The organism is Nitrospirota bacterium (assembly GCA_020851375.1).
Classification (GTDB): domain Bacteria; phylum Nitrospirota; class 9FT-COMBO-42-15; order HDB-SIOI813; family HDB-SIOI813; genus RBG-16-43-11.
In genome coordinates this window covers 1-57671 of sequence record JADZCV010000048.1, presented here as the reverse complement: position 1 = coordinate 57671, position 57671 = coordinate 1, and the positions used below count along the sequence as shown (strand labels likewise).

Sequence of the window (57671 nt, the reverse complement as noted above, 5' to 3'; positions counted from 1 at the left end):
TTCCCACTGCAGGTTTTATTCATGGTCTCACCGGGATCCGGGAGGCTTACAGGACTGGCCGGGGAATCGTTCAGATGAGGGCGCGGGCGCTCATAGAGACCAATCAAAGGACAGACAGGGAGAGCATTATTATTACCGAGATCCCCTATCAGGTAAACAAGGCAAAGCTTATAGAAGCGATCGCAGGACTTGTGAGAGATAAGAAAATTGAGGGGATTTCTGAGGTCAGGGATGAATCAGACCGCGATGGGATGCGTATCGTCGTTGAAGTAAAACGAGGGGAGCAGGCTGCGATAATCCTTAATCACTTGTATAAACATACCCAGATGCAGAGCAGTTTCGGCATCATAATGCTGGCCCTTGTTAATAATCAGCCAAGAATCCTGAATCTGAAGGACATGCTCGGTTATTTTATAGAACACCGGCGTGAGGTGGTAGTCCGGAGGAGCCAGTATGAGCTGAAGAAGGCAGAAGAGAGGGCCCACATTTTGGAGGGCCTCAAAATAGCGCTGGCTAACCTTGATGAGATAATAAACCTGATAAAGAGGTCAAGGACTCCTGAGGAGGCAAAGGGTGCACTGATTGCCAGGTTTACCCTTTCAGCCATTCAGGCCCAGGCCATACTCGATATGAGGTTGCAGAGGCTTACAGGCCTTGAACGTGAAAAGCTTGAGGAAGAATACAGACAGCTCATTGAGCTGATTGCATATCTGAATTCCGTACTTTCCAGCGATGCCCTTGTGATGAAGATAATAATGGATGAGTTGACACAAATTAAGGAGGCATACTCAGACTCCCGGAGGACAGAGATAGTCCCTGAGACAAAAGAGATTGATATAGAAGACCTTATCGTTGAAGAAGATATGGTAATAACGATTTCCCACACCGGATACATAAAGAGGAATCCGGTAACGACATACAGGAGCCAGAAACGGGGAGGAAAGGGTAAGATAGGGATGGAGACAAAGGAGGAGGACTTTGTTGAGCACCTCTTTGTTGCGTCCACGCACGACTACCTGCTCTTCTTTACAGACAGCGGTAAGGTTTACAGCATGAAGGTGCACCAGATACCGGAGGCAGGCAGGCTTGCAAAAGGCAAGGCCATAGTAAACCTGCTTCAGCTAAACAAGGATGAACGCGTTACTGCTGTGTTGCCGGTAAAGGTCTTCAGTGAAACAGAATATGTTGTTATGGCAACCATAAAGGGCGTGATTAAAAAGACCCCGCTCAATGTTTACAGCAGCATAAGGGTGGGCGGTATAATCGGCATACTGCTTGATGAAGGTGATAAGTTAGGGTCAGTCCGAATTACGTCAGGCAATCAGGAGATTCTGCTGAGTACGCATAATGGCATGTCAATCCGCTTCAACGAGGAAGATATCAGGACTATAGGGAGGGTCGGAAGGGGTGTCAAGGGGATTGATCTTGATGAAGACGATTTTGTTGTAGGTATGGAGATAGTGCAGGACAATTCTTCCATTCTGACGGTTACTGAACGGGGTTACGGGAAAAGGACAGATCTGTCTGAGTACAGGATGCAGGGGCGCGGCGGCAAGGGGATCCTCACTATAAAAGTCACCCAGAAAAACGGCAAGGCCATTTCAGCCATACAGGTGACTGAAGATGACGAGATAATGATACTTACGTCTGCAGGTATGATAATAAGGATGAAGACGAGGGACATATCCATCATTGGCCGCAATACCCAGGGGGTAAGGCTTATTAATATTGAAGATAATGATAAGGTTGCCGGAGTTGTAAAATTAGCAGAGAGGGAAGATGGAGAGGTCGTTTAAGATACCGCACCTGTTTATTTTTATTGTTGCACTTGTCGTTTCCTCCTGTACCCTGCCTGCCCACAGGTCTCCCTATGCAGCGGGCTATGTGGAGAGGGGTATAGCGTCGTGGTATGGTGAGGATTTTCACGGCAAGCCTACGTCAAGCGGCGAGATATACAATATGTATGACCTCACTGCGGCTCATAAACTCATGCCCCTTGGCACGGTTGCAAAAATCACAAACCTGGAGAATGACCAGTCCGTAGTAGTAAAGATAAATGACAGGGGTCCTTTTGTAGACGGCCGCATCATAGATCTGTCGTACTCGGCTGCCCGGGAAATTGGAATGGCAGAAAAGGGATTATCCCGGGTTGAGATAAAGGTATTGAAATGGGGAGAGAGCCTGACGGATTTTACAGTACAGGTGGGCTCTTTTGAGTTGGAGGAGAATGCCATAAGACTAAAGGAAAAATTGAACCGCAGATATCAGGACGTGTATATAAAAACTTTCGGGACAAAGGATAAACAGTTTTACAGGGTACGTGTCGGTTCTACTAAGGATATCAAGCGGGCGGAATATCTGGCAGAGAAACTGTCAGAGGAAGGTTTTTCATACTTTATCACGAGGAAAGACTGAGGGGGATTGGGACATCATGATCAAGTTTACAGTAAAAGAAGGTTCGCTTTTAAGAGAACGTGTGGATGCGATACTTATTGGTATTTATGAAGATACTGGAGAAATGAGCCCGTTTGCTGAAGAGGTAAACAGGCTTCTCGGAGGGACCGTTGACAGGGTATTAAGCCGCAAATCGTTTACAGGCAAGATTGAGCAGACAGAGGTTCTTGAAACGAGGGAGATGGCGCCGGCCGGATATTTTATTTTGTGCGGGTTGGGGAAGGTTGAAAAGGCAGGGATTGAACAGATACGGCAGGCTGCAGGCCGGGGGGTTCTGCGTGCCAGGGAAATGGGATTAAAGAAAGTTGGAGTTTCAGCAGTTTCGTTTATTAAAACAACGCAGGGCGTGACAGCAGAGGACGTTGCGACGGCTGTGTCTGAGGCAGCTAACCTGGCGCTTTACAGGTTTACCAAATACAAGGTCAGGGAAAACGGCAATACAAAAAATATAGAAGAGATGCGTTTTGTTGAGAAAGACAGAAAGACCGTTACTGCTGTTAAAAAGGGTGTTGAAAAGGGGCGGATAATCTCGGATTCAGTTAATCTGGCCCGCGACCTCATCAACTATCCTGCCAATGATATGACCCCCGGCATACTTGCTGAATCTGCAAAGAAAATGGCGAGGTCTGCAAAAATTAAGTGTACGGTTTTGTCCAGGCCACAGATAGAGAAGCTTGGTATGGGTGCATATCTTGGGGTATCACAGGGTAGTGCAGAGCCGCCTAAGTTTATAATTCTGGAGTATAACGGGGGTAAAAAGGGAGAAAAGCCTGTTGTAATTGTCGGCAAGTCCATCACATTTGACAGTGGAGGGATCTCTATTAAGCCGAGCGAAGGGATGGGCAAAATGAAATATGATATGTCCGGCGGGGCTGCGACAATAGGAGTTCTAAGGGCGGCATCCATGCTAAGACTCCCTCTCAATATAGTGGGATTGCTTCCTGCAACTGAAAATATGCCGAGCGGAACCGCAATCCGGCCGGGTGATATCCTCAGATCCATGAGCGGGAGGACCATAGAGATTATCAGTACGGATGCAGAGGGAAGGCTTGCATTGAGCGATGCCCTCTTCTATGCAACGAGATATAAGCCAAGATGGATAATTGATATAGCGACGCTTACCGGAGCCTGTGCAGTTGCATTGGGGAGTCATGCAATAGGAATGCTGGGTAATGACAAGGCGTTAAAGGATCGTGTAACTGCAGCCGGGGAGAAGGTTTGGGAAAGGGTCTGGGAGATGCCTTTGTGGGATGAGTATGCAGAGCAGATAAAGACACCTGTAGCAGACATGAAAAACTCAGGAGGAAGGGAAGGAGGAGTTATAACGGCCGCTATCTTCCTCAGTAAATTTGTTGAAAACTATCCATGGGTGCACCTTGATATTGCAAGCACGGAATGGGGTGACAAAGATAAGGCATATGTGCCTGCTGGCCCTACGGCAGTTGGCACGAGACTGATTCTGCAGTTATTGATGGATGCTTAAAGAATAGTGCCCCGCCGAAGCGGGGCACTTGATTCTACGGATTTACACTTTAGTGACGTTCTTGGCCTGGGCACCCTTAGGACCGGACGTAACTTCAAACTCTACTTCCTGACCTTCGCTCAAGCTCTTGAAGCCTTCTTCAGTTATGGCTGAGAAATGTACAAAGACATCTTCGCCATTTTCTTGTTCAATGAAACCGTAGCCTTTTTTGTCATTGAACCATTTTACACGACCTCTTGGCATTGCTTCTGACCTCCTTTTCTACAGAAATAAAAAAAACCGCAGAGGCCACTACAAACCCCTGCGGTTACCGATGGCCGATCTACTATTTCATCAAGACTGCAAAATCTGATGCATAAAAACGTTAACAATCTAACATAATAAATTATTATCGTCAAGAGAAAAAAATCCTTAAGCCCCGGACTCTCCCAAATATGCCTCGCGCACCTTTTTGTCTGATATCAGAGACTTTGCGTCATCGGAAAGGATAACTGCTCCTGTTTCCATCACGTATCCCCTGTTGGCGAGCATGAGGGCTGCTCTTGCATTTTGCTCTACAAGCAGGATGGTTACTCCCTCCCTGTTGATTTTACGGATTATATCAAAGATCCTGGATACAACCATTGGCGCTAATCCCAGCGAAGGCTCGTCAAGAAGCAGGAGAACAGGTTTTGACATAAGCGCCCGGCCGATTGCAAGCATCTGCTGCTCACCGCCGCTCAGCGTCCCGCCATACTGACTTCTCCGTTCCGATAGAATCGGGAAGTGACTGTAAATCATGTCAATCCTCTCTTTCAACTCCTTTTTTTCCCGGCACAAAAAACCCCCCATCTCCAGATTCTCGCGTACTGTAAAGCGAGGCAGTATCCTCCTCCCTTCTGGGACCTGGGAGATACCGAGCCCTACGATCTTATGCGGCGGGAGGTTTGAAATATCCTGGTTATTGAAGGTGATATTTCCTTTAAGAACCCTGTTTATTCCTGAAATGGACATTAGTGTGGTGGTCTTGCCTGCGCCGTTGGCGCCTATAATAGTAACTATCTCCCCTTTCTTTACTTCCAGAGAGATGCCCTTTAGTACCTCTATGGCTTCATATGAGGCGTGCACGTTTTCAAGGCGGAGCATTAGTTTATGTTTTCCTCTTTTCCAAGATAAGCCTCAATTACAGCCGGATTCCTTTGTATCTCTGCAGGCAGGCCTTCAGCAATCTTTACTCCGTAATCGAGCACAGCAACACGGTCGGAGATACCCATAACTACCGTCATATCGTGCTCGATAAGGAGTATGGTAATTCCCCTGTCGCGTATCTGTCTGATGATATCCATGAGTTTTCCTGACTCACTCGGGTTCAGTCCTGCCGCAGGCTCGTCAAGAAGCAGGAGTGATGGTTCACTGCCGAGCGCCCTCGCAATCTCAAGCCTCCTCCTGTCGCCGTAAGAGAGATCCCTTGCCCAGCTCTCCATCAGGCCTCCAATGCCTACGAATTCGAGCAGTTTCATTGCCTTTGATGACAGCCGGCGCTCTTCCTCAATCGTGTTTCTGGTACGGAATATGGCCCCTGCCAAACTACCCTTTGTCCTGCAGAATCCTCCTACCATGACATTCTCAAGGGCTGTCATCTCGGCAAACAGGCGCAGGTTTTGAAAAGTCCTTGCAATACCGTGCCTGGTAATTTCGTGGGGCTTCAGGTTATTGATCTTTTTACCTTTAAATATAATTTCGCCCTTGTCCGGTGATACCAGGCCGGTGATACAATTGAAAAACGTTGTTTTGCCTGCACCATTAGGTCCGATAAGGCTTATGATCTCGCCGGGGAATATATCAAGCACTGCCCCGTCCAATGCCTTAAGACCACCAAAGTATTTTGATACGTCTTTTGCCTCCAGGAGTGGTTCCATATAAACGTATTGTAGTAAAATTCAGGAAAAGGGGACAGATTTATTTTTTGTTGCGCGAAACCGTCCGCTTGACAGCATAGCCTCATCCTGCTACGGTAACTTCTGATTATGAGAATATTAATTATTGAGGATGAAAAAAAGGTTTCCAATTTTCTGTGCCAGGCCATTGAAGAAGAACAGCATGCAGCGGACCAGGCATTTAATGGCGAGGACGGACTGTTGTTCGCTGAGACCCATGACTATGACCTGATTATACTGGACCTGATGCTCCCCAAAATGGACGGGCTGAATATCATCAGGAAGCTCAGGAAAACGGGGTGTAAAACACCGATCCTTGTGCTTACGGCAAGGGATGCCGTCAAAGATAAGGTCATGGCCCTTGATTTGGGGGGTGATGACTATCTGACCAAACCCTTCTCCGTTGAAGAATTTTTAGCCAGGATTAGGGCGCTCCTTCGCCGGCGGTCACCGGAACAGGCTGGAGCCATGAGGATCGATGACCTGAAGTTAAATCCAGTGATGCGGGAGGTTTACCGCGGAAGCAGAAGGATAGATCTGACCAACAAGGAGTATGCACTGCTCGAGTACTTCATGCGAAATCCAAACAGGGTACTCACCCGCAGCATGATATCCGAACATGTCTGGAACATTGATTTTGATACAGAGACGAATGTCATTGATGTGTACATTACCTACCTGCGTAATAAGATTGACAAGGGAGAGCCGCATAAGCTGATTCAGACCATCCGTGGTGTCGGTTATATGTTGCGGGAGGGAAATAATGGCCATACGGACCAGGCTGGCCATATGGTTTAGTATCTTAGTCATTGTAGTCCTGAGCTTCCTGGCCGGAATTCGTTACACCGGATATAAAAGTATACTGGAGAGTCAGAAAGACTACTCACTGAAGGTAGTTGCCGATATCCTTGATTCCTCAATACCGGGGAAGGTTCCTACAAAAGATGATGTCAAGACAGCTGTTGCAAGGATGGTACGGGAGTATCCGGATATTGAATTAAAGGGGATTATTGTGGAGGTATATGATCCCTCCAGAGAGATCATCTTCAGCTCATCTGTATCTGAGGAGGAGAGATTTCCGGTAACAGAAGAGATGTGGGGGAAGATATTCCACAATGAAAAAAGTCTGACTACGCTCTCTGTAATGGATGGCCTCACCTCTATGCGCATATTGACCAAGCCTGTGTTCCATGGGAACAGGCTGGTCTATATTATTCAGGTCGGGAGCTCCATCCATGATATTCAAACCACCCTGGAAAATTTATTGTTCCTGAATCTCTTATTTATTCCGGCTACTACAGTGCTCATTGGCGGAGGGGGGTGGTTCCTTACAAAGCGGGCCCTGAAACCACTGGATGCTGTGATCAGGGCATCTCATCGTATAAGTTCAGGCGACCTGCAGCACAGAATAGAGGTGTCAGAGGGGACCAGCCAGGAGATAAGAGACCTGACGGCTGCGTTTAACGATATGATTACAAGGCTTGAGAAATCTTTCCGGCAGATCGCGGAGTTCAGCGATAATGTCTCTCATGAGCTCAGGATTCCGCTTTCCATTCTACGGGGACAGACGGAGCTGGGCCTGAAGAGATTGCGAAGCAGTGAGGAGTACCAAAAGACCCTCGAAAGCAATCTCGAAGAGATCCTCCGTATGGAAAAGATCGTGGAAAGGCTTTTATTCCTTTCCAGGGCCGACCGGGGGGAGATTACGCTCAATACGGTTGAGCTTGATTTGGCGGAACTGCTGGGATACGTTTATAAACAATTCCGGACTCCTGCCCTGGAGAAAAAAATTCATATGACATTGGATACACAGGGCGCTCTCCTGATCAGGGGAGACGAACTCCTCCTTGGAGAACTATTGCTCAACCTCGTCCAGAATGCCGTTATATATACTCCGGAAGGAGGAGATGTCGTACTCTCGCTCTGCAGAAAAGATGGCGGGGTATTGGTCTCTGTGGCGGATACCGGTTGTGGCATTCCGGAAGAGGATATTCCGCATATATTCGAACGGTTTTACCAGGCGGATAAATCCCGCTCAAACCAGGGACATGGACTTGGATTAAGCCTCTGCAAATGGATCGTTGAAGCTCACCACGGTGCCATATCCGTAGAAAGTACTGTTGGCAAGGGGAGTACGTTTACCGTATCCCTTCCGGTTTGGGATTAGAAAAAATTAATTTATTATTAATATCCATTTAATCTTTTTAGTATAAAGTTGTCAGATTGTAAAGGCCGGGGCTCAGGCATCCGGCTTCAACGAGTACAAAAAAACAGAAAGGGGGTGATTCATATATGAAACGCATATTACAAGGTATGGTTATGGCAGTTGCAGTCCTCTCCTTTGTCAGCCTTGGTTTTGCAGCAGAGGTTAAGGGTAAGCTGGAAAAGATTGATGATAAGGGCTCATTCTACTTCATAAAAGACGCCAAAGGCAAGGAGCACAAGGTCCATTTTGATGCTACCACAAAAAAGGCCGGCGATGTAAAGGTTGGAGCTATGGTCGAGGTGGATGCTGACAAGGGACATGCCAAATCCATCAAGGCAGAAGAGAAGAAAGAAGAAAAGAAGGAAGAAAAGAAGTAGTTTCTCATGCCATGAAATGTTCTCTCACTCATTCCTCTGCCCTCACGGAAAAGGGATGGGTGAGAGTCTCCTTTACGAGCCGAAGCCTCTTCCCTTCATCAACCAGACCCTCGAATGAAATGATATTGCCCCGCTTAAGAGTTGAAAATTGTTCATTCAAATTGCTTTTATCCCTGTCCAGTCTTACTGCAAGCCGTCTGCCGCCTGCATTGCACAGGTAAAACTCGATCTTTCCTTTTGAAACGAGCGGTTCGCTGACTACCCTGAAGGTGTTGTCTCTGACGATGTCTCTGATGGAGAGGGCGTCCCTTCTGATAACCAGATAGGAAAACTTCAGGGAGTCTTTTCTCAAGCCGGTCAATTTGTCTATTTCCCGGATAGCCGCCGGTGGATCCCACGGTATATCTTCATGACACCAGTCTTTGGGATTGGTGAGGGCCGGGCACGGATTATTCATGAGACACGGTGAGTAGATATGAAGCCCGCCTTTCAACAAGCCGTCTCTGACCTCAAGCAGTTCCCGTGATGTCTCACGGAGGGCCGGTTCTATAATGATAAGGCTTCCGTCAGTGGCAAGGCGCCCGCTTATCACGGACTTCACCAGGTTCAACCGGTAATCCGGATTCAAATCCCCCCTTCCCCCCTTTTCTAAAGGGGAGGGTCTTATTTCCCCCTTTGAAAAAGGGGGAGTAAGGGGGATTTTTTCAAGTCCGGCTGCCGGATGACCCGCCTCGCTCAGGACATTAGACATAATAATAATATCAAACGGTCCTTGCGGAAGAGATTTAGTTCTCTCGATTACTGATTTGGCAGTTATTAGCGAGGCATCTGCGCTGGCATCTTCTTTGAAAGACCGGAAGAGCCGCAACGCTTCCATCAGGTTTTCTTCAACAGGGTCAACTGCGGTAAACTCAAGGAAAGGTTTATCGGAAGATCCGGAAAAGAAGTCCATGATGCCAAGGATTGCTGTTCCAGGACCGGAGCCAAGATCAAGGATACGAAGCCTGTCTTTCCTGAGAACCCCTGCCGGATGACGGGATAGTTCCCTTAGGGGGAGGTGCACCTTATACATATTCGCAGGTAGATAATAAGCGATATATGCCTCCCGCAGCTCATTGTCCTTTAGATATGAGTGAGGGAGGTCTGCCCGGTCCCGTGTCAGCAGATTCGATAGCCGCGCAACATTTGCGGCAATTTTCCTTGTTTCTTTACAATCCTGCACGATTCTTTACTAAGGGATAGTTAAGGGTAAACAACCTGGTGATGCCGGAGTGGTGTTTTTTTTCCGCCATCGTCAGGGCTGTCTGGCCATCTATTGTTCTTATAGTTGTATCAGCGCCATTTGCCAAAAGGATTAGCACGACGTCTGAGTAACCCTGCTCCGAGGCTACTATCAGGGCTGTTAAACCTTCCGAGGTTTTTGCATTTACATGAGCGTTCCTGGCCAGCAGCGTGCTCACCATGTCTTTGCTGCCGAAGCCTGCAGCAAATATCAAAGGGGTAATTCCTTCTTTAGTAGCTGCATTTACATCCGCTCCCTTATCCAGCAGGGATTTTGCAATTTTGACCTCGCCCTTCATTGCCGCAGCAATAAGCGGGGTCATGCCGGCCTTTGTTGAGGCATTCACATTTGCACCTCTGGACAGGAGGATTTGTACAATTTCATTTCTGCCGTACCTTGCAGCAATCATGAGCGGAGTATCGCCTTCGCTTGTACCAGCATCAATTTTGTCGCCCTCATCCAGTAAAATCTGGACAATTTCCGGGTATCCGTATCTGATCGCTGCAATTAGCGGAGTATCGCCTTCATGTGCAGAAACATTTATTCTTGCACCCTTCTCGAGCAGGTATTGCACCACATTAGTATGCCCCTGCCTTACAGCGATCATCAGGGCTGTTTCGCCCTGAGCAGTGACATCATCAATCCTGGCACCCTTGTTCAACAATATCCTGACGACATCCGGATGTCCCTGCTCTGATGCAATCATCAGCGCCGTTGTTCCGGATTCAGTCATGGTATTGGCATTTGCGTCTCTTGACAAAAGGGACTGAACAACTTCGCTGTGACCGAGGCCCGCTGCAAGCATAAGTACATCATTGCTGACATCACTATCTACCCCTCTGTCCAGAAGGGTTTCCACAATGTTACTTTGATTATTGATTGCGGCAGTTTCCAGCAATGACATGCCAAACTTACCCCTAACCGGGCTGGCGCCATTATCAAGCAAAACCCTTACGATGTCATTATATCCTCTCTCTGTTGCATATACCAGGGCTGTTTTTCCTTCGGAGTCTTTGATATTCGGATCCGCGCCCTTATCAATAAGGATTTTTACAATATCGTAGTGACCCTCTTTGACTGCAAGTAAAAGGGCGGTCTGTCCAGAGCTGTCACTGTTGTTTGCCAAAGCTCCGTTAGCCAGTAAAATCTTTGCAATCCTTGTGTGCCCCATCCTTGCTGCATACATGAGGGGGGTCCAGCCATACCTGTCACTGGCATTGACATCAGCCCCGCCGGACAGAAGGGCCTGAACGATGCCGGTATGCCCCTTCATAGTTGCAACCATCAGTGCTGCAATCTTTTCGTCCTCGTTTGAAGTTCGTTCCAGCAAGGACTTTACAATAGCCGTATGCCCATGTATGGAGGCTGTTACCAGGGGGGTCAGGCCATCCTTATTCACCGCCCCTGCGTCGGCACCCCGGTCGAGAAGGGCTTTAACAATAACTTCGTTTCCATTTCCTGCAGCGAGTATTAATGCAGTTGTATTATCCTGGTATCTGGCATCGGGATTTATGCCGGCGTCCAGAAATAGCTTAACTGAAGATGCATCATTATTCCTGATGGTGGACAGAAAGGCAGATTCACTCAGATAACTTTGTATTCCCCGTTCTCGTAACTGGATGCTCGATTCTACCGGATTATACCCGTAGACCCTGAGGGGGGCCAATATAGTGACCAAAAACAAGAAACGGATTAATTTGTGGTAAATATTCTTCTTCATTACTGTTGCCTCCTTCTGTAAACAAGTTAGTTAGTTTCTCATAAGGCACCTCCGTTTTGGGGATAGTTATCAATAATGGTTCAGATTTGGGATAATATTCCCAAATTAATGGTTTGTCAAGTACTTTTCTTGACACGCATTCTTCAATAAAGTTAAACTATCCAAACATGGTGAACATCTTTTTTTTTAAGGCTGCCCTTGGGGCCTATTTCCTTGGAATGGCTTCGTTTCTCTACTTTCTTGTCAGCAGGAAGGAAAGACCGCCGAGGTTGTCCTTTGGACTGACGGGCCTTGGTTTTCTGATTCATACGGCCGCACTTATAGTGCGTACTGCTGAGGCATCGTATATACCCATAACAAGCCTCCATGAGGCCATGTCCTTTTTCTCATGGGCGCTTGTCCTTGCCTTTCTCCTCATAGAGTATAAGTACAGGATCTATATTTTGGGTTCATTCGTGTTGCCTGTCACCTTTATTTCCCTTATATCTTCTGCCACGCTTCCCATGGAGATAAAGATGCTTGATCCCCAGTTGCAGAGTGCATGGCTTGGTGTTCATACCATCCTCGCCATAATGGGGTCAGCGGCCTTTTCTATGGCATTTCTTGCAGGTATAATGTATCTGCTGCAGGAGTGGTTTCTGAAATCCAAGAGGTTTAACAAGCTCTATTTTAAACTACCGGCCCTTGACATGCTGGACAATCTCAATTATCGCGCCATATCCTTTGGTTTTCCTCTCCTGACCCTTGGCATAATTACAGGCTCAATCTGGGCCGAGTTTGCCTGGGGTACCTACTGGAACTGGGACCCTAAACAGACGTGGTCTTTGATAGTATGGCTTTTCTATGCTGCGATGCTTCATGGAAGGATAACAGTGGGATGGCGTGGCAGGAAGGCAGCCTGGCTGGCAATTATAGGGTTTGCCGGCGTGATCTTTACCTTTGTGGGAGTCAATATGCTCCTGCATGGAAAGCACGCCTTCATGTAAAGGTGTGCACTAAAGGTTATGGACATCATATTAACAGGACTCAGTTATAATACAGCGCCGGTTGAAGTGAGGGAGAAGCTGTCATTTTCAGGCCAGATGCTGTCAGATGGAATTGTACGGCTCAAAGGTTATGAGAATGTCAGTGAATGCCTTATCCTGTCCACATGCAACCGTGTGGAGATATATGCCATTGTTGACAAATCTGAGGTCGGTATCGCAAGGGTCAAAGATTTTTTGCACTCATACCAGACTCACCTGCCGATTGAGTCCCTGACACAACACCTCTATATTCATAAAAATGAGGCGGCCGTAAAACATCTTTTCAGGGTTGCCTCAAGCCTTGATTCGATGGTGGTGGGCGAACCTCAGATACTTGGACAGGTAAAGGATGCCTTTGACACGGCCCTGTTAAACAAGACGACCGGTGCGATCTTAAATAAGCTCTTTAAAAAAGCCATATCAGTTGCCAAACGTGTGAGGACAGAGACCAGGATTGCTGAAAATGCCGTATCTATAAGTTTTGCTGCAGTAGAGCTTGCAAAAAAGATCTTCAGCAGTTTGAGGGATAAAAGGGGGCTGCTTGTTGGCGCAGGTGAGATGGGTGAGCTTGCAGCTAATTACCTTGTCAGCAGCGGCATCAAAGAGATAGTTGTTTCCACGAGAAATTATGACAGGGCGTTAAACCTTGCGCAGGCCTATAATGGCCGTGCAGTAAGATTTGAAAATTTTTTAGAGGAAATGGGGAGGTCTGATGTTGTAATATGTTCCACAGGTGCCCCTGATTATATTATAAGGGCTGAACATATGCAGGATATTATTCATAAGAGAAGAAACACGCCAATTTTTCTCATAGATATTTCAGTTCCGAGAAATATTGACCCTGCAATTAATAAGATTGATAATGTATTTTTGTATGATATAGATGACCTGCAGGCGGTTGTTGAGGCAAACCGCAGGACGAGACAGGAGGAGGCGGATAAGGGGGAGCAGATCATTGTGGAAGAGGTAGGGACATTTTCGAAATGGTTTAAATCGCTCGAGGTTGTGCCCACAATTGTTGCCCTCAGGGATAAGGTTGAGGATATACGGAAAAAGGAGCTGGATCGGATGACGGAAAAACTGAGGACGCTGTCTCCTGAAGAGATAGCAGTGGTAGAAGGGCTGACGAATACGATAGTGAGCAAGATACTGCACGGCCCTCTTGTAGCCCTTAAATCAGAGTCGAACTCGAGCAATGGCTTACTATATGTGGAGACGATAAGGAAGATATTTAACCTTGAGGTCAAGGCAGCTGAGGAGAATGAAAAGGGAGAATGATGATGGGCGTCCGCAGGTGAACCGTCATGAGCCCTTCGACTGTTCGACAAGCTCACAGCTCTGGGCTCGCAAGGGGTCATGAAAAACGTCATTCCCGCGTAAGCGGGAATCCAGACTGTGGCCTGGTTCTGGATTCCCACTTGCGTGGGAATGACGGGTGAAAAATCCTGCGGGGACAGGTTCTGTGGGAATAACGGATACTTAGGAGTATTTTCGAGTGAAAGAAATCAGGATCGGCAGCAGGGGAAGCAAACTTGCCATATGGCAGGCAGAGCATATAAAGTCAGAGCTTGAGGCCCGTTATGCAGGCATCACTGTTACTATACAGAAGATAAAGACCACAGGTGATAAGATACTCGATGTCCCGCTTGCAAAGGTAGGAGGCAAGGGGCTTTTTGTGAAAGAGATCGAAGACGCCCTTTTACGGAATGACATTGATATAGCCGTTCATAGTATGAAGGATGTCCCTGCCATCCTCCCTGAAGGACTTTGCATAGGCGCCATCCCGGAGCGTGAAGATCCGAGGGATGCCCTGCTGTCCAGGGACGGGAGTGGATTTTTACACCTCAGGCACGGCGCACGTATAGGTACGAGCAGCCTCAGGAGGATTTCCCAGCTGCTTAACCAGAGACCTGATATTGTTATCCATCCGCTCAGGGGGAATCTTGACACGAGGATAAAAAAACTCGAGGCTGGTGAGTTTGATGCCATTATTCTTGCCGCAGCAGGCATCCGAAGGCTTGGATGGGCAGACAGGATTACAGAATACCTGCCGGAAACAACCAGCGTACCTGCTATTGGACAGGGAGCGCTTTGTATAGAGTGCAGAGAATCTGACGGCGATACACTTGATATAATCAGACCGCTTGATCACATGGAGACAAACATCTGTGTTCGGGCAGAGAGGGCCTTTTTGAAAAGGCTCGAAGGCGGATGCCAGGTTCCCATAGGCGCTTACGCAACAATGAAGGGTGATGGTATTGCAATCGAAGGGTTTGTTGCGTCTGTTGATGGACGCAGGATGGTAAGGGAAAAGAGGTCAGGGACGGCTGATAATCCTGAGGATGCAGGGATAGCCCTTGCAGAAAGCCTGTTGGCGCAGGGGGGGCAGGAAATTCTGCAGGAAGTATACGGAATTCGGAATTAAATCCCCCTTAGTCCCCCTTTTTCAAAGGGGGAGAATAATTCCTTTCTATATAAAAGGGGGATATTAGTTCCCCCCTTTACTAAAGGGGGGATGGGGGATTTGATTGGAGATTTTTGTGTGAATATGCAACTAACCGGGAAGAAAATAGTCATAACAAGGCCGTCTGATCAGCAGGAGGAGTTTGCCTCAATGCTCTCTGCACTCGGGGCTGAGCCTGTCAGGTTTCCGGTTATTGCCATAGCCCCGCCTGACAGCTGGGAAGCTGCAGACAGGGCTATAGAGAATATAAGCAAATATGACTGGGTCATTTTCACAAGCGTAAATGGGGTTACCTCTTTTGCAGGCAGATTGATTTTACTTCAAAAGGATGTAACGCAAACATTAAGCGGCATCAAAATTTGTGCTATTGGCCTTAAGACTGCAGAGGTTGTCGAACAGTACGGCCTTGAGGTTGATTTCATGCCTGATGAATTCCGTGCAGAGTCAGTGGCCGGTGGTTTTCTGGAAATGGGAAGCCCCGCAAATAATGTATTGTTGCCACGGGCGCAGGTCGGAAGGGACATACTCCCCGTCGAACTTGCCAGAGTGGGTATAAAGGTTGATGTTATTCCTGTTTACAAGGCAATACGGCCTGATGCTGACGCGCTGAAGCTGAGGAAGATGCTTCAGGACAGGGAAATTGATGTAGTAACATTCACGAGCAGTTCATGCGTTAAAAACTTTGTTGAAATTATAGGGCTGGATCAGTATAAGATGCTTCTTACAGGAGTGAAGATAGCATGCATAAGCCCGGTAACGTCTGATACGGTAAAAAAATATGGTCTTGGTGTGGATATTATCCCGGACAGATATACAGTGGCTGATCTGGCAAAGGCTATAGCCGGATATTACTGTAATGTCCTGCAAAAAGGGAGTAAGACGTAGCCAGGGCCCTGATAGCCGGACTGCAGCGGGGGATGAACCCCTGCCGGAATCAATGGCATTAGATATGGAGGGAAACGATCATATGGCATTTCCAAAGAATCGCATGAGGAGGATGCGGGCGACTGAGACCCACAGACGGATGGTGCGGGAGACAAGCCTCTCTGTTGATGATTTCATCTACCCTCTCTTTGTTGTTCACGGCCGCAATGTCCAGCGTGAGATCAGCTCCATGCCGGGTGTTTTTCAATTATCCGTGGACAATATTGTTCGTGAGGCAAAAGAGGTGAGTTCACTTGGGATACCTGCCGTAATCCTCTTTGGGATACCGGAGCACAAGGATGAGAAGGGGTCAGAGGCGTATGACGACAACGGGATTGTGCAGCAGGCGGTCAGGGCGATCAGGGACAGCGTGCCTGATCTCATTGTTATTACTGATGTCTGTCTCTGTGAGTATACGAGCCACGGACATTGCGGCGTTGTGAAAGACGGAAAGGTGCTGAATGACCCTACGCTGGAGCTGCTTGCCAGAGAGTCGGTATCGCATGTCAAGGCAGGCGCTGACATTGTAGCCCCGTCGGATATGATGGACGGCCGAGTGTCGGTTATCAGGCAGGCCCTCGACAAAGAGGGATTTGAGGATATCCCGATTATTTCCTATGGCGCAAAGTATGCCTCGGCCTTTTACGGGCCGTTCAGAGAAGCGGCTGAGTCAACCCCGCAGTTTGGCGACAGGAGGTCGTATCAGATGGACCCGGCCAATTCAAGGGAGGCCATGCAGGAGATCGCCCTTGACATTGAAGAGGGTGCGGACATTGTAATGGTTAAGCCTGCCCTCCCCTATCTTGATATTATATGCAGGATAAAGGAGCGGTGGGATATTCCGGTTGCGGCCTATAATGTAAGCGGTGAGTATTCACTTGTCAGGGCCGCCGGACGGCTTGGATGGATAGATGAGTCCCGCGTGATGATGGAGACGCTTACTTCTATAAAACGAGCAGGTGCGGATATTATTCTTACATATTTTGCGAAGGATGCAGCGCTGGTCTTGCGGGAGGATAGATAGTTAATTGAATATCATCAGGGGCATTGCCGCCATTCCAAAAGGTCTCACCAATACGGTTGTGACTATTGGAAACTTTGATGGAGTTCATCTTGGCCATCAGGAGCTCCTGCAAAGGGTGGTCAGGCGTGCGTCTGAAACAGGAGCTGTCAGCGTTGTCATTACGTTTGAGCCTCATCCGGCCAAGGTATTAAGGCCGGATAAGGCGCCCCGTCAATTGATATCTCTCCAGGAAAAGATTGAACTTTTTCAGTCATTTGGAATAAACATCGTTATTTGCATTGAATTTACGCCTGAGTTTGCCGGCAAATCCCCGGATGAATTTGCAGAGGACCTTCTCTGCAACAAGATAGGTGCCCGGGTCATTATTGTAGGGGCCAATTATAAATTTGGAAAAGGTCAGTCAGGGGATGTCCCGTATCTTCGTCAAAAGGGAAAGATGCTCGGTTTTGAGGTCGAAGAGGCAGAGCCGGTAGTAATCGAAGGGAAGAGGGTCAGCAGTTCATGGATCCGTGAGCTCCTCTTGAAAGGTGAGGTTGACACTGCGGCCGGGCTTTTAGGAAGATATTATTCCGTTGATGGGGTCGTTATGCCTGGGCATCACCGCGGGATGCTGCTGGGCTACCCTACTGCAAACATCTATACGGTTGATGAGGCTATTCCCCAAAACGGGATTTATGCTGTCAGGGTACTACGGGGTCAGATGATCCTGGAGGGCGCATGCTACATAGGTAATCAGCCGACATTTGCCGGGGAGAGGATCGGCATAGAGGTATACCTGTTTGACTTCAGCGGACAGCTCTACCATGAGCACCTGACAGTCCAGTTTATCAGGATGATCAGAGAGGAAAAAAAGTTCGGGGATAAGGAAGAGTTGATATTGCAGATTACGAAGGATGTAGAGGATGCAAGGGCAGTCCTGACGAAGCTGCAGTGATTTTCAGGTGAACCGTCATGGGCCCTTCGACTGTTCAACAAGCTCACAGCTCTGGGCTCGCAAGGGGTCATGAAAAACGTCATTCCCGCGTAAGCGGGAATCCAGACCGGGGCCTGGTTCTGGATTCCCACTTACGTGGGACTGACGGGTGAAAAATCCTGCGGGGACAGGTTCTGTGGGAATGACGGGTACACAGGAGCATTTTCAGGTGAACCGTCATGAGCCCTTCGACTGTTCGACAAGCTCACAGCTCTGGGCTCGCAAGGGGTCATGAAAAACGTCATTCCCGCGTAAGCGGGAATCCAGACCGATGGCCTGGTTCTGGATTCCCACTTACGTGGGAATGACGGGTGAAAAATCTTGCGGGGACAGGTTCCGTGGGAATGACGGGTACTTTGGAGCATTTTCAGGTGAACCGTCATGGGCCCTTCGACTGTTCAACAAGCTCACAGCTCTGGGCTCACAAGGGGTCATGAAAAACGTCATTCCCGCGTAAGCGGGAATCCAGACCGGGGCCTGGTTCTGGATTCCCACTTGCGTGGGAATGACGGGTGAAAAATCCTGCGGGGACAGGTTCCGTGGGAATGACTGGTACATAGGAACATTTTCGGATGACCATGTTAATAAAAAAAGTCCGGGATACTATCAGGCACCATGATATGCTTGCAAAAGGAGATACCGTGCTCATCGGTGTTTCCTCCGGCCCTGACTCTGTCTGTCTCCTTCATCTGTTAAAAGAATTGCAGGATGAATATGACCTCACCCTTCATATTGCTCATCTCAATCACGGATTTCGCGGGGAAGAGGCAGAGGAAGATTCAAGGTTTGTCCAGGATATGGGTAAGACGCTCGGGGTTCCGGTAATTGCAGAGTATTCAGATACTCCGGCATATGCCAGGGAGTATCGTATATCAAAACAGGAGGCTGCACGCGAGGTGCGCTACAGATTCTTTGGTTTAGCCGCTGACAAAACCGGCGCAGACAGGATTGCCCTTGGCCATACAGCGGATGATCAGGCAGAGACATTCCTGATGCGTCTCCTCAGGGGGGCCGGGTCTCACGGCCTTTCCGGTATCCCGCCTGTGAGGGACAAGATAATACGGCCCCTTATCGGGGTCTTTCGTGAAGAGATCAAAGAGTATTTATCAGAAAATGATATCCACTGCAGGATTGACTCATCAAACCTGACCCCTGTTTATCTGAGAAATAAGATCCGTCTGGAACTTATACCTCATCTTGCGAAGGAATATAATCCGAATATAATGGATACACTTGTCAGGAGTCTGAATATTTTAAGAGATGAGGATGTATTTCTTGATAATTATGTTAGAAAAATATTCCGGGATATGGTAATAAATGAGTCAGAAGGCATGATAAAGTTTGATGTGAAAAGGTTTGACTCCTGTGAGGAGCCGGTGAAGAGGAGACTCGTACGGTTTGCTGTAGAGGCTGTTAAAGGGGCAGAGGGTATTGCCCTCTCCTGCAGGCATGTAGAGGAGGCGCTCGCACTGCTGCAAAATGACAGGGCCGGGGAGATTGATTTTCCTGCGGGTGTCGCGGCTGAGAGAAGAGGAGATGTATTCAGCATATATTTAAGGTCAGCAGTGACATCAACCCCTCAGTATGCATATACAGTAAGGGTGCCGGGGGATACTATTGTACCGGAAGCTGGAATGAAAATTAACACAACTATCCGGACCTCCCCTGTTCTGAAGGAAGGATTGACTGATGCGACAGAGGCCGGAAGAAGCGCTGCCTTGTTTGATATGAGTAAATTCTCTGAACCGCTGGTCATCAGAAACCGGAGGGACGGCGACTTCTTCTGCCCGCAGGGAATGGGGGGGAAGAAGAAAAAGATAAAGGAGTATTTTATTGATTTAAAAATATCCCGAAGAGAGAGAGACAGGATACCGCTTCTGACCTCTCCGGAAGGGATTATGTGGATTGCCGGATACAGGGGTGATGAGAGGTTCCGGGTAACCACTGAAACGAAAAAGATACTTGAGGTGAAAGTTGTAAGGATTGCGGCGTAAGCAGCGCCGGCCTTTATGGCCGGCTTGAAGTTGCCCAGTCAAGTGTATCATCAAATAAGAAAGGAAGGAAGGCATGGAACGCATTTACGGCAAACCACTCATTACGCAGAGGGAGATAGAAAAGAGGGTCAGAGAACTTGGGGCAAAGATTACCGCAGATTATGACGGTAAAGACCTGCTGATGATATGTTTGCTTAAGGGCGCCTACACCTTTTTTGCCGATCTCGTGAGAAACATCCAATTGCCTGTTATGGTGGACTTCATGATGGTATCGAGTTACAAAGAAAGGTCTACCTCCTGCGGCGCAGTAAATATTGTACAGGAGCTGACCACACCTATAGAAGGTAAAGATGTGCTGCTTGTTGAGGATATTATTGATTCAGGATTGACGCTTGATTATATTTACAAGGCGCTTCTGGCAAAAAACCCTGACTCTTTAAAACTTTGCGTCCTCCTTGACAAGGCCGAAAGAAGAAAACATTCAGTGCCAATAGAATATCTCGGTTTTACTATTCCTAATAAATTCATAATCGGCTACGGCCTTGACTACCAGGATAAATACAGGAACCTGCCGCATATCGCTATCCTGGATAAGGGTGAGGTTGAATAATACAGGTAAAGGTATCCTATACATTGTCAGCACGCCAATCGGCAATCTGGAGGATATAACGCTCCGGGCATTGAAGGTCCTGGGAAGCGTCAGACTAATAGCCGCTGAAGACACCCGCCATACGCAGAAATTACTTCACCACTACGACATACACACACCGCAAACAAGTTATCATGACCACAATAAGGAAGAAAAGTCTGAAATACTCATAGCCAAATTAAAAGAAGGACATGACATTGCGTTGGTGTCTGACGCTGGAACTCCAGGCATATCAGATCCAGGATACTACCTCATCAACAGGGCTATAGAAGAAAACATAAAGATAACGCCGATCCCCGGCCCCACGGCATCCATTGCCGCCCTCTCAATCTCAGGCCTTCCAACAGATGCCTTTGTCTTTGAAGGCTTCCTTCCTTCTAAAAGTGCGGCACGTCAGAAAAGGCTAAAGGAGCTGTCATCGGAAAGGCGCACTATCATTATATTTGAAACGCCCCGGCGGGCGTCTTCAACGCTTGAAGATATCTTCGAAATCCTGGGCGACAGAAAGATTGTCCTGACACGGGAGCTTACCAAGATGTTTGAAGAGGTCATACGGGACAGGGTTTCAGGTGTTATGGAAAAGATCATGGGGAGGAGCCTGAAGGGTGAGATCACCATCATAATAGAAGGTGCGCAGGAAGAAACTGTTACAGACATTTCAGACCTGAGGTCTTGTCTCGAAATGCTGATGAAGAAGGAAGGACTCAGTTTAAAGGATGCAGTAACACGGGCATCAAAAGATATGAATCTTCCAAGAAACAAGGTGTACAGGGAGGCCCTGAAGATCAAGTAATACTGAATGAAGAACCCTGCAGCAAGCTGCAGGGTATCTAAGCAACTTCAACGTCATTCCTGCGTAAGCAGGAATCCAGATCAAAGCAAAAACTGGATTCCCACTTTCGTGGGAATGACAGGAAAACCTGTAGCAAGCTACAGGGAATTATCAAGTTAAATAAATGTCTTTATACTTCGTGGGAATTCTTAGTATAATGTTACATTAACGGCAAGGGCAATCTGATGAATATACGAAAGATTAATAAGGAACTCACATCCATCTGGCAGGAATTTCAGGATGTAGAGATTGCCTATCTCTTTGGTTCTCACGTTGCAGGAAAGGCAAGGAAGACCTCTGACATTGATATTGCCATCTATGCCCCGAAGCTTACACTTGATAGATATTGTAAATTATGGGCCAGGATAACAAAAGCACTGGGAACGGAGAAGATTGACCTTGTCACGATGAGCGATAAACCTGCATCCTTCAGGTACCAGATAATAAGAGAAGGCAGGGTTATTTATTTTAAGAATGAAGACCTGCTGAATGACTTTGAGTTAAAGACATGGCAGACATATATGGATAAAAAACACCTGAGACGTATTTATCTCAGGAACATGCATGAGGGTCTCCGTCATGGTGTATAGGAAAGAATCTATAGAAGACCGGCTGCTTAAAATGGATGAGACACTGAAGGTGTTGGAGGAATACAAGGGGATTTCATGGAATAAGTACAAGGCTGATATAAAAACACAGTGGATTGTTGAACGTGGATTCATAATTACGGCAGAAATGGTTTTTGATATCGGGGCACATATTCTCTCAAGTATGTATTCCGAATACTGTGATGAATATGAAGATATTACCAGGGGACTTGCAAACAAGAAGGTCATATCCAGGAAGCTGTCAAAGGGACTTGAAGGTTTTGGAGGTTTCAGGAATGTGCTTATCCATGAATATGTGAACCTTGATTCAAAGAAGGTATACGAGGCCCTTACAGGCAAGCTGGATATCTTAAAAAAGTTTAATAAAGAAATAGCTGCATGGGTGGCAAAACAAAAGTAAGGGAAACTGTCATATTACTCCAGGTACTGTGAAGAAAAGCTGATACGGAGGTTTACGATGATAATTTACTTTCTTGCATTGTTGATGAGCCTGTCTCTTGTCTGGGCGCCGGCCTCTTTTGCCGGGTATAAGGATGTTGACGCAAAGATTGCTGAACAGGAAATCGCCAGTCACATTGCACAGGAAGATGTGAGGTTTAACCTGCGCCTGCAAAAGGGCGGGTTTGAGAAGGGCGTGGCACAGGGGATGTGGGATGCCGAAGGGAAGTTAACGGCCCGTGCCACGGCCGCGAAACTGAAGTCACTGAAACATTCCGCTACTGGTGACGTGTTAATCTCATCACAGAATGCGGATATAAAAATCAGCATTACAGATATCAAAGAGTTGAATATGGGTATGAAGTTTAAGCAGGCCAAGTTTACGTGGAAGTATAATCCGGACGTACCATCACTCTGGAAACGGTTTATTGTTGCCGGCGGGAGCGGCTATGCGGCATTTATGCCTGACAACGATGGCTGGCGTTATGACGGCATGGAATTAGCCTATTCAGAAGAGCCTTTCCAACTTACTGCAGCAGAGATCGCTGAAGAGCAGAAAGAGATGCAACAGTTGGCTGCGGCTAAGGGTAAGGAGGAGGAGACGAGACGGCGGTTGCAGTCAGAGCGTCAGAGGAGGATAGAAGAGTCTAAGAAGGCCGGCAAGCAATATGGGACTTTTTCTCTTGCAACCCAGGGAGGGCAGGAAAGCTGCAGCGTTTCGGATGCAGGGGTGACCTGCCAGAGGAATGGAGAGAGCGGGAAGAAATCGTACTCAATAATGTTTGCTGATGTAAAGGATGTAAGGAAGACCTCTTATCCTGGTCCGGAGTCAAAACAATATTATGCTATTGAGCTCACCATGCGTGAAGCTGAGGCAGGGACTGGCAGTCAGGGTTCTGCGAAGACGTCCTGGAGAAATGTTGACCAGTGGATTTCTGATAGGAAGGATGAGCTGGACAAGTTTCTTGATGTCCTGTCAAAGGCACATGCTGAGTGGCGGACGAGATTCAGCGATATTGCGGATCATTTATAATCCACGAATCTCCCAGGTATCTGTATCTATGTCCATCTCTTCACCAAGAGGTTTGGATGGCAGGCCCGGGAGGGGAAATATCCTTCCACAGATCGGGTAGATAAATCCAGCGCCTGCAGCAATATGTATTTCTTCGACCGGGAGTGTAAACCCTTTTGGCCTTCCGTAAAGTTTAGGTGTATGTGAGAGTGAGTTGTGGACCTTTGCCATGCACACGGGGAGGTTGCTGAGTCCCAGCCTGTTTATCAGTTGTAATTTTATCATTGCCGTTTCAGAGAACGCTGCATCTTTTGCGCCATACATAATTTGGGCTATCGTGTTAATTTTATCCTCGACCGGGGTATTCAGGTCGTATAGAAATCGTCGCTGTCTGGTGTCTGTGACGGGCCCTGCGGTAATCTCTTCTACGGCCTTTGCAAGGTCAACCACCCCTGCCCCGCCATCTTTCCATGGCGTCACCGTAACCGCCCTTACGCCAAGTGCTTCAATACATTTGAGCAAATAGTTTATCTCATCCCCTTTATCGTCCTCGTGTCTGTTAACACCAACAACAAGGGGCACTTTAAAATATTTTACATTCTCAATCTGTTTTTCGAGATGTGACATTCCCCTGTCTATCTCTGCAAGTCCACCGTCTGGATTTCCTCCGTGCGTCTTAAGACTTTTCAGTGTAACAACCACCACTGCGCAATCAGGATAGAGGTTGCCCGACCGGCACTTTATGTCTACGAGTTTTTCGAAACCGAGATCAGCGCCGAAGCCCGCCTCTGTTATTACATAATCAGCAAGAGATAGCGCGAGCTGATCTGCAATGAGTGAACTTATGCCCGGGGCTATATTTGCGAACGGTCCTGTATGTACGAAGGCTGGAGTCCCTTCTGAGGTCTGTAATAAGTTGGGGCGCAGTGCATCGCGCAAGATAACTGCCATTGCCCCTGCACACTTTATGTCCTCTGCTGTCACAGGGGCGCCGTTCTTATTTAAGGCGACTATGATCCTGCCAAGACGCTCCCTCATGTCTTTGAGCGTAGAAGAGAGGGAGAGGATTGCCATTACCTCTGACGCCTCTGTAAGAACAAAGCGGCCGGGATGAGGGAATCCTCCGCCCTTTTCATTTGAGCCGACAATAATTTCACGAAGCGCCCTGTCATTGATATTTACTGTACGCGGCCAGAAGAGGCTGGCGGGATCAATATTAATGGGGCTGTTACGGTAGATATGATTATCTGCAAAGGAGCTCAGGAGGTTGTGGGCTGCGTTCACCCTGTAGTTATCGCCTGTCAGACCAAGGTTTATCGTCTCCTGCGGCAGCAGCATGGCCTTTCCTCCGCCTGTGCCCCCACCCTTCATACCAAAAAGCGGCCCTAATGACGGCTGTCGCAGGGTGACGACCCCTTTTTTGCCGATCCGCCACATTGCCATGCCAAGGCCTATGGCAACAGTTGTTTTTCCTTCTCCTGAGCCGGTTGGGGTTATGGCTGTAAGGACGACGTATTTACCGCGTCGTGGAGATAATCGTTTTTCAAGACCTGCTGGTGTGACCTTTGCTATATATTGGCCGTGTTTGTCAATTTCGTGAGATACAAGGTCTATGGAAGCGGCAATTTCTGAGATATGTTTCACCAGAAAATTCTCCTATCTACCCGTCATTCCAACGGAACCTGTTCCCGCATGATCAAGCGGGGAGTGGGAATCCAGAACCAGGCCTCGGTCTGGATTCCCGCTTACGCGGGAATGACGTTTTCATTAACCTTTGTGAGGCTGAGGCTCATGACGTTTCACTCGAAAATACTCCTAAGTACCCGTCATTCCCACGGAACCTGTCCCCGCATGATCAAGCGGGGAGTGGGAATCCAGAATCATGCCATCGGTCTGGATTCCCGCTTACGCGGGAATGACGTTTTCATTAACCTTGGTGAGCCCTGAGCTGTGAGCTTGTCGTACAGTCGTAGGGCTCATGACGGTTCACCTGAAAATCCCTGCTCCTACCACCTGCCTCCGGCGCCTCCGCCCCCGAAACTTCCTCCACCGAAGCCGCCGAAACCCCCGCTGCCGCCGCCGAAGCCTCCGCCGCCTGACGAGAAATCGTCCCACTTGCCCCGATGGTGGCGGCTTCCCATGTTTGCGAGTATGAGTGCCATCCAGAAGGGGACGTTATTATTGGAGGCGATGCCGCGATACCTTCTTGCCCGGCTAAGCATAATGATGAAAAAGATGATAACAAAAATGATAAAAAACCAGGGGATGCGGAAAAAGATGGGCACGCCCGGTTTGCTGTGCCTTTCTGCAGTATACTCGCCTTTAGCCAGGGCTATCATTGAGTCCGTTGCCCTGTCAAGCCCCTCGTAGTAGAGCCCCTGTTTGAAATATGGTTTTATGTCGAACTCTACAATCCGTTTTGCAAGTGCGTCAGGGATTGCACCTTCAAGGCCATAGCCGGTAGCGATAAAGACCTCGCGGTCTTTCATGGCTGCGAGCACTACAGCTCCGTTATTCTTGTCCTTTTGGCCAACACCCCACTCCTCACCGAGTTTTACTGTGTAGTCGCCGATTGGGTAGCCGTCAAGGGTTTCCAGAATGACGATTACAATCTGGGTAGACGTTGTATTGTCAAACTCAACGAGTTTCCTCTCCAGCACCTCCTGCTCTTCCGGTTTCAGGGTATTGGTGTAGTCATTGACAAGCCGCGGAGGGGAGGGCCTTTGTGGAAAGGTCTCGGCAAATAATACGGCAGGAATGAAAAGTAAAAATAATACTGCGGAATAAAGTAAGTGCTTATGTATCCTTCTGGCCGAATACGATCTCATCTGATAATTCATTCTTGTCTCTTTCGTCATAGGGGAAGTATTGTTTAAGTGCCGTACCAGCCATGTCAATACCTTTGATCAGGCCCTCTGAATATTCACCTTTTTTAAAGTGCTCTATCGCGGTATCTTTTATTTCGTCCCAGAAACCATGCGTAACGACCGCATTAATGCCTGCATCACCGAGGATGGCGAACTTGTGATCACGGACTGCCAGATAAAACAGAACACCATTCCTGGCTGCAGTCTTGTGCATCTCTAATTTTTCAAAGATTAACGCGGCCCTGTCGAGGACGTTGCCCCTGCATTTATCATCAATGAAAAGCCTTATCTCACCGGAGGTCTGTTTCTCCGCCATTCCGATTGCTGCGGTAATTTTATCGCGGTCTTCTTTGGTGAAGAGTTTCATCTGGAAATGCACCCTGTCCGACCAATCCGTAAAAGCCGGCCATGATGGTCGGCGCAACTAAAATTTTACTTCGGGCGCTTTTTCTGCACCCTTGTCGGCTTCAAAGTATGGCTTTTTCTCAAAGTTAAATATAGAGGCTACGATATTGTTCGGGAAGGAACGTATGTATGCATTGTATCGCTGGACGGTCTCATTAAATTTATTGCGCTCGACAGCGATCCGGTTTTCAGATCCCTCCAACTGAGCCTGCAGTTCCAGGAAGTTCTGATTGGCCTTCAGGTCCGGGTATCTTTCGACTACCACCATCAGGCGGGACAAGGCTGAACTGAGTCCCCCCTGTGCCTCCTGAAACTGCTGCAGGGCCTCAGGCGTTAACTTCTCAGGATTAATTGTGACCTGAGTTGCCCTGGAACGTGCCTCTATAACCTGTGTGAGAGTCTCTTTTTCATGTGCGGCATAACCCTTTACTGTGTTTACAAGATTTGGGATGAGGTCTGCCCTCCTCTGGTACACATTTTCTACCTGTGCCCATTGGGAGGTAACACCTTCCTCCATCCTGACCATGTTGTTGTACGGTGATACGAATAACCGGAAGAGTATTATCACTGCTATTATGATAACGCCAATTATGATCCAGCTCTTTTTCATACGTTACACTTTAAACAACATTCAGAGGGTTTGTCAATATAAATGTCAAATAGCCGTCCCTGTTGGAATGTTTGGAGGTTTTGTTGTAATATGTGGGGGCATCAGGGAAGAATAATCTCAGGAGGGTATAATGTTAACGCACATTGTAATGTTCAGGTTGAAAGAATCGGCTTTAGGGAAGGGTAAGGATGAGAACCTGCGGGAGTTGAAGGTATTACTGGAATCCCTGAAGGATAAAATACCGGTTGTAAAATACCTTGAAGTCGGGATAAATATCGGCAAATCTGCAAGCGCCGCGGATATAGCGCTCTACTCTGAATTTGATGACTTAAATGCGCTGGAGGCATACCGCATACATCCTGAACATGTCAAGGCAGTGGAGTTTATTGACAAAGTATGCTCTGAAAGGCGTGTCGCAGACTATATGGTGTAGAGCCATTGGCGCGCCTGCTCGCCTCTTCAGTACTCAGATCCCTTCCTTTTCTCAAACATAACTAATAATCGTCCGATAATAGGGTGTTATTGTATAGATAATAGACGGTATACGCTATGACCGAAACAAAAGACGAACTCCCCCTTGATACCCGATTGCTCAGTGAAGCCATCATTGAACTCAACATCTCGCGTCACAATGTATCTATCTATCCCAAAAATCATCCGGTGGTAGAAAAGTCATTGAATAAAGTATTTGACTTTCTGCAAAAACTCTTTGCGTTGAGACAAGATATTACCCTTGTAGTCGCAAAGGATGTTCTCATCGTTGATAGTCATCACCTCGACAAGAAGAACCCGGTTTATAAGGAATTTGCCGACTCTCTGAGCAAGAAAAATATCGCCTTCGTCACGTTCATAAGCGGGCTGACAAAGGATGAGCTTTACTCGTTTCACCGGTTCATTTCAGACAATGCCGGAAATGCGTCTCCAGAAGATATACAGAAGTTATTCATTGATTGCCACATTACTCACCTCAAGATAGGATCCGTTGATTTCTCTGTATTCCATCTTATCGAAGCGGATGGGAAGCAGAACGAAGACCATAAAATATCCCTTTGGGAAAAGTATGTATTCGGTCTTCTCGAAGGGAGCCTGAAACCTGATGAGTCGCCTGATATTCTGTCAACGATCCCTCCTGATCAGCTCGCGGGATACATAAACAGGGCTGATAGCGGCAAAATAAGGGAAGACAGCTATGAGAAGGTCATCACTTCCTACGTCAGGAAATCCTCGGAAAGGTCCTTTTCGCCCAATGAGTTGAAAAACGTGATGGATTTTATTAACAGGCTGCGGCCGGAATTGAAGGGTCATTTCCTCTCATCCGCGGTGAATGTCCTTTCCAGGGATTTGGAGACTGCCGAGGAATCTCTCCGGGATACATCTGTGGACACTGTCATCAATTTGCTCAGTGTCATCAACGAACAATTGGTGGCCATCCCAGAGGCATTAAAAAACATTCTCGATAAATTCTCGGTGTTTCAGCAGAAAAGTTCTGAGGCCCCTTATTATCGGGAGGGACTCATCGAAGACGACTTCCTTCTTTCTCCGGAACTGACCAGTTTGTTGAGCAGTGCGGATTTCAAGGCATTCGTGACCGATTCCTATCATAAGGATATCCAGCGCCTGATCCAATTTAATGCTGACTCGATCCAGACGGAATGGATAGAAGAATTTAAGGGTGAGTGGCAGGATGAGCAGATTGAAACTTTTTTTCATGAAATCATCCTGGAGCTGACACTCTCTGAGACGGATGGGATCATACCCCGTGAAGACTGCGAATTTTATGCCCATATACTGAAGGACCAGATCGTTCAATTCATATATACCGGTCAGTATGAGCAGGCATTGAAAACAATCAGGATATTAGAGTCCAGCAGCAATTCAGGAAAATCACCGGACGGCGTTTCGAATATTTTAGGATATTTCCATTCCGGGGAATTCATCGCATTGTTCATTGACTCATTAAAAATCATGGGCAGGGAGAAGCGGGAAGAGATACTGAACATGTGCGAGTATTACGGAGAAAAGATGATCGCATCATTAATCGGCGCACTCATTGGCGAGGAATCGCCGTCTACCAGGAGGTTTCTGACAGGTCTGGTGACCCATTTTAGGGAGAAGGCTGTACCGGATGTGGTCAGGTATCTCAATGATGACAGATGGTTTGTAAAAAGGAATATGCTGTTCATCCTGAATGAATGCGGCGGTCAGGACGCGCTTCAATATGCCAGAAGTTACTGCAATCATGAAAACCCCAAGGTCAGTTATGAGGCATTAAAATGTCTGCTGAATTTCAAGGACTCTTTTGGAATTGAGGCCCTGAGGGATTTATTGAAGTCCGACTCTCCGGATCTGTTGAACAGGGCCATTGCCCTATCAGGGACATTTAAGGTGAGGGAGGTTGTGCCGGAGCTTCTTGAAATGCTCAGGAGAAAGAGCATTACGGGTTCCAACTATGAAGGCAAGATCCACATTGTCAGGGCGCTCGGCCAGATAGGAGACTCCCGTGCCCTCGGCACGCTTAAAAACATACTTTCAGAAAAGTCCCTCCTCTTCAGGGGCGCCCTGGATAGGCTGAAAGAAGAGATACGTCAATCGCTCAGGAATTATCCTGATGAAAGGGGATAAAGGACTCAGAGAATGGATGCCATAGGGAAATTCCTGACGACTTTTACAATCACCATTGCCAATTGCTCACTTTATTCAGCAGAGCATGAAATATTCAATGAGCTCGTGAAAAAGACTTATAGAATGCTTGGTGAGATCCTGGGTGAGCAGTGTGAGATCATGATCATAGACCACAAACTGATTGTGAACAAACAGGAGCTCACGGATGCCGGAGCCAACAAGGCGAATTTTATAAGATATCTAAGGAGAAAAGGTATTACCCGCGTCGACTTTCTGAAGGGTCTTTCCCTTTCAGAGTTCAGACAGTTCATCATTGACGTCTCTGATACGGATAAAATAATGAATCCCGCCCCGCACATCAGGACCGGAACTATTGACGTCTGCGTCCCGAATCCCCGGTCCACTCCCTGCGAGGGCGAGGAAATATCAAATCTTCCGAAGGAGGATATTGCAAAGGTTCAGGATATTTTCCATTCCATCTCTCCTTTTAAAAAACTCAACATTGCAGGACTCGAGGAGATTGTGGTGCAGTTCATTATCACTTTCAGAAATGAGGCGCATATCCTAAAGCTGTTGAGCCCCGTTAGATCATTTAGTGAATATACCTATACGCACGCCTCCAATGTTGCCGTTCTCTCCATATTTCAGGCGGACAGCCTCGGGATCCAGGATGAACTGCTGCATGAAATCGGTGTTGCCGCCCTTTTGCATGATGCGGGAAAATTGTTCATACCTAAAGAAATCCTGGATAAAAATGGCAAACTTGATGACAGGGAATTTGCTGAAATAAAAAAACATCCGCTTTATGGTGCGCGATACCTTGCCAAAATGGATAACCTGACCCGCCTTGCCCCGCTGATTGCATTTGAGCATCATATGCGTTGTGACGGCTCAGGCTATCCCGGACTCCATACGGCTGGCAGGAGGCAGCATATTCTGAGTCAGATCATTGCCATCTCTGATTTTTTTGACGCCCTGCGGAGCCACAGGCCTTACAGGGAGAGTCTGGAAACAGAGGAAGTCATTGCCTTGATGAGAAAGGGAAGGGAAAAAGACTTTAACCCCTTTTTACTGGATAATTTTATCCGCTCGATACAGATGGCTCTCTCACAAGAGGCGGCATGACAGATGATGGCCTGTGATCAATTGGCGCGCCTGGAGGGAGTTGAACCCCCAACCTGCGGATTCGTAGTCCGACGCTCTATCCATTTGAGCTACAGGCGCATTTGGGTATATACTATAGGTGTGCATGGTCATTTTCATGGAAAATGACGGAATTGTCAAGCTGTAGGGGCGTATCCGGTGTATTGCCTATCCCATTTAATGTGACTACCTGGTATTTACTATGACCCTTACCCGTGACATTAAGGATATTGGCATAAGTTTAGGCTTCCGGCATGTTGGCATTTCCCCTCCTGATGCATCTCTATGGGGCAAGAGATTTCAGGGGTGGCTTAAGTGCGGTTTTGAAGGTGAGATGAGGTTCTTATCCAGGGAGCCGGAGAGACGCTTAAACCCTTCCATCGTATTTCCTGAAATCAAGTCTGTCATAGTGGTCTCTATGAATTATTATCCTGGGGGGGATCGCAGGGGATGCCTTGATGACCATGCCAGGGGGTACATTGCAAATTATGCGCTTAATGAGGACTATCATGACGTTGTCAAGTCAAGGCTTGAAGAGTTTCTTGTAAGGATTAAGACCCTGACTGATAAAAAAGCAGACGGAAAGATATATGTAGACACAGGCCCTGTCCTTGAAAAGGCATATGCCGCTATGTCCGGTGTTGGATGGATGGGAAAGCACTCCCTTATCATCAGCCCGGACGCCGGGTCGTGGTTAGTGCTTGGGGTAATACTCCTTGACACAGAATTGGAGTTTGATGCCCCGCTGCAGGATCGCTGCGGTGAGTGCACCAGATGTATCGAGGCCTGTCCAACAGGCGCTATTGTTGCGCCTTACGTTGTTGATGCGAGGCGATGCATATCATACCTGCTTGGTGAATTAAAAGGGGCGATACCTGAAGAATTGAAATCTATGACAGGCAATAAGATTTTTGGTTGTGATGATTGCCAGTGGGCCTGCCCATGGAATAATGTTGCTCAGGCAGCCACAGAGACTGGTTTTATACCAAGAAAAGAGTTGACTTCTCCCCTGCTTGCGGATTTAATGGAGATGGATCGGGAAGGTTTCAAAAAGGTTTTTCATGATAATTCTGTCATGCGTATCAAGTGGGAGAGGTTTATGAGAAATGTGGTTGCGGCTGCGGGAAAATAAATCTGCCCCCTTTTTAAGGATGAATTAGAGATGAAATACGGCAAGGAAGAGATTGAGAAGGCTGAGCTTGAGAAGTGGGAGAATCCGTATCAGGACAGGGATTATGTTATTGACATCTCGTTTCCTGAATTCTCATGCCTCTGTCCCCGCTCCGGCTATCCTGATTATGCGACAATTAAGATTAACTATGTGCCTGACAAGTATATCGTTGAGCTGCGCTCATTGAAGCTGTACCTTAATAAGTTCCGTGACCAGTATATCTCTCATGAATCTGCAACAAACAAGATATATGACGACCTGAAAAATCTTATTGAACCGAGGCGGATTGAAGTAACAGGCGACTGGAATCCGCGTGGTAATGTAAAAACCATTATTCGTGTTGGGGGGTAGCGGGTCAGACCCCTTTCATCACAGCCGAAAGTTTTGTTGCCTCGGCTATGCAGTGTCCAACTGAAACACCGTTGAGGTAGTTGCCTGAGAGATATAAGCCGGGAATTTTCCTGATAGCCTCCTGAACAGCATCTATGCGCTCCTGATGGCCGATGATATATTGCGGGATTGCCCGTGTATGGCGTATTAGCTGTACGAACTCAGGTTTTTCTTCTATACCGAGGATGTACCTTAAGTCACGCAATGTCATTTCAATGAGTTCCCTGTCGCTGTATTCGAGTATGTCATCCTTCCTTGCGCCGCCAAGGATGGTTGTGAAGGCGGCCTTACCCTCAGGCGCACGTCCTGCGAAAATTTCGGAGCTCCAGATGCTCCCGAGGATGTTGTAACCCCGTTCACGGGACTCTTTCCGCGGTATGAGGAAGCCAAAGCCATCGAGTTTCTGTTTTATATGTCCCCTGTCAAACCCTGTGAAGACGATTACTGCAGGGACGTATTGTATCTGCATCAGATGGGCAGCGACATATTCGGATATCGGCTGGATCAACCTTGCTGTTGCCCAGGCAGGTGTAGCAAAGATGACGATGTTGGCCTTGAAAAGTCCAGGCTGTGGAGTGGGGGCAGAAACATTTTCTGTAATAACTTCGAAACCTTTTTCTGCCTTCTTCACTGACAGCACGTTACACCCACCAACAAACCTGTCACCAAGGGTCTTTCTTATTGCCTCAGGTAAAGTTCCCAGGCCGTCCCTGAATGAAAAAAGGCGCATCTTTCGCTTTGGCTCACCCTTCTTTTTCCTTCCGAATATTGCGGCTTTCACAAGCCCGCCATGCTCAAGCTCCATACCATACATCTTTGGAAAACAGCTCTTTAATGAAAGTTTGTAGGGATCTCCTGCAAACACCCCTGTAACAAAGGGGTCAATGGCATAATCGAGGAACTCCTGTCCTGTCCTCCTCTTAACGAACTCAGCGATCGTCTCCTCGTGGCTGCCGGCGAACTTGCGGATAAATGGTTCGCACATAAGCCTCAGTTTCCCTTGTATAGTCCAGAGGTCAGTTGACAGAAACTGGAGAGGACCAAGTGGTAAAGGCCTTAATCTGCCGTCTCTGACGACATAACGGTTTTTTGCATCTTCACTGCCGTATATCTTATATCCACTGATGCCGAGTGACTCGCACAGGTCATCCGCCTCTTTGTACAGGTCGAGTGTAGAGTTGGGGCCGTATTCAATAAGGTAGCCCTTATGCGTTTCTGTGCGTATAGACCCGCCGGCCCTATCTCCTTTTTCGAGGACGGTGACATCAATACCGCTTTTGTGCAGCCAGTAGGCAGCAGTAAGGCCGGAAATGCCGCCGCCGATGATTATAACTTTCATTCGAAAATACTCCTAAATACCCGTCATTCCCACGGAACCTGTCCCCGCATGACTTAAGCTGGGAGTGGGAATCCAGAACCAGGCCGCGGTCTGGATTCCCGCTTGCGCGGGAATGACGTTTTCATGAACCCTGGTGAGCCCCGAGCTGTGAGCGTGCCGAACAGTCGAAGGGCTCATGACGGTTCACCTGAAATTCTCCGTTCAAATCCCCCCTTTCCCCCTTTGGTAAAGGGGGACTAAGGGGGATTTTCATCTACCTCTGTGACCCCCGGCTTTTTTAATCAGAAGAATGGATTAGAAGGGGGAATACATGCTGTAATTACCATTTCCTTCAATGCATCAATCAGAAGAGGCGAATCGTTTAGTGCAGGGGCCCTGTAGAAGTTTGTGATTCCGTATTCTCCTGCCTTTTCTTTGTAGAGGATATCCATCTCGTAAAGGGTTTCTACATGCTCGGATACAAAGCTGATCGGCACTAACATAACGTTTTTTGCCCCCTTACTTCCGATCTGTCTCAGGACATCGTCAGTTGACGGCCCGAGCCATCTCAACGGTCCCACGCGACTCTGATATGACAGGTGATAATCCTTCAGGTTCCCGAGCCTGCCGGCGATCAGCTCAACGCTCTTTTCCACCTGCTTGGCATACGGGTCGCCGCGCCTGATAAATTTCATGGGTAACCCGTGTGCGCTGAATACAACCGGAGTCTTATGAATATCAAGGTGGTGCAGCGAGGCGGTATCCTGTATCGTTTCACACACTGCATCAATGTACGATGGGTTATCGTGCCAGTCATTTATATAACGGATTTCGATTGTAGGAGTGCCTATCCCCTTCAGGATCCGCTTGAACTCATTGAATGCCGAACCTGTTGTCGTAACCGAGTAGTGGGGATACAGCGGCAGGATTATAAGCTTGGTCAATGGAAACTCGAGCATGTCCTTAACTGCATCTTCTATAGTCGGGCGGCAGTATCTCATGGAGACAAAGACCCAGATATTGCCCTGTTTCTGAAGTGACTCTTCAAGGGCCTTTGCCTGCTGCATGGTAAGTTTTACTATAGGTGATTTTCCACCTATGGCGCTGTAATATTTCTTTACCTTTGGGGCCCTGCTGCGTGCAATAAGCCTTGCAAGTGGTTTTAAAACCGGGAGTAATACCCTGTTAAAGCCCATTATGTCTGAATCAGAAAAAAGATTATAAAGGAAGGGCTCAACAGCATCCAGGGAATCAGGACCGCCCATATTTATCAGAAGGACTGCTGTGGTAGATTTGCCGTCTGTCATATTGTTCGCGAAAATTTCATCTCTCTGCCAGGGGCGTTCAGATAAGCATCGAATACCATTGCGATATTCCTGACAAGTATGCGGCCTGAGTCTGAGATCTCTATCCTGTCAGGCTGAAGTTTTAACAAGCCGTCATCCTGAAATGCCACGAGCCTCTTTAAGGCATCGCTGAAATAGTCATCAAAGGATATGTTGTATTTTGACTCAACCTCATGTTTGACAAGTTCGAAGTCACACATCAGCCTCGTAATAATATGTCTCCTCAGGATATCATCATCTGTCAGCTCATAGCCCCTGTGAGTTGCCAGCCTGCCGGCACTTACAGCAGCGTAATAATCATTAAGCGCCTTCAGGTTCTGGGCATAGCAGTTGCCGACCATGCTTATGGAGGTCATGCCAAATCCATAGAGGTCGCAGCCGGCCTTTGTTGTGTAGCCCTGAAAATTCCTGTACAGGGTCTTCTCTCTTTGTGCGATGCAGAGTTCATCATCCGGCTTTGCAAAATGGTCCATACCAATATAGACATATCCTGCGCCTGTGAATTTCTCAATGACCATCTTGAGTATCTCAAGCTTTTCCCTCCCTTTTGGAAGGTCTTCCTCATGTATCATCTTCTGATGCTTCTTCATCCAGGGTACATGCGCATAATTGAACACTGCTATCCTTTCAGGATTGATGGCGATGATACGGTCAACCGTCTCCTTAAATGAATCTGCGGTCTGAAATGGAAGCCCATAAATCAGGTCTACATTTATACTCTCAAATCCAAGATCCCTGCACCAGTTGACAAGTCTTCCTGATGTCTCTTCGCTCTGGACCCTGTTTACAGCCTCCTGGACCCGTGGATTTAGGTCCTGGATGCCCATACTGATGCGGTTGAACCCAAGTCTTTTCAAGGTCTGCACGTGCTCAAATGTCGTCTCACGCGGATCAAGTTCAACCCCTGCCTCTGCACCAACAGCGATCGTAAAATTATCTTTTATATATCCGTACAATTCTTCCATCTCAGATGGACTGAGAAAGTCAGGGCTGCCCCCGCCCCAGTGCAACTGGACCACTTGCCTGTTTCTTTTGACAAGGCGGGATATGTTTTCCATCTCCTTTTTCAGATATGAGATATACTCACCTGCATGCCCCTTCTTCCTTGTGATAATTGAGTTGCAGCCACAATAAAAACAGAGTGAATAGCAGAATGGGATGTGAAAATATAATGACAAAGGTGCACTGCTATCTGCCCTGTTAGTTTCAATAATCTTCTCCCTGAACTGCTCAGGACCGAACTTCTCATTCCAGACAGGGGCTGTGGGATAACTCGTATAACGCGGGCCGGCCTTGTCATATTTAAGGAGGGTGTTAATATCTATGGTAATTTCTGTCTTCACTCGAAAATCTCCGTTCAAATCCCCCCTATCCCCCCTTTACTAAAGGGGGGAACTAATTTCCCCCTTTTACACAGAGAAGAATTACTTTCCCCCTTTGGAAAAGGGGGACTAAGGGGGATTTTCATCTTCCTGCCTTTTTAAGCGTTAACTACTCAGTTCGTGGACTATGTCAACCAATGCCTTAGCATGATCTACGGGAATATCAGGGAGGATTCCATGTCCAAGGTTAAAGATGTGGCCTGGTTCCTCTCCATATTTTTCAATGATGGTCTTTGTATACTTTCTTATAACAGCCGGCGGTCCGTAAAGTACACAGGGGTCTAAATTGCCCTGCAGTGCTACCCTCCTGTTGCTTCTTCTTACAGCATCTGCCATATCTATCCGCCAGTCAAGGCCGACAACATCAGCTCCTGAGTTGACCATATATTCCAGTATCCCGCTTACACCATTTGCAAAATAGATTAAAGGGACCCCCTTCCTGTCAATCCCGCGTATCACCCGTTCTGCATAAGGGAGGGCAAACTCCCTGTAGTCATCAGGGGCGAGCCAGCCTGCCCAGGTATCGAACAACTGGACTGCGTGAACCCCGGCATTGATTTGCATGTTAAGGTAGCTTATGACTGCAGAGGTTATTTTATCGAGTAGCTTGTGCAAGAGTGACGGATTTTCATACATCATGCGTTTAATCCATGTAAAGTTCCTTGAGGTCTCTCCTTCAATTATATATGTTGCGAGGGTAAAGGGTGACCCTGAGAAACCTATCAAAGGTACACGTCCGCCAAGCTCCTGAAGTATGAGTTTTATTGCCTGTGGGATAAAAGGCATCAGTTCCTTTGATTTCACATTATCCGGTACCCGAAGGGCCTTAAGCTCATTGTCTGACCTTACCGGATTAGACAGGACAGGTCCCCTCTTTTCTGTGAACGTGACCCCTATACCCATTGCCTCTACAGGTATGAGAATGTCAGAAAATAGTATGGCGGCATCCACGCCGAGTATATCTACGGGCAGCATGGTAACCTCAGCAGCAAGTTCAGGGGACTTACACATTGTGAGAAAATCAACCTTCTTTCTTATGTCTCGGTATTCCTTCATATAGCGGCCTGCCTGCCTCATAATCCAGACAGGGGTGAAATCAACCGGCTCCCTTCGGCAGGCCTTCAGGAAACTATCATTTTTTAACATCAGACATCCTCCGGCATTAAATGGGGACAGCGACTATTTATTTGTCTTAACCTAGTAGTCATCTGCAAAATAAATAGTCGCTGTCCCCATTTAATGTAAGCCATTTAACAATTAAATGTCAACTAAGACGACTGCGTCAAAATTATGGCACTATTTTTGCTACATATTATATTAATTAGGATCTTTTAATGGGGTAGAAAACATGGCATTGTTCTGATAATATTTCTGCAATTTTAAAACGGGAAAAATGGACAATAATAACTTCATCAGGGAATTGACATCTGAGTGGACGGGCATTCTTGCAAGACTTGCAGATTTTACATTAGTCTGCTGTAACGAGGTTAGGTATAAGGCCGGGCAAAGTGATGAGTTCAGATTATGCAGGTTGCTGCAGGAAGATAGTAACGGAAGATTATTCTGTGAGAGGGATTGTACCGCGCCCCTTGCACAGGCCAACAAAAGACAAGAACCTGTATATTTCAAGTGTTATGCCCACCTGAATAGTGTTGCCATCCCTGTTTTACCCAATACCGGGAATAGTGGTACGCGTTTCATACTTGGGGGAAGAATATTAACCTCATATGATGACCTGGTTGCTTACAGGAGTGTTGCTGAAAAGCTTGGGATTGATGATAACCGCATCTCTGAAGCTGTCAGAGGGGTTTCCACAAAAAACAGAGAAGCATTCAAATCTTCTGCAGATGCCCTGAAAACAGTAGTTGATCACCTGCTGCAGGGTGACAGCGTCAAGAGGGATATGGAAAATGACATGTCCCGTATCAATACTATAATCAGAATTGCAACTTCCCCGGGAATCATGGCGGATGAAAAGGTGTTTTACGATACTGTGCTTGATTCTATTGGCGTGTTATTCAATGCAAGAACCGCCATGTTGCTGATAAGAGAAAACAGCAGTGATAACTTTTCGTCAAAAGCCGCATTCGGATACGCAAAAGACTCTCTCTCAGGATTTCGCATAAGTGAGTCTGACAGTATGATTAATGACGTTTTAATAAGGAAAGATACAGCGGAGTCAACAGAGGTATTTGAAATTCTAAAGGCAGGTTTCCCGAGTGTCTTTACCTCGGTTAAAATATTTCCGGTCAGCATCGGCAACAGGGTAGATGGCCTGATAGTAATATTCAATACGAAGATATCGCAGGCCGATGAAGAACTTCTCAAAATATTTTGCCAGTGCATCGCAACGGTGATGGGCAATCACATCCTTGCAGCGGCCCGTGCTGACATGGAAAACAGGGTTCTGGCATCACTTCACGCCCTGTATGCCATCGCCTCATGCATAGATTCCAGCGACCTCTTTAGCAATATAGTGGAAAAGTCTGCGGAGGTTGTTGGTGCAGAGCAGGGTTCAATAATGCTGCTGAATGAGGAGGCACATGAGATTGAAGTAAAATCAACACTGGGCCTGAACCTTGCAATTCTCAGTCACATCAGGATAAGACCCGGGGAGGGAATAGCAGGAAGCGTATTGGAAACAGGGATGCCGATGGTTGTAAGTAACGTGGAAGCGGACAACAGGGTCTCGAGGCCCAACCGGGTCCGCTACAGGACAAAGTCATTTATAAGCCTCCCGCTTAAGATAAGGAATAAGAGCATAGGCGTGTTAAATCTGGCTGATAAGAAAGATGGAACCTTCTTTTCAGAAAATGATATCAAACTTCTTGAGGCAATAGCCCTCTATTCGGCAGTTGCAATTGAGCGCAGGGTCTATTATCAGAGCGCCATTGACCTGCGCAAGATATCCATAACTGATCCGCTTACAAGCCTCCTTAACAGGAGATATTTTGAAGAGAGGATAGCAGAGGAAATGGAGCGTTCCAAACGTCACAGACAACCGTTTTCACTTATTATACTTGACATAGATAATTTTAAGAACCTCAATGATACCTATGGACATTTATACGGAGATGAAATTTTAAAGACCACTACCAGTGTTATAAGGAGATGTGTTAGGATAATTGACATTGCAGCAAGGTATGGAGGAGAAGAATTCGCAATTATCCTTCCAACGACAGACAAAAATGACGCAGGTATTATTGCTGAACGTATCCGGGCCGAGATTGAAGGGACCGTATGCCTCGCAAAAGATACCGGCACAACATTGAATATTACTGTAAGTCTCGGAATTGCATCTTTTCCAGACGATGCCTCTGCGGCAGAAGAGCTTATCAATAACGCTGACAGGGCCCTGTACAGGGCAAAGAGTCAGGGAAAAAACAAGGTGGTGATCTTTGGAAGTTTATAGGAACAGTGATGAACTGCTTATAATACTGAGTGATGGCATTGAAGGGTTTATATCACTGGAGACGGAAGACGAGATTCTTAAAAGCGCTCTTACCCTCTGCATGACTGTTTCAAAGACCACATCAGGCTGCATTATCAGGCAGGCCGGGGAAGGCAAATGGAAGATTAATGAGACCTACCATGACATACACATACCATCTGACCTGATAATGGATACCTTCAGGGAGAGAACTTTTAAGATTAATCAGGAACTCTCCTGTCTGCTCCCGCTCGAATTACGCAGGACAGTAAACACTATTGTTCCGGTCAATATTGACGGTTCAATCCATGCGGCGCTGTTGTTTCACAGCGATGAAAACACGAGGGTCTTTTCACTGCTGTCAATTATCCTCTCGTCTGTCCTATCGAGGTTGAATATCCTGAAAGAAGTGGAAGGGTTGAAGAGACATCATGAAGATGTTGTTTTAAAAAAAGAAGAGGCAGAGAGGCTTGCATCGCTCGGCTATGTTGCAGCCGGACTTGCCCATGAGATCAAGAATCCACTTGTTTCGATAAAGACGCTGGCTCAGCTCCTGCCTGAGAGGTATGATGACGAGGAGTTCAGATTCCGGTTTACGAATATTGCCATTAGCGAGATAGACAGGATAGGAAATATCGTATCAGACCTGCTCGATTTTGCAAAATCATCTGAACCCGATTTTACCAGCGTTGACATACAGGGTTTGATTGATGAGGTAATAGCCCTGCTTTCTGCACGGTTTGATGAGTGCGGCATTTTGGTTTCGAGGAATTACCTTTCAGATATTCCTGCGATTTATGGTGACAGGGCTCAATTAAAACAGCTTTTCCTCAACATCTTTCTGAACAGCCATGAGGCTATGCAGACCGGGGGGAGAATAACTGTAGGTTTCAACATCGGGGCAGACAGTGATAAAATTAAAAAACTTATAGTAAAGATATCAGATACGGGCAGTGGCATTGAGAAAGAAAATATGCAGCATGTATTTGAACCCTTCTTTACGACAAAAGGCAAAGGAACAGGCCTTGGTCTGTCTATCTGCAAGAGGATGGTGTCAAATCACGGAGGAAAGATATCCTTAGACAGCGCTTATAAACAGGGGACGACAGTTACAGTTGAACTTCCGGCAAGTAATGCAACTTAGGAGTCATTCATCATGGAACTGCTATTACTCATAACATCATCCGCAGAGATGGTCAACAGCTTTAAGTCATCGCTTGCAGATGAATATATTATAATGACGGCAGACAGCCTTAAAAAGGGTCTGGTCCTTCTTCAGGAAGAGCATATTGTAAGCGTAGCAATTGATGTGACTATATCAGACATGATTGATGAGGATATGGGAAGGTTAAGGTCATGCAGGGAAGCCACCCGTTTGATAGGCATTGTCCCATTTAGTATATCTGAGGATGAAAAGGACAAATATAATACTGGATTTGACGATATAATTTATACGCCTCTGTCGCACTCAGGAATCAGGGCTACCCTGAGAAGGGTAAAAGAGAGGCATAGCATATATGATGAAGTCGGGGGCATGAGATATCCCGACCCTGAGATACGTTCACAGTATCAGCTTCAGGCAGACACTGTTTACCTTTCATTCAGACATCTTGAGAAGGCTATAGAGCTGTCAAAGACCTTTACTCTAAACAACTTTGACCTCGACAGGATGCTTAATATGTTTCTCGACACCCTGATGGATACTACGGCAGTGGGCCGTGCTTCAATACTCCTGTCAGATCAGAAAGACGGAATTTACAGGATCAGGTGTTCAAGGGGGCTCTCTCCTGATTTTGTTTCAAGGCTTTATCTTTCTTCCGGAAGTTCCATTGTCCTGTGGCTCTCTGCGAGCGGCAGGATATTGAAGAGGAACTCCGCAGACCATGAAAGTGCGGAACAGCAGACTATTCTGAGCAGTGCATTAAGGGAGATGAAGATGCTGCATTCTGCAGTCACTATTCCGGTAATAAATGAGGGCAAACTTACCGGTATATTGAATCTTGACAATAAGATTACAGGTATTCCTTTTAATAATCCGGAACTGGAGCGGATATTCATACTTGCTACTTATCTTGGAAAGGCGATTCGTGACATATATCACTACCAGAGTATCTGTGAACAGAAGGAATATATTCAGAAGATTCTTGAACAGATGGAATCTGAAAAGAGGGAAGTGGTATCAGAAAAGAAGACTGATGAGGACTCCCTGATATTTAACGAATTGGTCGGGAGGATGTCTCACGAGCTGAGAAATCCGCTTGTCTCTATCAGGACATTCACTCAATTGATGAAAGAACGGTACAATGATCCTGAGTTTAAAGATTTTTTCTATACTACTGTAACAGGAGAGGTGGAAAAATTAAACAGCCTCGTAGAAAAATTGATTGCATTTACTCATCCTATAGAGTATAAATTTAACTTGGTGGATATTGGCAAGGTACTTGATGACAGTATTTTGGCCGTCACCAGGAATGTTAAGCAGTCTGAATTTCGCATCTTAAGAAACTACAAGCGTGACACAATTATTCTTCGGGCAGACAAGGTGCAGTTGGGAAAGGCCTTTTCTCATCTTATACAGAATTCATTGAGCGCAATGACATCAGGCGGGACACTGACAATAGATGTCGAACAGACCCCGGAAGATGAAACTTGTTCTGTTTCAATCAAAGACACAGGTAAAGGAATACCTCAGGAAGACATTGACAGGATTTTTGATCCCTTTTATACGACCCCGGAGAAGGGTGTGGGGCTGGGACTTCCATTGAGCAGGAAGATCATTGAAGGACACGGAGGAAAAATCACTGTCAGCAGCGTGCTCAATCAGGGTACTACACTGACTGTCATCCTTCCTTCAAACCTGCAAGACGCTAAACAGGAGGATTGAATGGAGAATAAATGCAACATCCTCGTGGTTGATGATATGGTGGGACCACGGGAAGCTCTCCGCATGATTCTGAAGAATAAACATGAAGTAACGACAGTTGAAAATGGTGAACTGGCCCTGGATTGCCTCGGCAAAAAAGACTTCTATGTGGCGATCATAGATATCAAGATGGCCGGCATGGATGGATTGCAGCTTCTGAAAAAGATCAAAGAAACAAAGCCGGACACCGAAGTTGTTTTGATGACGGCATATGCCAGTGTGGATACTGCAAAGAATGCCCTTCGTTACGGTGCACTTGACTACCTTATTAAACCCTTTGATCACAAGGATGTGATTGAAATAGTGGAAAAAGGGGTAGCAAGGCGGGGGGAGCAGGTCAAGACCAGGCTTGAGATAGAGAGGCTGCACATAGCCACTTCTGAATTATCAAAAAAAGTTGAGGATGCGAAACGGAATATTGAAAGTCATTATGCAAGTACGGTAAAGGCGTTGCTTGCAACCATTGACGCAAAAGACCAGTATACGAGGGGCCACTCTGAAAGGGTTGCAAGATTTTCTGCATTCCTTGCTGAAAAGGCATGTTTTCAGCATGATAAGATACTGAGTCTTGAGCAGGCAGCCCTTATTCATGATATAGGCAAGATAGGCGTGGAAGGGTATATCCTCAAAAAGCCCGGTACACTGGATACCGTGGAGTTTGATGAAATCAGGAAGCATCCTATGATCGGGGCAAAGATTATCACATCCGTTGATTTCCTTCAGGATATGAGACCGATAATATTATGTCACCACGAACGGTTTGACGGCTCGGGCTTTCCCGAGGGGATAAAGGGATCAGCCATTCCCATGAGTGCACGGATAGTTGCAGTTGCCGATGCGGTTGATGCCATGCTGTGCGACCGTCCTTACAGGCCGGCGATGGCGCTGGAACATGTAAAGGAAGAATTGACGTTAATGGCGGGGAAACAGTTCGATCCGGAAATCGTATCTGTTGTCATTAACAGCGGCCTTCTTGAGTGTTATTCCGGAATTTTTGATTTTCAGCATAGCTGATGGTATATGCTGAAAAAAGTAAAGGAGAATTTTATGAGAAAAGGTTTATTGTTTTCGGCTCTTGTGTTGTTTTTGCTGTTACCTCTGATACATCCGGTAAATGCTGCTGAGACAAATCAGATTAATATTGATGATGAAATAAAATCCCTGAAGAAAGATATGCAGGATTTGAAAAAAGACGTTGAGACACTGAAGGCAAAAAGCGCAGCAGCTCCGGCTCAGCCATCTCAGGAGCTGCAGGAAGTTACAGCAGGCACAGATGATGATCCCTTTCTGGGCCGGTCAGATGCACCCGTAACCATCATAGAATTTTCAGATTACCAGTGCCCGTTCTGCGGACGCTTTGTCAAGAACACATTACCTGATATAGTAAAGAAATATATAGATACCGGCAAAGTCAAATATATTTTCAGAGACTTCCCGTTAGACTTCCATAAAAATGCTCCTAAGGCCGCTGAGGCTGCCAATTGTGCAGGTGACAAGGGAAAATACTGGGAAATGCATGATAAACTATTCGACAATCAGAGCGCCCTCTCTCTGGACAATCTCAGACAGTATGCTACTGAGATTGGATTGGATGCTGATTCGTTTAATGCGTGCCTGGACAGCGGAAGACATGCTGAAGAGATAACAAAGGATTTGGAGGATGGGATAAAGGCTACGGTGTCCGGTACCCCAACCTTTGTCATCGGCAGGACACAGAGCGGTAAAAAAGAGGTTGTTGGAAAAAAACTGGTTGGCGCGAGGCCTCTTGCATCTTTTGAACAGGTGATTGACCAGTTGCTTGCGGAACCTGTAAAATAGAATATTTCATGCCTGCTCAAACAGGGCGTCTACAAATTCCCTTGCGTCGAAGTCTTTCAGATCCCCGATCCCTTCGCCTACCCCGATCAACTTAACCGGGATATTGAGCTCTTCGGTAATGCTGAGTATTATGCCGCCCTTCGCAGTTCCATCGAGTTTGGTTAATACTATACCCGAGACTCCTATGTCTTTATTGAAGAGGCGTGCCTGGGAAAGGGCATTTTGACCTGTTGTTGCATCAAGAACGAGTAACACTTCATGCGGACTCCCGGGATGTTCTCTCTCAAGGATCCTCCGGATCTTCCTGAGTTCCTCCATCAGGTTAACCTTTGTATGAAGACGTCCGGCTGTATCCACTATAAGTACATCCGCCCCCTTTGCCCTGGCAGAGGCAATGGCGTCATATACAACGGCAGCGGGGTCAGCGCCGTCAGATTGCCTGATCACGGATGCACTGCTTCGTTCGCCCCATATGACGAGCTGATCAATTGCCGCTGCCCTGAAGGTATCAGCAGCAGCAATCACAACTCTTCTGCCTTCCCTTCTGAGTTTCTCAGACAACTTTCCTATAGTAGTGGTCTTGCCGGTTCCGTTCACACCTATTATTACTATGACGGCAGGTTTCGCCGCATCGAGATTCAAAGAACCTTCATGTTGTGTCAGTATTGAAAGCATCCCCTCTTTAAGAGAGGTTCTGACTCCGTCAGGATTTGTTATCTTATCCTTTTTTACCTTTTCAATAAGTCTGGCGGTTACAGCAGAACCGAGGTCTGCGGCGATCAGCACCTCTTCCAATTCCTCCAGAAGAAGCGGATCCACCTTCTTAAATCCTGAGAGGAGCGTATCAATCGTTCCTACAAGTTTGTCTCTGGTACGTGAAATTTTGCTGCTTAACTTGTCTGTAATCTTAGAAAAGAAGTTCATTTGATAATCCTGCCTTCATCCAAACAACTGAAATATCAGTATAGTAATTACAGTGCCGAGCACTGCACCCCATATAACCTCACCGGCAGTATGTATACCCATTGTTATCCTGCTGTAAGCCAGGGAAAAGGATAATATAAACGTCAGTATTGATACTAATGCATTTTTGGTTAAAAAGACAACTGATGTGCCGATGGCAAATGATACGGCGGCATGTCCGCTTGGAAGGCCGCCAAGGAAAGGCCTTCCCTTCCTGTAATGTGATTTTGCGAGCACCACGGCAATAATAACAAGGATCAGGATTATTAACGTAAGATGTTCTGATGTGTCTTCCACGTACATGACACCTCTGCTGAATGGTTTTTTCACATATGGAAAGAGGATCAGGTAGCCTGTGATCAGCGCGCCTGCAGAGACCAGAAAGACGGCGCCCGCAGCGACATCCTTTGCAACTTTGGCAAGCTGATTATATTCCGGTGATACAAGGTCTACAATTGACTCAATGGCGGTATTAATCATTTCGGACAGGAGGACCAGCAGGATTATGAAGCAAAGGATAAGAAACTCAATGCGGGTAACACCGAGGAGCAGGCTTGCTATAATGACTGCCCCGGCCACCCAGAAATGATAGCGCATGTGCCTCTGGGTCTTGGCAGCATACAGGATGCCTTCTACCGCAAGGTTTGCGCTTTCAAAAAAGTTACCCGGTTTCATGTCAGGCGTCCTGTAATCCGGATAAGATGATTTTTTCCTTCCGCTTCATCCTCCGGGCCTCTTTTTGCGAGATTTCATGATCATACCCCAGAAGATGGAGGATGCCATGTATCAGCAGAATCCGAAACTCTTTATCCGTGGAATGACCCCGCTCTGCTGCCTGCGAGTGTATCTTTTCCATTGATAGCACTATGTCTCCAAGGAATCTTCCGGATTTACCATCCTCCGGGACCGTCTTAACCATATGGGTTGGTGTTGAGGGGATAAAAGAAAGCACATCGGTTGGTTTGTCAATCCCCCTGTATTGCCTGTTAAGTATTCTCATGAATCCGTTGTTTACAATCAGTATGCTTAATTCTGTTTCACCGGTCCTGCACAGTGATAATATTTTATAAGCATCTGCCTTAATTTTTTTAAGGTTGACCCTGAATTTTCTCTGACTATTTTTTACCTCTATAATCATTACGTCCTGGATTTTTTAACTCTTTTTCTCCTTGAAACAAATATATCATAGGCCTTAATTATATCCTGAACCAATTTGTGCCTTACAACGTCCTTCTCTGTAAAGTATACAAATTCTATCCCTTTAATTCCTGAGAGCACATTTTGTATCTCAATCAGGCCTGAGACCTTCTCTGCAGGCAGATCAACCTGCGTAATATCCCCTGTTACCACTACACGGGAATTAAAACCAAGCCTCGTCAGGAACATCTTCATCTGCTCTGAGGTGGAATTCTGTGCTTCATCAAGTATGATGAAAGAATCATTGAGAGTCCTGCCGCGCATGAATGCAAGCGGGGCAATCTCTATATCGCCGCGTTCAATCAGCCTGTTTGCCTTTTCAGTCTCCATCATGTCGTACAGGGCGTCATAAAGCGGTCTTAAATAGGGATTTACCTTTTCATACATGTCACCCGGAAGAAATCCGAGCTTCTCTCCGGCCTCAACAGCCGGTCTGGCCAGTATAATGCGGTTCACCTCTTTCCCTACCAGCGCAGAGACCGCCATTGCCATTGCCAGATATGTCTTGCCTGTGCCTGCCGGTCCTATCCCTATAACAATGTCGTTGTCACGTATCGCCTTCATGTACTCTGACTGAGTATGGGATTTGGGAATAATCAGCTTTCTTTTTGAAGGCAGTGAAACTGCCTCCTGAAACACCTCTGTGATTTTCAATTTATCATCCTTAAGAGCCTGTCTGATAATATAATCAACGTCATCAGGTTTTATTGAATAGCCCTCCTCAACAAGAGCTGTAAGACCTGTAATTACTTCCTGTCCTGTCCTGATCTTCTCCCGGGGACCATCCAGAATGATCTCATGACCTCTTGCAACAACCTTAATACCAAGGCTCTCCCCTATCATCCGCAGATTGGCATCACCGCCTCCAAACAGGGTATATGGATCAATGCGTTCTTTAAGCCGTATCTTTAATGTAGTATTTGACATCACGCCTGCCTGAGTAGACCATGCACCATTGTATATTTGATAATGTCGCTCAGGTTATGAAGATCAAGTTTCTTCATGATCTTTTTACGGTGGGTTTCCACTGTATTTATACTTATGCATAGATGTTCAGATATGCCCCTGTTGGTCATGCCTCCGGCGAGAAGGCGAAGCACCTCCTTTTCACGGGCGCTGAGGGATTCGTATGATATCCCCGATGATGGCAAAAACCTTCCTGCATCCTGAGGCACATGAGAAAACCTGTAGAAATATTTATCTCCCGCAGAGACAGCAGCTATTGCGTCAAACAGCTCCCTGTCAACGGACTTCTTGGGCAGATAACCTGAAGCGCCAATCCTCATCCCGTCTTCCTGGAGGAAATTATCTTCATACATGGTAAGGAGAATGATTGCCGTATCAGGTAAAATTCGCTTTATCCTCTGAGTAGCCTCAAGTCCATTAAGATGCGGCATTGATACATCCATCAGGATAATATCAGGATTGGTCTCACGGGCCAAATGAACCGCCTCATTCCCGTCAGCGGCCTCTCCGACAACGGAAATCCAATTCAATGATTCAAGGATGCGCCTGAGCCCCTGCCTGAACAGGGCATGGTCATCCACTATAAGTAAATTAACAACCTTTTGTTGCAACGCCTGTTGCCTGGGGTAACCCATAAGGTATCTCCATACTTACAGTCGTACCGCAGCCGTGATCGGATTCTACCCATACCTTGCGCCATGATTTCATAACCATGATGTGAGAAAAGTGTTTCGAGATATCCCTCACGCTTTCATCGTCATCAACAATGAGGAGTCTTTCTCTGAATCTTTCGCTTTCAATTTCAGGCATTTTATTGGGCTATTTACTATATGCTCAATTGTCTATTTTATCCCATCTCACAGGTGTTGTAAAGGATGGGGTCAACGCAGACACTGGCTTTGTCGGGTTGACAGATTCAACGGATGCTGTATGCTATCCTCAACATGACAAAATCGTGTGGACTCGATCCATTTTTTTATCCTCTTTCAATAGCCGTAGTTGGGGCATCTGAGGATCTGGCAAAGCCGTCAGGCATCATCATAAGGAATCTCATTCATGGTTTTAAAGGCAGGATATATCCTGTAAACCCAAAACACCCTCTGCTCCACGGTATCCCATGTTTTCCTTCAGTAAATGACATACCTGGTGATGTGTCGTTGTCAGTTTGCATAACTCCGACAGGAACTGTACCGACCCTTCTCGGTGAGCATGCACAAAAAGGCATTCATCATGTCATCATAGCAACCGCAGGATTTGCCGAGACAGAGGGCGGAGATGCCATACAAAGGGAAATAAAGGAAATTGCAGGCAATGCAGGCATCCGTATTATCGGACCGAACTGCCTTGGAATCTTTCATCCATATACCGGACTCGACACATTTTTTCTTCCGTATGATAAAGTTCCGAGACCCGGGGCTGGCAACATATCCATAATTTCTCAGAGCGGGTCCATTCTGGGTACGACGCTTATCCTGATGGAACAGGAAGGGCTTGGAGTTGCAAAGGCGGTGAGCTATGGGAACAGGATTGATGTTGGAGAGACAGAGCTGCTTGAGTATCTCAGTTCTGATGAGGATACCGGCGTTATCGGCATCTGCATTGAATCTGTTGGAGATGGAAGGGGATTTATCCGTGCAGCCAGGCAATGCAATAAACCAATTGTTGTTTTAAAGCTTGGTCAGCAGCCTGCAGGTAAAAGGGCTTCCAGATCACACACAGGTTCAATGTCAGGACGACATGAGATATTCCAGGCGGCATTCAGGAGAAGCGGGATTTACGAGGCAGACACACTTGAGGAGTTTACAGACCTGTTAAAGACATTTTCCATGCAGAGGCCGCATAAGGGAAACAGGATACTAATAGTAACAAATGCCGGTGGTATAGGGGTAATGACGGCAGACTTGTGTAACAGGGAGGGTCTTGAGGTAGCTGACCTTCCAATTGAGCCTAAGGAGCGTCTCAGGTCACTTCTGCCTCATTATTATTCCTTGTCCAATCCAATAGACCTCACTGGAAATTCTACTGATGAACAGTTTGCCCTTGTACTTCGTGAATGCCTCGATTATTTTGATGCTGCCCTCCTTATACCGTTTATGACTGTCCCCGGTGTTACCACGGGATTGGGCAGACTCCTTGCAGGCAGTTTAAAGGATTATAATAAACCGGTGGCATCTCTTCATCCTTTTTCAGAGGATGGGAAAACTCTGGAAGCGGCATTTATGAAGGACAAAATACCCGTATTCCCCACACCATTAAGAATGGTGAAGGCAGTTGCAGCGCTTCTGAAAGATACCCATACAGAACCTGTTCCTGAAAATGTCCGGGAGTATCCTGGAATAAAGTCTCTGCTTAAGGACCTGCAGCCTGGCAATGTCAGGGGACTGCCTGGCGCCATGAATCTCAGATCCCCGGAATATTTTACAGCAGGAAGTCAGAAAGAGACATTGGCCGGTGTCAGCAGGCTGAGGTTTCCGGTTGCCGTCAAGGTGGTTTCACCTGATGTAATTCATAAGACTGAAGTTGGTGGAGTAAGACTTGGTATATCCGGCAGGAGGGAGCTTATAGAAGCGTACAGGGAAGTAATCAGTTCAGTCAGGAGAAATGTCCCTGAAGCCCGTGTGTCAGGCGTGATAATTGAAGAGATGGCGCCGCAAGGTGCAGAGGTTATCATTGGCGCTATAAGGGATCCTGACTTCGGCGCTGTGGTAATGTTTGGGCTTGGCGGGACTTACACAGAAATCCTGAAAGATGTAATATATGATATCGCCCCTGTTACTCACAATGGTGCATTGCGGATGATAGAGTCAATAAGAGGGTATGATATATTAAAAGGTGTCCGGGGGGTTCAAGGTATAGACATGGAAACACTGGCTGAAGCCATTGTCAGAGTTTCTGAGGTAATTTATTTGTTCCCTGAAATCATGGAAATGGAATTCAATCCGGCGATTGCATATTCCGGCGGACTGACTGTAGTAGATGCAAGGGTGATAATGTAGTAGGAATAATGTCATTCCCGCGTAAGCGGGAATCCAGACCGATGCCTGGTTCTGGGTTCCCACTCCCCGCTTAAATCCTGTGGGGGACAGGTTCCGTGGGAATGACGGGTATACAGGGATTTTCGAGTGAAGATAAGGCCTTTCATATTAATATTTCTGATACTTGCACTAATTGGCTGCAAATCATATCCTCCGGCAAGGACGGATGCCACACCTCCCCCATCCAAGGAGATGGGGAGGGCCTTTGTAAGGGAGGCCCTTCAGCATTACCAGTTTGTCAAAGACCCGGATGTAGTAAATGTAGTCAACAGCGTAGGCCGGCGCATTGTCAGTAAAATAGGGTCTAATCCTGACAGTTATCATTTCTTTGTGGTAAAAGAAAGTCAACCGAATGCCTTTGCCATACCAGGAGGATACATTTTTGTTTTTGACGGCCTTCTTCTTCAATTAAGGGATGAAGGGGAGCTTGCCGGCGTACTTGCCCATGAGATTGCGCATGTGGAAAGGGGACATTTCTTCAAAGACGACAAAAAGATTGCTGCGCTCGATATTGCCACTATTGCCGCTATCCTTCTGAGCGGCGGAAACCCTGCTGCACTTACGCTTGCAGGGGCCGCCAATCTCGATATAAGGCTGCAATTCAGCCGTGATAATGAGTCGGAGGCGGACAGTTATGCGCTCAGATACCTTGGAAAGGGAGGCTACTCATCCGAAGGACTCCTGAATTTCTTTGACACCATGATCCGTTATGAACGATTTAATCCCCAGATGGTTCCTGCGTATGCATCTACTCATCCGGGCCTTGAAGAAAGGAGGGACAGGGTAGGCGCATATCTCTTGAAAAAATCCGATGATGAGGACACTGCAGCTGATGGCGGATCAAAACCTGTTATTAGCCAGGACTGGCTGCGGATGCAGGCAACGCTCTTATCCCGTGACATAGACCTTAAAGATAATTCAATATTCATGCAGGCAATGAAAATTGATCAAATACCTGAAGACAGAAGGGAGGAGGCCTTAAATTATCTGTCAGGCCTTGCTTACATGAAGGCAGGACGCTACAGCGACGCAATTCCCAAATACCTTGCTGCCATAGCCAGTAACAGGGATAATTATGTCTACCATGCAGATCTTGCATACTGCTATTTAAAACAACAGGACCTTCTCAGGAGCAGGGAGGCAGCGGTCAGAAGCATAAGACTCAATGAAGATTATGAGCCTGTTCATGTAATAATGGGCATCATAGAGATTGATTCGGACAATCTTCCAGCAGCCATATTGCACCTTGAGAATGCGCTGAGAATAAATGATTCAGATGCCATGGCCAATTTCTATCTTGCAATGGCATACAGAAAAAGCGGAGACGTGGGCCTGGAGGCATTTTATTCTGCCATGTACTTCAAGACAAGCTTAGTCCCTGAGCGTGCACTTAATGAGTTCAACAGGGCTAAAGACCTGATAAAAACCGGAACACCCATGCAATTCAGGATTTTGCAGGAGATCGAAGAAATTAAACGCGAGGGTTTATAACAAATATTTAGTATTTTGCTATTGACATATTATTTACCGTTGATAAAATAACGCCAGCTTACAAAATTCATTACCCATTTTCGAATGGACTTTACTGATACTGTAATTGCAAATCCTGACAAGGTATACGATAGTCTGGCTGATGTATATGATCATTGGGTAGCCGAAGTACCCGCCCTCAAAATATTCTATAATATTTTTAACAGGACAATAGAAAAGAACAGCAGTAAATTTCATGGGACTGTACTGGACATAGGGTGCGGCACAGGTATTTTGTCAAGACGGATAGCCTCATTAAAAGGGGTTGACAGGGTAATAGGCATAGACATTTCGCCGCTGTCTGTTGAACAGGCATCATGTAAAGGCATCCCTGATTGCAACTTCTATGTGGCATCTGCCACTCAAATACCTGTTAAGGGCAATTCTATAGATTGTGTCGTTGCATACGGGGATATAATAAGTCATATTCATACGGAATACCCGTCAGCAATCAACGAGATAGCCAGGGTATGTAAAGAGGGCGCACATGTCTTTTTTGATATTGACAACAAATGGAATATGAGTCTTTTCTATGAATGGGATGAACTGAAGGCGGCAGTTAATGCAAGCCTGAATGAGGGGCATGTACGGATATGGTCGTTTATAGACTCCACCGGCAGATATAATACCATGAGATTTAAGACATTTACCCCGCGGGAGATCAGGATAATACTGGAGTCCTGCGGTTTCAGGATAGTATCTTTTGAAGGGATCATTATATTGCCAAATCTACTGCCTCAGAATATTCACTACTCCCCCTCCGGGAAAGGTCTCTTAAGTCAGGCCGTAATGGCCCTCAGTAAGTTTGACGCCATGTTCAGCCGGCTCCCCGGCTTGAGGGGGCTGGGTATAGGCGCATCTCTCATAGCCAGAAAGATTTAAGGATGCGATTTTCCAGGTCCAGAGTTATATTATTTGCCATACTGATTTTTATTGTTGCAGTTATCCTCTGGTTTTTTATGCCGCTCCACCCTTCTGCAAGAAAAGATGTACTCCGCGACAGTGCCTATATTTCAGGAATGGTCAGGCTAAGGCCGCTGATGGACAAACCATTTTCTTCAATAATGTCTGTTTTACCGGGAAGTTCTGCCAGGGTGGGCAATATACCTTTCTTTATGAGGCCGGTTGTCCCTCCGGCAGCAAAGTTTTATCTTCAGGGAGGCAAAGAGGGGGAAGGATGGGCTGTGGTTGCAGACCTCGGATGGAGATCAAGATTGTTCAGTATGTTGCACGGGATTATTATAGGGCAGATGCAATACAGGGGTATGGGTGCGATCGAGGGAGGAAATATATTAAGAACACCTTCAGGAACGAGGGTCCTTTTTTATCAGGATGGCAGGACACTGTTCGTTGCTGAGGGTGAGAAGATTATCGAAAAGATTACAGGACCTGATTCAATAGCAGGAACGGGCACAGAGGGGGCAGACATTCAGGGTTCAGCCATGGGGAGCGGGGACAGGAAGGTTATAACCAGTATCTCGTTTTCAAACATTGACGGGGATATAACGAGGGGTGTTGAGATGCTTGAGGATAGGGCAGGCTTTATCCTGCTGCCATCAGCCGCCAGCCTTATCAAAGGGAGACTTGAAATACGAAAGACAGGGAGTGACACGATCGCAGGAACCATTGAACTTATATGCCGTGAGGATGGTGACATTGCTGGTTTAGAGGGTGATGTTACATATATTATAGCCCTTCTTGACAGGCTGCTCTCAACGCAGAATATGAAAACTGACAGTTCGGTAAAGACCGAAGGAAATAACTTAACGGTTAATATCATGATTCATCCTGAAGGAGAAAGACAATGAGTAAAATATTAATACGAATTATTTTGTCTGTATTTTTGACGATGTTGATGGTGGACAGCCTCTTTGCTCTTACCTTTGAATTCAATAAAGAAAAGCCCGGGGTCAGAGAGTTTGTATCCAAAAACCTCCGCTTTACGGCAGGGGGGGAAAACATAATTCCAAAGCTTCCATCATCATTCTATATGATTACTTATTTCCCTGATGACATCCCGGTAATTGCGTACAAGGGCTCTTCCCCATTCCTGGACAGGATTTCCGGGGGAAAGAGTGCAAAAACCATCAAAGGTCCGCATGGAGAAAAGATTTTATACAACCCAGGCAGGCCGCCGGAAAAAAAACTCTTATCCTCATATGCATTATGGGATGGATGGGTCCTTATAGGAAATAAGAAAGAGACACTGCAAAACGTGCTGAAGCTCTATAAGAGTCCTTCAGATATTTCAAAAACGGGTATGCTTACGCCAAACTTCAGCGAATGGAAGGAGGGGGGGGTTAGGTTCTGGGGGGATAACTCAGATGGCCACATGACTAAGATCTTTGAGGCACAGAAGAAGTCCTTATTGATCCCCCTTGTCAAAGATCCCGGGAAGATTCAGGCCATTACAGGTGCTTTTAAACTGACGACAACCAGAGAAATGCGGGGAAAGATCATGGTAAAACCTGTGAACCCTCAGGCAGTTAAAGATATAGAAGGAGATGCAAGGTTTATTAGTGAGACTGTCAGGAGAAGGCTAACAGCAGTTAAATCACAGTATGAGGGCAGGATAAACAGTTCAAACGGCAATATAATTTATGATGTCTATATAGGTGATTACGAGGCGGCACGGGGTGAGATAATGAAAAATCAATAAAATGATTACATGTTCTGTTAAGTTTAATTTTGGCAATCCGATAAGGTGTGCGTACAAAACAAGGCGCAGGGAAGTGCCTGTTTAACCAGGGAGGGTTGCCATGGAAACAATCGGTCACTCATTATTCCGTAATTTTAACCTCAATAATCTTCTTGCACAGAACACGCAGGGTTCCTTAGACCCCCAACTCGCTGTCTATTCAAGGACAAAGGCCAAAGCGGAAATTGAAATTACTACAGCAGAAGGGGACCGCGTTACATTATTCAGCAAGTCCAGGTCGGAAACAATGTATGCCAGCTATGACTCCCAGGGAAACCTGACAGGGGCAGAGACATCAGAATCAGCGAGCACTAATCGTATAGTCACCACAAACGATGTCGCTATTGCGGTGGAAGGCAATCTTAGTGAGGAGGAGATTGCCGACATTCAGAAACTGCTTCAGTCAGTAGAAGATATGTTTACGAATTATCTTTACGGCAACGGGATGATGGAAGAGGACATGGTCTCTTCTTTGTCACTGGACTCGATGAAAACCCTCTCACACTTTGATGCTGACTTGAAATACTCTCAAAAGATCAAAGGATACGGTATAACGACAGGAAGTTCAGGCGAGACGCCACTGTTGTCCGCCCAGGAGTCTGCATCCGATGACAGCGGACTTGTCTCTGGAACTGATACGGATGTTGCCCCTGATGTCGCGACGATGATAGCCTTTAAGGCAAAAACAAAGGCATCCATGCATATAAGTGGTACAAGACTTTCTATTGATGAGCCTGTGCAGGCACAGTCACAGGAAGTCCTTCCTGAGGATGGCGCATCTGCTTCGGAAGCCGTCTCTGCCGGGAATACAGGCGGAGCTGCGGTCATTCCAGCAACTTTAGAACCAGCAGTTGCCGCTCCGGCTACAAATTCATTATCAATAATGAGTTTAAAGGCGATGATGAAGGCCTCTGTAATGGTTAGAGTTGCGCAGACCCTGACCGCACCTGCACCTGCAGATGCATCAGTTACAGGGAATCAGGCCGCAGATGCCAGCTCTGCCACGTCTGACACATTGTCATCCTTGTCTGCCTACAGGACAAAACTGGTGGAAGAGTTTTCAGCCCTTATCCGGCAATCAACGGTTGCTATCAATACTATATCTACAGTATTGTCCCAGTTCATCCCGGCTTTGATAGAACAGCTCAGTAATAACAAAATGCTGGACGAAAGCCAACAGGGGATGATACAGCGACTGGGCAGTGATATCATTGATACATCACAAAATATTACTCCGCAGTAATATCTTTGAGTTTTGCCGTTCCTTTACTTTTCAGAAAATTCCATCAATAATGAATAAGGAAGGATTTTCGGGTGAAGGGGGTTGAGCATGAACAAAGGTATAGTTGCCATAATCCTGACATTGAGTCTTTTCCTGACAGCCGGCGCCACACTTGCCGTGTCCGTTCCTATGGTTGGTGACAGTGCCCCTGATTTTACCCTGACTTCTGTAAAGGGTGAAAAGGTATCTCTGTCTCAATACAGGGGTTCAGTTGTTATACTGGGTCTGTTCCATATCTGTGAACCATGCATGAATCAGGCAACGGAGCTGCAGAAGATGCTGAATGAAGGGAAGACGAAGGCGGTTTTCCTGGGGGTCAACACTGCCGGTGACACAAAGGAGGATGTGCTGGCATACCTGAATCAGTTCAAGACTAATATTACCTTTCCCTATCTCCTTGACCCTGCAAAGGATGTCAACAGAAAGTACATGCAGAGGCTCATGCCTACTGTGATTATAATAGACGGGGATGGGGTTATCAGATTCAGGGGCTCCACGACACCAAAGGAAGTGCTTATCTCAGAGATTAGAAAGATAACAGATAAGTAGAATTGGATAGGATAAGGGCAGGTGCCGGTGTTCTATTAAAGAATTGTCACAGAGGTTCAGCATCTGCTGGGTAATATTTATACCATCCAGATATACTGGTTCTGAGATTCCACCCCAGCCGGCAAGCAATTCATATACTGTGAGTGCTTCCATCACCGAATCTAAAATTAAAGTTTATACCCTGATAATCCCCGGTGGGCCAATCTGTTGGTGCACAGGACTGGGCGGGGATAGGTTCATTAATATCCATGGCGTCAATCTGTAGATTAACCCATGTATCAGGTCCCATCCTCAGCGGGAAACCGTCAGTAAAGTTATAGGGAATGGCATATCCTCCGAGATAGTAGATCCCATTGATGATTTCATCGGCTACACCAATGTAGGTTTCGTTAACCCGGGCCATATCATAGTTGGCATAGCGGATGTTTTCTTTAACAAGCTTTCCACTTACAATCTGATTTACAGTCTCTCCGTTAGCCGGATTCTGACCTGTCATATCGGTCTCACTGTATATCCAAGTGTAACCTGTCACATTATCTTATCTAAAACCCCTATCTTTTTTTCACAATCTTTTGTATAAAAGGATTTCTTTATCAGATTAAATTGACCGGATATTGAGGAGAGGGAGGATAACCGGGAGCACCC

Annotated in this window: 55 protein-coding genes and 1 tRNA gene (1 of these 56 running past the window's edge); 35 read left to right on the top strand and 21 right to left on the bottom strand. The window is 46.7% G+C overall.

The features are described 5' to 3' along the window. The 3 genes in view from gyrA to IT393_12095 are tightly spaced (at most 19 nt apart) and all read left to right on the top strand, a layout consistent with a single transcriptional unit that may run on beyond the window. Positions 1-1796 carry the 3' portion of a DNA gyrase subunit A gene (gene gyrA / locus IT393_12105; protein ID MCC7203388.1) on the top strand. It extends 649 nt beyond the left edge of the window, so 1796 of the gene's 2445 nt are visible here — the last part of the coding sequence; its start codon lies beyond the left edge, outside the window; it ends in the stop codon at positions 1794-1796. Continuing rightward, on the top strand, positions 1780-2415 hold the full coding sequence (locus IT393_12100; GenBank protein MCC7203387.1) for a septal ring lytic transglycosylase RlpA family protein: 636 nt from the start codon (positions 1780-1782) through the stop codon (positions 2413-2415). The genes gyrA and IT393_12100 overlap by 17 nt, the downstream gene beginning before the upstream one ends. 19 nt (positions 2416-2434) lie before the next feature. Continuing rightward, positions 2435-3937, top strand: a complete 1503-nt coding sequence (locus IT393_12095; GenBank protein MCC7203386.1) for a leucyl aminopeptidase — start codon at positions 2435-2437, stop codon at positions 3935-3937. A 42-nt stretch (positions 3938-3979) separates the two neighbouring features. Here IT393_12095 and IT393_12090 read toward each other — a convergent pair whose 3' ends face one another. From IT393_12090 to IT393_12080, 3 genes are all read right to left on the bottom strand, one after another. After that, on the bottom strand, positions 3980-4180 hold the full coding sequence (locus IT393_12090; protein MCC7203385.1) for a cold-shock protein: 201 nt from the start codon (positions 4178-4180) through the stop codon (positions 3980-3982). Between the two features lie 168 nt (positions 4181-4348). Then, on the bottom strand, positions 4349-5062 hold the full coding sequence (locus IT393_12085; GenBank protein ID MCC7203384.1) for an ABC transporter ATP-binding protein: 714 nt from the start codon (positions 5060-5062) through the stop codon (positions 4349-4351). Next, positions 5062-5835: an ABC transporter ATP-binding protein gene (locus tag IT393_12080; protein MCC7203383.1), complete on the bottom strand. Its 774-nt coding sequence runs from the start codon at positions 5833-5835 to the stop codon at positions 5062-5064. The genes IT393_12085 and IT393_12080 overlap by 1 nt, the downstream gene beginning before the upstream one ends. A gap of 108 nt (positions 5836-5943) precedes the next feature. Between IT393_12080 and IT393_12075 the strand changes: the two genes are divergently transcribed. The 3 genes from IT393_12075 to IT393_12065 all read left to right on the top strand — a co-directional run bounded on the left by IT393_12075 (position 5944) and on the right by IT393_12065 (position 8436). Beyond that, a complete protein-coding gene (locus tag IT393_12075) occupies positions 5944-6651 on the top strand; it encodes a response regulator transcription factor (protein MCC7203382.1) in 708 nt (235 codons plus the stop codon). After that, complete coding sequence (locus tag IT393_12070) at positions 6617-8020, top strand: heavy metal sensor histidine kinase (GenBank protein MCC7203381.1); 1404 nt, start codon at positions 6617-6619, stop codon at positions 8018-8020. Before IT393_12075 ends, IT393_12070 begins: the two co-directional genes overlap by 35 nt. A 125-nt stretch (positions 8021-8145) precedes the next feature. Then, the gene (locus IT393_12065; GenBank protein MCC7203380.1) at positions 8146-8436 is read left to right on the top strand and encodes a hypothetical protein; all 291 of its coding nucleotides are present in this window, start codon (positions 8146-8148) and stop codon (positions 8434-8436) included. Between the two features lie 28 nt (positions 8437-8464). Here the strand turns inward: IT393_12065 and IT393_12060 are convergent, their stop codons facing one another. Further along, positions 8465-9658, bottom strand: a complete 1194-nt coding sequence (locus IT393_12060) for a hypothetical protein (protein MCC7203379.1) — start codon at positions 9656-9658, stop codon at positions 8465-8467. Then, the gene (locus IT393_12055; protein ID MCC7203378.1) at positions 9645-11438 is read right to left on the bottom strand and encodes an ankyrin repeat domain-containing protein; all 1794 of its coding nucleotides are present in this window, start codon (positions 11436-11438) and stop codon (positions 9645-9647) included. Before IT393_12055 ends, IT393_12060 begins: the two co-directional genes overlap by 14 nt. Positions 11439-11605: 167 nt before the next feature. Here IT393_12055 and ccsB point away from each other — a divergent pair, with 167 nt between their 5' ends. The 12 genes from ccsB (at position 11606) to IT393_11995 (ending at position 23402) form a co-directional block, all read left to right on the top strand. Then, positions 11606-12424 carry a c-type cytochrome biogenesis protein CcsB gene (gene ccsB, locus IT393_12050; GenBank protein MCC7203377.1) on the top strand — a complete coding sequence of 273 codons (819 nt, stop codon included), beginning with the start codon at positions 11606-11608 and terminating at the stop codon, positions 12422-12424. A gap of 18 nt (positions 12425-12442) precedes the next feature. Further along, positions 12443-13741, top strand: a complete 1299-nt coding sequence (locus IT393_12045; GenBank protein ID MCC7203376.1) for a glutamyl-tRNA reductase — start codon at positions 12443-12445, stop codon at positions 13739-13741. A 217-nt stretch (positions 13742-13958) separates the two neighbouring features. Further along, a complete protein-coding gene (gene hemC / locus IT393_12040; protein MCC7203375.1) occupies positions 13959-14888 on the top strand; it encodes a hydroxymethylbilane synthase in 930 nt (309 codons plus the stop codon). Positions 14889-15005: 117 nt separating this feature from the next. Then, positions 15006-15812 carry a uroporphyrinogen-III synthase gene (locus IT393_12035; GenBank protein ID MCC7203374.1) on the top strand — a complete coding sequence of 269 codons (807 nt, stop codon included), beginning with the start codon at positions 15006-15008 and terminating at the stop codon, positions 15810-15812. A gap of 82 nt (positions 15813-15894) precedes the next feature. Further along, positions 15895-16875 (top strand): porphobilinogen synthase, encoded by a 981-nt coding sequence (gene hemB, locus IT393_12030; protein MCC7203373.1) that lies wholly within the window; start codon positions 15895-15897, stop codon positions 16873-16875. A 4-nt stretch (positions 16876-16879) separates the two neighbouring features. Then, positions 16880-17809 (top strand): bifunctional riboflavin kinase/FAD synthetase, encoded by a 930-nt coding sequence (locus IT393_12025; GenBank protein ID MCC7203372.1) that lies wholly within the window; start codon positions 16880-16882, stop codon positions 17807-17809. A 617-nt stretch (positions 17810-18426) separates the two neighbouring features. Next, the gene (gene tilS, locus IT393_12020; GenBank protein ID MCC7203371.1) at positions 18427-19842 is read left to right on the top strand and encodes a tRNA lysidine(34) synthetase TilS; all 1416 of its coding nucleotides are present in this window, start codon (positions 18427-18429) and stop codon (positions 19840-19842) included. 73 nt (positions 19843-19915) lie between these two features. After that, complete coding sequence (gene hpt, locus IT393_12015) at positions 19916-20452, top strand: hypoxanthine phosphoribosyltransferase (GenBank protein MCC7203370.1); 537 nt, start codon at positions 19916-19918, stop codon at positions 20450-20452. Beyond that, positions 20445-21284, top strand: a complete 840-nt coding sequence (gene rsmI, locus IT393_12010; protein ID MCC7203369.1) for a 16S rRNA (cytidine(1402)-2'-O)-methyltransferase — start codon at positions 20445-20447, stop codon at positions 21282-21284. The genes hpt and rsmI overlap by 8 nt, the downstream gene beginning before the upstream one ends. Positions 21285-21508: 224 nt before the next feature. Then, positions 21509-21913: a nucleotidyltransferase domain-containing protein gene (locus IT393_12005; protein MCC7203368.1), complete on the top strand. Its 405-nt coding sequence runs from the start codon at positions 21509-21511 to the stop codon at positions 21911-21913. Further along, positions 21903-22331, top strand: coding sequence for a DUF86 domain-containing protein (locus tag IT393_12000; protein MCC7203367.1), 429 nt, complete (start codon positions 21903-21905; stop codon positions 22329-22331). The genes IT393_12005 and IT393_12000 overlap by 11 nt, the downstream gene beginning before the upstream one ends. Before the next feature lie 57 nt (positions 22332-22388). After that, complete coding sequence (locus tag IT393_11995) at positions 22389-23402, top strand: hypothetical protein (protein MCC7203366.1); 1014 nt, start codon at positions 22389-22391, stop codon at positions 23400-23402. Here IT393_11995 and IT393_11990 read toward each other — a convergent pair. The 4 genes from IT393_11990 to IT393_11975 form a co-directional block, all read right to left on the bottom strand. Further along, entirely contained in the window at positions 23397-25028 is a 1632-nt protein-coding gene (locus IT393_11990) for a formate--tetrahydrofolate ligase (protein ID MCC7203365.1), read from the bottom strand. The genes IT393_11995 and IT393_11990 overlap by 6 nt on opposite strands. A gap of 359 nt (positions 25029-25387) precedes the next feature. Further along, on the bottom strand, positions 25388-26209 hold the full coding sequence (locus IT393_11985; GenBank protein ID MCC7203364.1) for a TPM domain-containing protein: 822 nt from the start codon (positions 26207-26209) through the stop codon (positions 25388-25390). Then, on the bottom strand, positions 26178-26615 hold the full coding sequence (locus tag IT393_11980; GenBank protein ID MCC7203363.1) for a TPM domain-containing protein: 438 nt from the start codon (positions 26613-26615) through the stop codon (positions 26178-26180). Before IT393_11980 ends, IT393_11985 begins: the two co-directional genes overlap by 32 nt. Before the next feature lie 57 nt (positions 26616-26672). After that, the gene (locus IT393_11975; GenBank protein ID MCC7203362.1) at positions 26673-27263 is read right to left on the bottom strand and encodes a LemA family protein; all 591 of its coding nucleotides are present in this window, start codon (positions 27261-27263) and stop codon (positions 26673-26675) included. Positions 27264-27393: 130 nt separating this feature from the next. On the opposite strand from IT393_11975, the gene IT393_11970 reads away from it, so the two are divergent. The 3 genes from IT393_11970 (at position 27394) to IT393_11960 (ending at position 31010) form a co-directional block, all read left to right on the top strand. Then, positions 27394-27696, top strand: a complete 303-nt coding sequence (locus tag IT393_11970) for a Dabb family protein (protein MCC7203361.1) — start codon at positions 27394-27396, stop codon at positions 27694-27696. A gap of 116 nt (positions 27697-27812) precedes the next feature. Further along, positions 27813-29885, top strand: coding sequence for a HEAT repeat domain-containing protein (locus tag IT393_11965; GenBank protein ID MCC7203360.1), 2073 nt, complete (start codon positions 27813-27815; stop codon positions 29883-29885). Between the two features lie 12 nt (positions 29886-29897). Further along, positions 29898-31010, top strand: coding sequence for an HD domain-containing protein (locus tag IT393_11960; protein ID MCC7203359.1), 1113 nt, complete (start codon positions 29898-29900; stop codon positions 31008-31010). Positions 31011-31032: 22 nt separating this feature from the next. Here IT393_11960 and IT393_11955 read toward each other — a convergent pair. Next, a tRNA-Arg gene (locus IT393_11955) sits at positions 31033-31109 on the bottom strand. Between the two features lie 121 nt (positions 31110-31230). On the opposite strand from IT393_11955, the gene queG reads away from it, so the two are divergent. Continuing rightward, entirely contained in the window at positions 31231-32160 is a 930-nt protein-coding gene (queG, locus tag IT393_11950; GenBank protein MCC7203358.1) for a tRNA epoxyqueuosine(34) reductase QueG, read from the top strand. A 30-nt stretch (positions 32161-32190) separates the two neighbouring features. After that, positions 32191-32550, top strand: a complete 360-nt coding sequence (queF, locus tag IT393_11945; protein ID MCC7203357.1) for an NADPH-dependent 7-cyano-7-deazaguanine reductase QueF — start codon at positions 32191-32193, stop codon at positions 32548-32550. A 4-nt stretch (positions 32551-32554) separates the two neighbouring features. Here queF and hemG read toward each other — a convergent pair whose 3' ends face one another. The 4 genes from hemG to hemE all read right to left on the bottom strand — a co-directional run bounded on the left by hemG (position 32555) and on the right by hemE (position 37781). Next, entirely contained in the window at positions 32555-33928 is a 1374-nt protein-coding gene (gene hemG, locus IT393_11940; GenBank protein ID MCC7203356.1) for a protoporphyrinogen oxidase, read from the bottom strand. 281 nt (positions 33929-34209) lie between these two features. Further along, positions 34210-35214, bottom strand: coding sequence for a ferrochelatase (hemH, locus tag IT393_11935; protein MCC7203355.1), 1005 nt, complete (start codon positions 35212-35214; stop codon positions 34210-34212). Next, positions 35211-36584 carry an oxygen-independent coproporphyrinogen III oxidase gene (gene hemN / locus IT393_11930; GenBank protein ID MCC7203354.1) on the bottom strand — a complete coding sequence of 458 codons (1374 nt, stop codon included), beginning with the start codon at positions 36582-36584 and terminating at the stop codon, positions 35211-35213. The genes hemH and hemN overlap by 4 nt, the downstream gene beginning before the upstream one ends. A 156-nt stretch (positions 36585-36740) precedes the next feature. Then, the gene (gene hemE, locus IT393_11925; protein ID MCC7203353.1) at positions 36741-37781 is read right to left on the bottom strand and encodes a uroporphyrinogen decarboxylase; all 1041 of its coding nucleotides are present in this window, start codon (positions 37779-37781) and stop codon (positions 36741-36743) included. Positions 37782-38028: 247 nt separating this feature from the next. Between hemE and IT393_11920 the strand changes: the two genes are divergently transcribed. The 5 genes from IT393_11920 to IT393_11900 are packed head-to-tail and all read left to right on the top strand — an operon-like array spanning position 38029 to position 44806. Continuing rightward, positions 38029-40047: a diguanylate cyclase gene (locus IT393_11920; GenBank protein ID MCC7203352.1), complete on the top strand. Its 2019-nt coding sequence runs from the start codon at positions 38029-38031 to the stop codon at positions 40045-40047. Then, positions 40034-41209 carry a hypothetical protein gene (locus tag IT393_11915; GenBank protein ID MCC7203351.1) on the top strand — a complete coding sequence of 392 codons (1176 nt, stop codon included), beginning with the start codon at positions 40034-40036 and terminating at the stop codon, positions 41207-41209. The genes IT393_11920 and IT393_11915 overlap by 14 nt, the downstream gene beginning before the upstream one ends. A 12-nt stretch (positions 41210-41221) precedes the next feature. Continuing rightward, positions 41222-42949 carry a GAF domain-containing protein gene (locus IT393_11910; protein MCC7203350.1) on the top strand — a complete coding sequence of 576 codons (1728 nt, stop codon included), beginning with the start codon at positions 41222-41224 and terminating at the stop codon, positions 42947-42949. Then, entirely contained in the window at positions 42950-44002 is a 1053-nt protein-coding gene (locus tag IT393_11905; GenBank protein ID MCC7203349.1) for a response regulator, read from the top strand. Positions 44003-44035: 33 nt separating this feature from the next. Continuing rightward, positions 44036-44806 (top strand): DsbA family protein, encoded by a 771-nt coding sequence (locus IT393_11900; GenBank protein ID MCC7203348.1) that lies wholly within the window; start codon positions 44036-44038, stop codon positions 44804-44806. Positions 44807-44812: 6 nt separating this feature from the next. Here the strand turns inward: IT393_11900 and ftsY are convergent, their stop codons facing one another. The 6 genes from ftsY to IT393_11870 are packed head-to-tail and all read right to left on the bottom strand — an operon-like array spanning position 44813 to position 48742. Then, a complete protein-coding gene (gene ftsY, locus IT393_11895) occupies positions 44813-45730 on the bottom strand; it encodes a signal recognition particle-docking protein FtsY (protein ID MCC7203347.1) in 918 nt (305 codons plus the stop codon). Between the two features lie 15 nt (positions 45731-45745). After that, positions 45746-46444 (bottom strand): diacylglycerol kinase, encoded by a 699-nt coding sequence (locus IT393_11890; protein MCC7203346.1) that lies wholly within the window; start codon positions 46442-46444, stop codon positions 45746-45748. 1 nt (position 46445) lies between these two features. Next, positions 46446-46907, bottom strand: coding sequence for an rRNA maturation RNase YbeY (gene ybeY, locus IT393_11885; protein ID MCC7203345.1), 462 nt, complete (start codon positions 46905-46907; stop codon positions 46446-46448). Further along, positions 46907-47893, bottom strand: a complete 987-nt coding sequence (locus IT393_11880; GenBank protein MCC7203344.1) for a PhoH family protein — start codon at positions 47891-47893, stop codon at positions 46907-46909. Before IT393_11880 ends, ybeY begins: the two co-directional genes overlap by 1 nt. Continuing rightward, positions 47893-48567: a response regulator transcription factor gene (locus tag IT393_11875; GenBank protein MCC7203343.1), complete on the bottom strand. Its 675-nt coding sequence runs from the start codon at positions 48565-48567 to the stop codon at positions 47893-47895. The genes IT393_11880 and IT393_11875 overlap by 1 nt, the downstream gene beginning before the upstream one ends. Beyond that, positions 48524-48742, bottom strand: coding sequence for a hypothetical protein (locus tag IT393_11870; protein MCC7203342.1), 219 nt, complete (start codon positions 48740-48742; stop codon positions 48524-48526). The genes IT393_11875 and IT393_11870 overlap by 44 nt, the downstream gene beginning before the upstream one ends. A 134-nt stretch (positions 48743-48876) precedes the next feature. On the opposite strand from IT393_11870, the gene IT393_11865 reads away from it, so the two are divergent. From IT393_11865 to IT393_11835, 7 genes are all read left to right on the top strand, one after another. Further along, positions 48877-50928, top strand: a complete 2052-nt coding sequence (locus IT393_11865) for an acetate--CoA ligase family protein (GenBank protein ID MCC7203341.1) — start codon at positions 48877-48879, stop codon at positions 50926-50928. Positions 50929-51054: 126 nt separating this feature from the next. Continuing rightward, entirely contained in the window at positions 51055-52458 is a 1404-nt protein-coding gene (locus IT393_11860) for a M48 family metalloprotease (protein MCC7203340.1), read from the top strand. 84 nt (positions 52459-52542) lie between these two features. Beyond that, complete coding sequence (locus IT393_11855; GenBank protein ID MCC7203339.1) at positions 52543-53379, top strand: class I SAM-dependent methyltransferase; 837 nt, start codon at positions 52543-52545, stop codon at positions 53377-53379. Between the two features lie 2 nt (positions 53380-53381). Next, positions 53382-54305, top strand: coding sequence for a hypothetical protein (locus IT393_11850; protein MCC7203338.1), 924 nt, complete (start codon positions 53382-53384; stop codon positions 54303-54305). Then, positions 54302-55156: a hypothetical protein gene (locus tag IT393_11845; GenBank protein MCC7203337.1), complete on the top strand. Its 855-nt coding sequence runs from the start codon at positions 54302-54304 to the stop codon at positions 55154-55156. Before IT393_11850 ends, IT393_11845 begins: the two co-directional genes overlap by 4 nt. 100 nt (positions 55157-55256) lie before the next feature. Next, the gene (locus IT393_11840) at positions 55257-56438 is read left to right on the top strand and encodes a hypothetical protein (protein MCC7203336.1); all 1182 of its coding nucleotides are present in this window, start codon (positions 55257-55259) and stop codon (positions 56436-56438) included. Positions 56439-56525: 87 nt separating this feature from the next. Continuing rightward, positions 56526-57026 (top strand): TlpA family protein disulfide reductase, encoded by a 501-nt coding sequence (locus tag IT393_11835; protein ID MCC7203335.1) that lies wholly within the window; start codon positions 56526-56528, stop codon positions 57024-57026. 130 nt (positions 57027-57156) lie between these two features. On the opposite strand, the gene IT393_11830 is transcribed toward IT393_11835, so the two are convergent. Then, entirely contained in the window at positions 57157-57558 is a 402-nt protein-coding gene (locus IT393_11830; protein MCC7203334.1) for a hypothetical protein, read from the bottom strand. Positions 57559-57671 lie beyond the last annotated feature (113 nt).

Bases quoted from the DNA above. Each gene is read 5' to 3' on its own strand.
- IT393_12100 (MCC7203387.1), top strand. From the start codon at position 1,780: ATGGAGAGGTCGTTTAAGATACCGCACCTGTTTATTTTTATTGTTGCA.
- IT393_12090 (MCC7203385.1), bottom strand. From the start codon at position 4,180: ATGCCAAGAGGTCGTGTAAAATGGTTCAATGACAAAAAAGGCTACGGT.
- IT393_12085 (MCC7203384.1), bottom strand. From the start codon at position 5,062: ATGCTCCGCCTTGAAAACGTGCACGCCTCATATGAAGCCATAGAGGTA.
- IT393_12080 (MCC7203383.1), bottom strand. From the start codon at position 5,835: ATGGAACCACTCCTGGAGGCAAAAGACGTATCAAAATACTTTGGTGGT.
- IT393_12075 (MCC7203382.1), top strand. From the start codon at position 5,944: ATGAGAATATTAATTATTGAGGATGAAAAAAAGGTTTCCAATTTTCTG.
- IT393_12070 (MCC7203381.1), top strand. From the start codon at position 6,617: ATGGCCATACGGACCAGGCTGGCCATATGGTTTAGTATCTTAGTCATT.
- IT393_12065 (MCC7203380.1), top strand. From the start codon at position 8,146: ATGAAACGCATATTACAAGGTATGGTTATGGCAGTTGCAGTCCTCTCC.
- IT393_12055 (MCC7203378.1), bottom strand. From the start codon at position 11,438: ATGAAGAAGAATATTTACCACAAATTAATCCGTTTCTTGTTTTTGGTC.
- ccsB (MCC7203377.1), top strand. From the start codon at position 11,606: ATGGTGAACATCTTTTTTTTTAAGGCTGCCCTTGGGGCCTATTTCCTT.
- IT393_12045 (MCC7203376.1), top strand. From the start codon at position 12,443: ATGGACATCATATTAACAGGACTCAGTTATAATACAGCGCCGGTTGAA.
- hemB (MCC7203373.1), top strand. From the start codon at position 15,895: ATGGCATTTCCAAAGAATCGCATGAGGAGGATGCGGGCGACTGAGACC.
- tilS (MCC7203371.1), top strand. From the start codon at position 18,427: ATGTTAATAAAAAAAGTCCGGGATACTATCAGGCACCATGATATGCTT.
- hpt (MCC7203370.1), top strand. From the start codon at position 19,916: ATGGAACGCATTTACGGCAAACCACTCATTACGCAGAGGGAGATAGAA.
- IT393_12005 (MCC7203368.1), top strand. From the start codon at position 21,509: ATGAATATACGAAAGATTAATAAGGAACTCACATCCATCTGGCAGGAA.
- IT393_12000 (MCC7203367.1), top strand. From the start codon at position 21,903: ATGGTGTATAGGAAAGAATCTATAGAAGACCGGCTGCTTAAAATGGAT.
- IT393_11995 (MCC7203366.1), top strand. From the start codon at position 22,389: ATGATAATTTACTTTCTTGCATTGTTGATGAGCCTGTCTCTTGTCTGG.
- IT393_11985 (MCC7203364.1), bottom strand. From the start codon at position 26,209: ATGAGATCGTATTCGGCCAGAAGGATACATAAGCACTTACTTTATTCC.
- IT393_11980 (MCC7203363.1), bottom strand. From the start codon at position 26,615: ATGAAACTCTTCACCAAAGAAGACCGCGATAAAATTACCGCAGCAATC.
- IT393_11975 (MCC7203362.1), bottom strand. From the start codon at position 27,263: ATGAAAAAGAGCTGGATCATAATTGGCGTTATCATAATAGCAGTGATA.
- IT393_11970 (MCC7203361.1), top strand. From the start codon at position 27,394: ATGTTAACGCACATTGTAATGTTCAGGTTGAAAGAATCGGCTTTAGGG.
- IT393_11965 (MCC7203360.1), top strand. From the start codon at position 27,813: ATGACCGAAACAAAAGACGAACTCCCCCTTGATACCCGATTGCTCAGT.
- IT393_11960 (MCC7203359.1), top strand. From the start codon at position 29,898: ATGGATGCCATAGGGAAATTCCTGACGACTTTTACAATCACCATTGCC.
- queG (MCC7203358.1), top strand. From the start codon at position 31,231: ATGACCCTTACCCGTGACATTAAGGATATTGGCATAAGTTTAGGCTTC.
- queF (MCC7203357.1), top strand. From the start codon at position 32,191: ATGAAATACGGCAAGGAAGAGATTGAGAAGGCTGAGCTTGAGAAGTGG.
- hemG (MCC7203356.1), bottom strand. From the start codon at position 33,928: ATGAAAGTTATAATCATCGGCGGCGGCATTTCCGGCCTTACTGCTGCC.
- hemH (MCC7203355.1), bottom strand. From the start codon at position 35,214: ATGACAGACGGCAAATCTACCACAGCAGTCCTTCTGATAAATATGGGC.
- hemE (MCC7203353.1), bottom strand. From the start codon at position 37,781: ATGTTAAAAAATGATAGTTTCCTGAAGGCCTGCCGAAGGGAGCCGGTT.
- IT393_11920 (MCC7203352.1), top strand. From the start codon at position 38,029: ATGGACAATAATAACTTCATCAGGGAATTGACATCTGAGTGGACGGGC.
- IT393_11910 (MCC7203350.1), top strand. From the start codon at position 41,222: ATGGAACTGCTATTACTCATAACATCATCCGCAGAGATGGTCAACAGC.
- IT393_11905 (MCC7203349.1), top strand. From the start codon at position 42,950: ATGGAGAATAAATGCAACATCCTCGTGGTTGATGATATGGTGGGACCA.
- IT393_11900 (MCC7203348.1), top strand. From the start codon at position 44,036: ATGAGAAAAGGTTTATTGTTTTCGGCTCTTGTGTTGTTTTTGCTGTTA.
- ftsY (MCC7203347.1), bottom strand. From the start codon at position 45,730: ATGAACTTCTTTTCTAAGATTACAGACAAGTTAAGCAGCAAAATTTCA.
- IT393_11890 (MCC7203346.1), bottom strand. From the start codon at position 46,444: ATGAAACCGGGTAACTTTTTTGAAAGCGCAAACCTTGCGGTAGAAGGC.
- ybeY (MCC7203345.1), bottom strand. From the start codon at position 46,907: ATGATTATAGAGGTAAAAAATAGTCAGAGAAAATTCAGGGTCAACCTT.
- IT393_11880 (MCC7203344.1), bottom strand. From the start codon at position 47,893: ATGTCAAATACTACATTAAAGATACGGCTTAAAGAACGCATTGATCCA.
- IT393_11875 (MCC7203343.1), bottom strand. From the start codon at position 48,567: ATGGGTTACCCCAGGCAACAGGCGTTGCAACAAAAGGTTGTTAATTTA.
- IT393_11870 (MCC7203342.1), bottom strand. From the start codon at position 48,742: ATGCCTGAAATTGAAAGCGAAAGATTCAGAGAAAGACTCCTCATTGTT.
- IT393_11865 (MCC7203341.1), top strand. From the start codon at position 48,877: ATGACAAAATCGTGTGGACTCGATCCATTTTTTTATCCTCTTTCAATA.
- IT393_11855 (MCC7203339.1), top strand. From the start codon at position 52,543: ATGGACTTTACTGATACTGTAATTGCAAATCCTGACAAGGTATACGAT.
- IT393_11850 (MCC7203338.1), top strand. From the start codon at position 53,382: ATGCGATTTTCCAGGTCCAGAGTTATATTATTTGCCATACTGATTTTT.
- IT393_11845 (MCC7203337.1), top strand. From the start codon at position 54,302: ATGAGTAAAATATTAATACGAATTATTTTGTCTGTATTTTTGACGATG.
- IT393_11840 (MCC7203336.1), top strand. From the start codon at position 55,257: ATGGAAACAATCGGTCACTCATTATTCCGTAATTTTAACCTCAATAAT.
- IT393_11835 (MCC7203335.1), top strand. From the start codon at position 56,526: ATGAACAAAGGTATAGTTGCCATAATCCTGACATTGAGTCTTTTCCTG.